The following is a 57671-nucleotide window of genomic DNA, read 5'->3' on the forward strand; positions in this document are numbered from 1 at the left end:
AGAGATAGGACTCGGATTTTGACGCATTTAAACGATCAGTCAACCGATCAATAAATCGTTAAATGATCGGCATTAGCCATTAGGCTCCTTTTTCACTATTGCTTATTATATCAATAAGCGTTTTTAACGTCGGATTATTCAGCGTCTTTTGTTGGGGCTCTACGATGTGAGCGTCTGTCGCCAGAAGGACGGCGGTCGTTTGACGAACGACGTGGACGGCGTGCTGGACGACTGTCACTGACTTCTATCGTTTGACCTTCAGCTTCGCGAATATTAAGGGCTTTACCACAAACGCGCACTTTTCTCAGATGCTGTAATACGTCTTTTGGCATGCCATCAGGTAAATCAATGGCGGTCATTTGATCGAATAATTGGATTTGACCTATGTAGCGACTATCAATGTTCGCCTCGTTAGCAACGGCACCAACAATATTACCGACACCGACACCATTATCGCGTCCAACATCGATAAGGTAACGACACATTTTAACATCAGGGTTGTCTTTTAAAGGATCCGCTTTACCTAAGTTTGTTGGCGTTGGACGTGGGTCACCGCGACGACTCCGATCCCGTGAGCCACGTTCATTGCGAGAATCACGATTGTCACGTTGACGCTCTGTTATGGCAGGCAATTGCAGTGGACGCTCTTTTTGTACTTGTTTCAACAAGGCAGCGGCAAGAATATCGGTATCGACTTCTAATTGCTGACAAAGTTGAGCAACAGCCCCTTTCATGAAATCTAGAGAATCATTAGCGATAATGTTAGAGACTTGCTCGCCTAAACGGGACAAACGGCGTTCGGTCACTGTCTCTGGGCTAGGAATATTCATTGGCGCGATGCGGCTTTTGGTTGCACGTTCAATGGTGCGTAGCATGCGCATCTCTCTATGAGTGACAAACAAAATCGCCATACCGTTACGGCCTGCACGCCCAGTACGACCGATACGGTGTACATAAGCTTCAGTATCATAAGGGATATCATAGTTGACCACATGACCAATACGCTCAACATCAAGGCCACGAGCAGCAACATCTGTAGCAATTAAAATGTCTAGCTTGCCACGTTTAAGTTGTTCAACCGCGCGCTCACGGGCTTGTTGGTTCATATCACCGTGAAGTGGAGATGACGCATAACCGCGGGCTTCTAATTTTTCAGCTAATTCAACGCAGCTATTACGGGTTCTGACGAAGATAATAATACCTTCAGTATTTTCAACTTCTAATACACGAACTAAGGCTTCTAGCTTGTTGTGCTGTGATACTTGTACAAAACGTTGTTCAATGGATGCAACCGTTGTATGGCTGGCAGCAATCTTAATTTGTACTGGGTTGTCTAGATATTTATTGGCAACCCGTTTAATTTGCTCAGGCATAGTGGCTGAGAATAATGCCAATTGACGCTCTTGAGGCGTGTGTTCTAAGATCCATTCAATGTCATCAATGAAGCCCATTTTTAGCATTTCATCGGCTTCATCGAGTACCATGGCTTTTAGTGTGTCTAATTTTAGTGTGCCACGGCGCATATGATCCATGACACGTCCAGGTGTACCCACAATAATTTGCGGGCCGCGTCTTAGAGCATTGAGTTGCTGTTGCATGCTCTGGCCACCATAAATAGGCAGAACGTGTAGCCCTTTCATAAACTTAGAGTAGCTACCAAAAGCCTCCGCAACTTGAACCGCAAGTTCACGAGTTGGTGCTAAAACTAAAATTTGAGGGACATTGGTGGTTGGATCGATACTGTTTAATAAAGGTAATGCAAAGGCACCGGTTTTACCTGTACCGGTTTGTGCTTGACCTAAAATATCTTTGCCTTCCATCAGAGGGTAAATACTTTCTGATTGAATAGGTGTTGGTTTTTCATAACCAAGTTCGTCAAGAGCACGCAACAAAGGCTCGGTTAGACCGAGTTCGCGGAAAGTTTTTTCATTGGATGACATGGGTTGTAGCCTTGTGGAAACGCATGAAGCGCGTTAAATATTTCACAGACAGAAAATCAACCCCGTGTCGATTTCCCGCGTCGAAAAAGTAAATACAGCCACGCATTATAGCAAAGTATAATACCTGTTTACAACTTGAATAGGGCCATATTTCGACAGATTTTGATGTTTTATCTCGTTTTTTAAGCAAAAAATACGCCAGTTGGATGTTTATTGCGCGTGAGCATAACCAATATGGTATTTTCATTGTTAATACTGGGTTCGGTAATATTAGTTCGGTAATATTAGTTCAGTAATATTTTTGCTTTTTTGTTTCGATTTGGCCTTTTCTATTGAAATGAGCGTCTGTGATTAAAAGGGGTTGTGTTCAAAAAACACGATTCAATATTAAAGCCATTGAGCGAGTTCAATGGTGGCATTGGCTGGCCCTTCTAAAAAACCAGTTTTCGATTTTTGACCCATTCGCTCAACGGCTTGATATAAAGTGTCGTGTCTACTGGTGGAAAGCGTCACAGAAGATCTTTTAATTCTTTTCTGTGTTGGCGTGGAGGGTGAAAACCTGTTGTACTCATATCACTGTGCAAAACACTAATTTGCGTTGGCGCACCTGTGTCATCAATCGCTAAATAGCCTATGCCACTATTATTGACTAATCTTTGGCTGTTGTGGCCATTGGGTCTTCGCCCTCGAATGGATAGACTTTTCCGTTTAGTGAGTAAATTTAATGGTGAGAAATGCCCGTATAACCAACCATTAAATTTATCAAAAGCATTGAGTAACTTATCGGGAAATTGATTTTTAATGCCACTACAGGTGATTTGATAAATATCCGGGCCACCCGTACGAAATCGTAAATGAATATCGTAACTGAATGAATAGTGTACGTCTCCTGAGAGAATGATAAATTGCTCGGGGGTTTTCTTATGTTGAAAAATGCTCAGCAGACTATTGGCTGTGCCAGGGTGGGCCATCCAGTTTTCGGCATCGACGAGCAAAGAGCCGCCACATAAGGTGGCCATGCGCTGTACTGCTTCGATAAGCTTAACGCCAAACATTGGGGCGGCAGAGATGATGATGACTTTTGATTGGTCCAATAATTCATGTTGTAAATCCATTAACGCTTCCCAGTCCATGAGTCCCGAGGGTTTAGCTAAATTTGATTCACTGCGCCACCGTCTTGTTCGAGTATCTAACACCACTAATTTCGGAGAGGTATTAAGGGTATAGTGCCAATTTTCAAATTTCAGCAATACATTAATTAACCTATCTTGATGCTGACTATTGGGGGATGAAAAATATTGGTTCAAATGGGGAATAATTTCAGCTTTAAACTTTTTAGGTGCATTACCTAAACCTTGAAATAAAGTATAGCCAATCAGTGCATTACCGATAATTCTTTTTGAAAAAGCATGTTCATAAGCGGCGAGTTCCCATTTCGCGGTCAGATTCCAATCATCGGTAATATCATGATCATCAAAAATCATATAAGTGGGTACGTGTGCCAATAATCGACGCACATTAGGCAAGCCTTTAACAAATTTTTTGATGTGCTTGAGTTCTTTGTTCCAACGCTGTTGGTTAATGGTATTCAATCCTGTATTTTCTTGTGGAATATCGATGACACGCCACAATTCTGGAGACCAAGTGAGCAGGTATAAGCCTATGATTTCAGAGAGACTAATGAGATGATTTTCAGCCAGTGATGAGGTAAAAATGGGATGGTTAATATACCAACGCGTGATTGCGGTTTTAGACTTGTATTGTGTTTTGGGCAATAGCTGGCTGTGACGTTGGTACATGTCGCAGGGGTTATAGCTAAACGCATTGCTATTTGGAACGGTACCCTGAATAAATTCTTCACTATTTAAGCCTAATAGAGTGATCACTTTGCCGATAGCGTAAAGCATGGGGCCTGCGATGTCATCAACATAGACTTGATCACCACTAAGCATGAGCAATGCGGGTCGTTTATCAATAGTATATTCACTTTCTACATGTTTATCGGCTCTGACAAGGCCATCATCACTAAAATGGTGGGGATTACGGCATGAGCCATGCAGTAAATTATCAATGTTTGGTTTAATCACAAATTGAGCTGTTGACTTACCGTCATAAAATAGATCTGCAATGTTTGAAAAAAGAGAGCCTAACTTGCTATCGATTAATGTGTAGCCAATGAAAGTCTGTTGTGGAAGGAGTGCATTTTCATTAATGGTAATGAGGTATTGGTAGGCATGTTGTCCCAATTGAATGCAATAAATTTCATCATTATTAAGAGATCGATTAAAAGGCGTATTTTCTAATTCTAAGCTAAGGGTATTTAAGGGGGTTTTGCTCACAAACCAAAGAGTGAAATGGTTTTCATCGCAATGCCGTAAAATGGGTCCCGCCAACACAAGAGGAAGTTGATTGACAAGATGTTGCATATTATTGACTGCCTGCATCGATGAAAATACCTTTTTGCTTCAAATTAATTCAATGGGAAGGATATACAAAACCTTTTTTATTGAAAAGCAAAACCAATATTCATTCCGTTTCATTGATTGAGTGTTAAGCAATACTTTTTTTGTTAACTATCTGACTATTTAGTGAGCATTTGGTGTTTTTTTTGTGAATAATGTTGCAAATGATAACCGTTATCATTACTATTCTTGCCTCCTTAATTCATTAGACTAAAGGCGTAGGTGGAAGCGTCTGAGGTGTTAAGGCGTAATCGAATCACTTTTATGTTAATAAATGAATGAAAGCGATTGTATTAAGTTCCATAAAATAGCTGGTTCTAGTGTTGGGAACCTTATTTCAATTTGACTGTTTTAATGTCGTGTAAGGATAAAATAATAATGAGTAATACTGAAACATCCGTTGCTTTTAATGTTCAGCCAGCAATGTTCCGTCACGAAGATAATCGTCAGTATATTTTTAATAGTGATAACTTAGTTGAATATAAACAGAGTATATTACAAGGTTTATCATTAATTAATAAGCAATTAACCCATCTCGATGGCCCATTTACTGGAATTTTGCCTCATGAATTAACGCCTAAGTTCGACAAGATTGATTTAGATTCTCCCTTTGAGAATATTCCTGATGCATTAAAAGAATTAGAGGATGTTTATTTAAAAGATGCTGTTTATTTTAATCATCCAAAATACATTGCTCATTTAAATTGTCCTATTGTTTACCCTGCTATTTTAGCTGAACTGATTTTGTCATCCATTAACTCTTCACTTGATACTTGGGATCAAAGCGCTGGAGGGACGTTAATAGAGCAAACTTTACTTGATTGGACTGCGAGACGTATTGGTTTTGGGGCGAGTGGCGATGGTATTTTCACCAGCGGGGGAACACAATCAAACTTAATGGCCATGTTGCTTGCACGTGATGCTTTTTGTTCGGCCAGAGAACCTGGATATGAAATCAAAGAGCGTGGATTGCCCAGCGATGCGAGCAAGTTCAGAATTTTCACATCCCAAACGAGTCACTTTAGTGTGCAAAAGTCAGCGGCGATTTTAGGCCTAGGCTATGATGCTGTGGTATCCATTCCTGTTGACAGTAAGTTTAAGATGGATACGGCAGTATTAGAGAAGCGTATTATTGATACGTTAAAACAAGGTCTTATTCCCATTGCTGTGGTGGCAACAACAGGAACGACTGATTTTGGCAGTATTGATCCCATTAATCAGATTGCTGATTTATGCGAAAAGTATGGTCTTTGGATGCACGCTGATGCGGCTTATGGCTGTGGTTTATTAGTGACGGAAAATCATAGTCATTTATTAAATGGTATTGAACGGGCCGATTCCGTGACTGTGGATTTTCATAAATCATTCTTTCAGCCTGTTAGCTGCGGTGCTTTTTTTGTGAAAGATAAAGCGAACTTATCGGTTGTGACTCATCATGCTGAATATTTAAATCCATTGAGCCAGCAATTAGAGGGCACGCCCAATTTAGTGAATAAAAGTATTCAGACGACTCGCCGCTTTGATTCATTAAAGTTGTGGTTAACCCTGCGAATAATGGGGCCGAATAAAATAGGGGCTATTTTTGAACAAGTGATGGGGTTAGCTCAGCAAGCTTATGAGCTTTATCAATCCGACAAGTTTATCCAAGTGTTACATAAGCCTGAAATAAGTACTTTAGTCTTTAGATTTATTCCTGAAGGTGAATATTCACCAGAGCAAATTGATAAGGCCAATGAACATATTCGTAAGGCAATATTTCGTTCTGGAGAAGCTGTTGTGGCGAGTACTCAAGTACAAGGGCGACGTTATTTAAAATTTACCTTATTAAACCCAAGCACTCAGCTTTCAGATCTGAAAGATGTGTTGAATTTAATTAAAGAACACGGTCGTCACTTCTTTAATTTACAAGTACAAGCATAATTTTTTTTAAATATTATAAAAATTGAAGGAATGTTCGATGCAAGATCCTATTTATGATTTTATTGCCATTGGTTTAGGTCCATTTAATTTAGGCTTGGCATGTCTTTCTGAGCCCATTGAGGATCTCACTGGCATTTTTTTAGATAAAAATCCAGGGTTTGATTGGCATCCTGGAATGATGATAGAAGGGTCTCATTTACAAACGCCTTTTATGGCGGATTTAGTCACGCTGGCGGATCCTACTAACCCTCTGAGTTTTTTAAATTATATTAAAAAACAAGGGCGCATGTATTCTTTTTATATTAAAGAAAGTTTTTTCTTAATGCGTCAAGAATATAACCAGTATTGTCAGTGGGCGACTCAAGAGTTGTCTAATATTCGTTTTAATACTTGTGTGAATAAGGTCACCTTTGATGAGGACGAACAACTTTATGTCATTGAAGCTACCAACACTCAGACTCATGATTTACTTCAGTATAAAACGAAAAAACTCGTATTAGGAACGGGCCCAGCTCCTTATGTTCCGGATGCATGTGAAGGCATTATGCATAGAGCAAGTCATTCAGCGACATACATGGAAGATAAAGCTAAATTACAACAACAAAAATCCATCACTATTGTGGGTAGTGGACAAAGCGCGGCTGAGATTTTTTATGATTTGTTGCAAGACATTGATACCTTTGGCTATCAGTTAAATTGGGTGACTCGTGCACCTCGTTATTACCCCCTTGAGTATTCAAAGTTAACTCTGGAAATGACATCGCCTGAATATGTAGATTATTTTCATGCTTTGCCTGCTCAAAAGCGTGATGACTTGATAAGAAATCAAAAACATCTTTATAAAGGCATTAATAGTTGTTTAATCAATGAGATTTATGATCTTCTGTATATCAAACGTTTGTCAGGTGATGTCAATGTCAACATGCTGACTAATGCTAATCTTATCGGCGCAAAAATGGATGAGAATAATGATCATATTCAGCTTGAGTTTCATCAAGAAGAGCAAGATAAGCGTTATCACCTGTTAACTGAAGGGCTTGTTTTATCAACGGGTTATGCTTATCGCTTACCTGATTTTCTTGAAGGGATCACTCATCGTATTAAATGGGATCAACATGGGCGTTTTGATGTCAATCGTAACTACAGTATTGATCATGATGGCAAGAATATTTTTGTTCAGAATGCTGAGTTACATACCCATGGATTTGTGACGCCAGATTTAGGGATGGCGGCCTATCGAAACTCTTATTTATTACGAGAAATAACGGGAGTGGAACATTACCAAGTGGAGACACAAATTGCATTTCAGCAATTTGAGACACCGACATCTCCAGTGAGTCCTTTTACTATGCTGAATGCCGAACAAGATAGTTTATCGACAATTACCTCTGCCGAGTCCGCTTTAACATGAATTTAAAATTTGCTTTAATTTTACTGACCTTGGTATCGGTTGTCGCCGATACCATGCTACTGCCTTTTTACCCGCAGTTTTTCTCACAAGCCTTTGGTATTACAAGTCCAGAGCATGTGGGATATTACATTGCGGCCTGCTGTTTCACTGTTATGACGGCCTTTCCGCTGTGGGCAAAACTGGCTAAGAAGGTGAATGAATTGCACCTTTGGGTTTATACCCAAATTGCCGCAGCGATACTAGGCGTTGTTTGTTTTTATACAACTGACTTAATCATGTTTTGGGTGGTTTCACAAATCATGCTTATCTTTAAGGCCAGTTATTTATTGATTTATCCTTTTGTCTTGCGATTAGAAGAGAAAGACAAACATCTAGGCATGATAGGGTTATTTTCAGTACTCATGCATTTTGGAGCCATTGGTGGTGCACTTGTGGGCGGATTAGTGCTACAAGTTTTTGCGCCGCAAGATGTGTATTTGATTATGGCGGCGAGCGATATATTGCAGGTCATAGTGTGTTTATACATTATTAATCGTCTCAATGTGCCTTTTGCTGCAGAAGTGGATCCTGTTAGTCGAGATGTGAAAATTAAACGGCCCATAGGTTTTGTTTATAAATTAAGTGTCATTTCAGCATTATTTTATTTTAGTGCTTTTATGATCCGTCCTTTCTTTTCCAGCTATTGGGAAGTCATTTCTCACATTGACAGTGAGATTATTGCAGGGCTGGTTTACTCCATTCCTGGCGGGGTTGCACTGTTTGCCTTGTGGATAAATCACAGGGCTAAAAAAGAACATGATAATTTCAAAATGATTTGTGCGGCATTCACGTTAGGCATTGCTGGATTGTTATTACAAGGTTCGCAAGAGATGTGGACAGTGATTTTAGGGCGGCTTATTTTTGGTTGGGCCATTTTTCAAATCACAGTGAGGCTTGAGGTGATGTTGTTTAAAATGAGTGAACCCAGTGCTTATGCTATGGATTTTAGCAAAATGCATTTTTTCCAAAATTTAGGGGTGATCGCCGCGTCTTTCAGTGTGGGCGCTTTGGTCAGTCGTACTGATTTTCAAATGTCCTTTTTTGTATCGAGTATGGGTTTTGCGTTGACATTATTGCTGTTCTTTTACTTGTTTAAAGCTCAAGCAAAACAAGATCTACAAAATGAATTAGCGATTGAAAAGTCATAGTGGCCAAGAGAATGAATATGAAACATTTAATAACGCCTTTTATTAGGGATATAGCAGGCTTAGGTACAGTTGAAATTAAGCCGATTGATCTTTCAAAAGATATTTCTTTTATTCATCAATGGGTCAGTCAAGATTACGCCCATTTTTGGGGAATGCAAAATCAATCTCTTGAACAAGTAAGTGAGGCTTATCGGTCAATTGAAGCGGGAAATGATGCGCGAACTTTTATTGGTTGGATAAAGGGGAAGCCTCAATTTTTAATTGAAGTTTATGAGCCAAGCCGTGATCGAGTGGGTGAGCACTATCCTGTTGAGAAAGAGGATAAAGGGATGCATATTTTGATTGCTCCCTGTGAGGTGAGGATCCCACAGTTTACCTTTAATATTTTTCGTAATGTGATGGCATTTTTATTTACTGATCCTAATACGCATCGCATTGTTGTAGAGCCCGATCATCAAAATACTCATATTCATACTTTAAATAAACGCGCGGGTTTTATCCATGAGCGTTTAATTAAACTGGGTGAAAAGACGGCCTATCTTGGCTTTTGCACTCGAGAACAATTTAATCAGGCTATGTATAAGGAAACATTAACTATGAGTCAGCCAAGCAATACAGCCAATCTTCAATCTCATCCTGAAATGGCCGTGAGCGCTATACAGCCGGATGTGTGGGCTTTGGTTAACCGTTTACATGTCAAAAAATGCATTGCCGAATTGGCTCATGAGAAAGTGATCACACCTGTTTTACTCTCAAATGAATCAAATAAAACAGATGCTTGGAAACACTATGAGCTTCAAGCGGATCAAGCTGGAGTTAGCTATTTTTTTAAAGCACAAAAATTAGCCTTGTCACATTGGTTGATCGATGAAAACTCTATTGAGAAACGCATTAATGATGAGGTGTCTGATTTAGATTCTTTATTGTTTATTATTGAGTTTTGTCAAAGTTTGAATATTGATCCTGATAAATTGCCGACTTATATGGAGGAAATCAGCAGTACTTTATGTGGCAGTGCCTATAAATACACTAAAAATGGCTTAACGTCTCAAGAATTAACTCAGGCTGATTTTCAGCAAGTTGAGACGGCTATGAACGAAGGGCATCCCTCATTTATAGCCAATAATGGGCGTATTGGTTTTGATGCTATCGATTATCGAGCCTACGCACCTGAAGCTGCTTCTTCTGTTAAATTGATTTATTTAGCGGCACACAAGCGCCGTGCGCATTTTTCATCGGCCCATGATTTGAATTATGAAACTTTATTAGCAGAGGAGATGGATAAGGCCACATTGGATAGCTTTAATCAAATCATCGCTGATAAAGGTTATAACCCTAATGATTATTTGTTGATCCCTGTGCATCCTTGGCAGTGGTATAACAAGCTTGCGACCGTCTTTTCACCGGATATTGCTTGTGGTGATTTAATTTGTCTCGGTTATGGCGATGACGCATATTTAGCTCAGCAATCAATTCGAACCTTTTTTAATATTAGTCATAGTAATAAGCACTATGTTAAAACGGCACTGTCAGTATTAAACATGGGCTTTATGCGAGGTTTATCGGCTTATTATATGCGCACGACCCCTGCAATTAATGATTGGGTGAATAACTTGGTCAATGAAGATGACTATCTGCAGTTAAAAGGCTTTAGTATTTTAAGGGAAGTGGCCGCAGTGGGTTATCGTAATCCTTATTATGAAAATGAGGTGATTAAAGACAGCCCTTATAAGAAAATGTTGGCGGCCTTGTGGCGTGAGAGTCCAACGGCCCGTTTAAAAGAGAATCAACGTTTAATGACCATGGCATCTTTGCTGCATATTGATCCTAATGGTGATGCTTTGCTACCTGCATTAATCGCTTCTTCTGGTATGTCAATTGATGAATGGTTAACGCGTTATTTTGATGTCTATTTGACACCCCTATTGCATTGCTATTACCAGCACAGTTTAGTCTTTATGCCTCATGGTGAGAATTTGATTCTACAGTTTGAAAATAATGTGCCTCATAAAGCCATTATGAAAGATATTGGTGAGGAAATTTGCTTACTCAATACTGATATCGAATTGGATGATCAAGTGAAACGTATTTCCATTAAGATGCCTGAAGAATTAGAGGTATTGTCTATTTTCACTGATGTGTTTGATTGTTTCTTTCGATATATGTCTGCGATCCTCGTTGAGCAATCAAATTATTCAGAGCAAGCATTTTGGCGTTTAGTGGCTGAATGTATTCAAGGTTATCAAGCAGAACATCCTGAGCTTGCCGCTAAATTTGAGCAGCATGACTTGTTTGCGCCAGAGTTTACTTTGTCTTGTTTAAATCGTTTGCAATTAGGGAATAATCAGCAAATGATTAATTTGAGCGATCCGTCTGAAAATTTAAAATTTGCGGGTAATTTAATCAATCCCATTGCTCAGTTTAAGCGTTAATTGGCACAGTCACTTTAGTGAAAGTTAGCGTCACTTTAGATTGAAGTGGCGCGATATGCATAATGAGAGGTTTTCTTCTTGAGTTCCATTAATGCCTTAATAAGCCTGTCACCTCAGTTACATGGATCGTTACGTTATCAAGTGCCTGATAAAAAAGATGTGCTGTTATCGGCGCAAGTAGATCCTTTGCCACTGCGTCAATTGTACCAGTCACACCTTGAAGCTTACCCAAAGGCGGGTAAGGCTTACGCGGCAACACGTACTTGGAGTCTAATGTATTGGCAACCTGCTATGTTGAGTGTATTAAGTGTTCATGGGCTCAAGGTGGTACTGAGATTGGATTTGTTTGAGCAACATGCACAAAATGGCAGTATTTATGGCTATTTTTTCAGTCAAAATGAGGTGGATTTTTTTCATGAAAATGATTTGATTGCCGTGGCTGCAACAAGGTTAAAAACCTTATGTGAGGGTTATTATGACGTTTTATCATCTATAGCAAAAGTGCCTCACAGAAATGCCTACCGTTTATTGGCCGACAGTGTGTTAACGGCATTAAACCGATTAAGCACTGTTCTACCTGTCAGTAATCAGCAGATCCTAATGTGGTCAAATGCTTGGCTTGAGGCACTAGGCTTGTCTTCACAAAGCCGATTAATGCCTATAGAGATTAATAAAGAAAAGCAGATTTTAGGGTTAGATCGAATTGCATGTTGCATGCACTATTTACGGGATCCTGATGATTTGTGTTTGACTTGTCCTAAGCAATGCAAAGCAAGGCGTATAGAACGAATTAAGCAAGCGTATCTCAGTGTACAAGGTTAATAAATTTTTATAATCATACCTAATATTGAATACTGGCTATTTATTAAAAGGCCAATTTAAATAAAAAAATAAATTGATAAATGAAAGGAATAAGAATGGTTGTAAAGCCAAAAAGATTACAGGCAATTGATGTTGCTAGAGGGCTCAGTGTTATTATCATGATTATGGTGCATACATTATGGATGTATGGGGATGTGGCCACACAAGGAGAGACATTATTTGGCACTATTATTCATATATTAGGTAAAGGAACTGCGGCCTTTTTAGTGGCCATGGGTATTTCTTATGTTCTGTCTCGTGATCAATCAATAATAGGCACACTGAAACGGGGTTTTTACACGCTTGGATTAGGGTATATGATGAATGCCCTTAAATTTGTGGTGCCCATTAGTGTATTTAATACTATGCCGGAAAATTTCATCGAAGCTTATGCTTGGTCATCACCTTTATCTTTGTCTCAATTACACTATCTGTTTTTGACTGGAGATATTTTACAGCTTGCTGGTTTGTCATTGATCTTTATTGCATTCATTGGGCACTTTATCAAGAATAAATGGGGTGTTTTTGCGCTTGGATTAATCATGATATTTTCAAGCAAACTGGTGAGTGGCTTGAGACTGGATATTCCTGGCGTCGACTATTTTCTTGATTTGCTATGGGGCAATCAATACAACGTGTATTTTCCTTTATTTCCTTGGATGGCCTGTATACTTTTTGGTTTATTTATAGGTATGGCCTATAAAGAAAGAGAATACGATCAAGTGTTCTTATATCGAAGTTTAAGGTTGTCGGGTATCGCCATGATGCTGATAGGGGCAGGCTTATGTTTTTATGACTTTAATTATCATTTTGCTGACTTTTTTCATTTAGGCCCTGGTGGCGCGATTTATTTGATGGGGTTTACGGCTTTTGCTTATTGGGGCATTGATTGGATTATTCGTCACACTAAACCCAATCGATTTTATGCATTGCTGCAATACTGCTCTCAAAGAGTGACCTCTATGTACATTATTCAGTGGGTATTAATTTGTTGGGGCATGGGCGTGTTTGGTTATCAAACCTTTTCGACATTAGGTGTGATTGCGCTTATTCCTTTATTTATTGTATTAACCTTTTTGGTTCAATATGTTAAAGATAAAATGCCCCACTTTCGCTCTATGTTAACAAAAAGAGCGACATAAACGGCTATTTACTGCTTTGCTTGATCATTTTCATATCTTAAACGTTATAGTTTTTGTGTCATTGTTTTCTCTTTAGTTGTAGTTTGCGACTAAAGTATAAAAAATGTTATGAATCTTGTTGCGAACGATTATCATTTGTAATATTATTGCTGTGTCATTCAGCATGTCTCAAATAATAATAATTTAAGGTATTTAAAAATGTTTGCAGTAGATCATGGGGTCAAATTAACCAAATTAATGATCGCAATGAGTGTTTTTTGGGGGAGCAACGTTTTTGCCCAAGAGTCCGCATTAGAAAAAGAAGATGAAATTGAAGTTATTACAGTCAACTCTACGGGCTTGATTGCTTATGATAGTGCGGGTGCATCAAAGTCTGATGTCCCCATTATTGAAACACCGGCTTCAGTTTCTGTGATCACAGAGCAGAGAATTGCCGATCTTGGTTCGCAGACAGTACAAGATGCCTTAGGTTATGTGGCTGGCCTTTACAATGGCACTTACGGCTATGATAGTCGTGGTGATTGGTCGACTATTCGTGGAGCGGAACCGACTACTTACCTTGACGGCTTAAAGCTCATGTTTGGTAATTATAATAATACTCGTATGAATCCCTATAGTTTAAGCCGAATTGAGGTGATAAAAGGGCCTGCGTCGGTATTATATGGACAGGGCACCACGGGCGGCATCATTAACTTAGCCAGTAAAGTCCCCGAGGTTGAAACCAGTGGTCAAATTCAAGCTGAGATAGGTAATAACGACCGTTATCAGTTGGCGGGTGATGTCACAGGTTCTTTAAACAGTGATGACTCTGTGCTGTACCGTATGATAGGGCTGGTTCGTGATAGTGGGACCCAGTTTGATTATGTGGACGATAATGCGGTTATTTTATCTCCTTCAATGACGTTTTATATGGGGGATGCAACAGAGCTAACCTTATTGGGGAATTATCAAAAGTTAAAAACGGGCTCAACTGGGCAGTTTTACCCTCATGAAGGTACTGTTGTGCCTGTGAGTGATGTGACTTATGGGGAGCAAGTTTTATATGCAAGCCAAGGTGAGTTATCAAGCACTACCTTTATCAGCGAGCCTGAATTTGATCGTTATGACACTGAGTCTTATTCAATAACGGCCATGTTTAAGCATGAGTTTAATGATGTGTTCAGTTTACAAACCAATATGCGCTATATGGATAGCCAAGCCGATTATGACAGCATGTATTCGTGGTTTAAACCAGCATTAGCACTTGATAATGTGAGCTTGCCTCGCACGGTTTATTCCAGTGATGCGACGGCACAAGCTTTTACCTCAGATACGCGATTATATGCCATGTTTGATACAGGTGTGATTGAGCATGAAGTGGTCTTTGGTTTTGATTATCAAAATGTTGAATATACCAATGTTTATGACTATGGCTACGGCGGTACTATTAACCCTTATGCTCCCGATTACAGTGCCTTTAATGCGGCAACCGATATCACTTGGTTGTATCAAGATATTGCTTCAAAAGATGAAGCTAAGCAAACGGGAGTATATTTACAAGACTCAATGAAAATAGCCGATAGCATTATTGTGTCTGGCGCACTGCGTTACGATAAAGTTGAGCAAAAAAATAACTATGTGGGCTGGAAAGATCAAGAAGATGTCACGGGTCGTTTAGGTTTGATGTATCTGTTTGAAGCGGGTATTTCACCTTATGTGAGTTATAGTCAGTCCTTTGAGCCCATCAATGGTCAAGATCCCAGTGGGTTAGCGCTGAAACCCTTAAAGGGCGAGCAGTATGAAGTTGGGGTGAAATACCAGCCTCGCGGCACTGAGCATTTAATCACTTTAAGTGCCTATGATATTGATCAGAAAAACTATGTGGTTAATGTTGATGGCACGACACCCACACAACAAGATCAAATTGGCAAGGTGAATATTAAAGGGGTGGAGCTTGAAGCGCAGCTGGGTTGGGAGCAACTGGATATTTATGCCAGTTATGCTTTTACCGACTCTGAAGTCAAAGAAGGAACGGATGAACTTGTGGGTCGTCCCCTTGAATCAACGCCAGATAGCCAAGCCGCAATTTGGGCTAGCTATCGTCCTGCACAAATAGAAGGTTTTAAAATTGGTGCTGGGGTTCGATATGTGGGTCATACTGATTTCTTTTTACAAACCCGTGATACTGATGCCATGGTGGCGAATTATCTGTCAACAGGGGATGTAACACCTGTGTTTAATGACGGCATCGCTTATCAAACTGATAGTTATACCTTATTTGACTTCATGATAGGTTATCAATATGAGGATTACAGCATAGCGCTAAATGTGAACAATGTGGCGAATAAAGAAGTGATCACTACTTGTATGAGCCGAGGGGATTGTTTTTATGGCCAAGAAAGAACGGTCATAGCGACATTAACTTATGATTTTTAGAGCGAATATTGAGAAATACAATAAATAATAAAACAATAAGTTAAGTCTTATTTTTGTAAGAAGTGTCTAACAACACAGGTTAGGCACTTTTTGCGTTTTTAAAGCGTGTTTATCCAGATGCAATGTTAATAAGTGGTTTGATGAGACTTAAAAGCATCAAAAGAGGCGGAGTAAAATGAGTAAGAAAAAACTCTTTAAATTACATTCATGGTTAGCATTGCTGGCGATGATCCCCATTTTAGTGATCAGTATTACAGGCAGTATTATTGTATTTAAGCCTGAAATTGATGCTTGGTTGATGCCAGAAAATGCCACGCTCACCGATGTGGCGACTGAACGCATGAGTTTAAATAGCCTCATTGATAACATTCATACTCAATTACCGAATTATGAACTGGGTACTTGGGAGGTCTTTGATGATAAGCAAACCGCTGATGCTGTGTATGTGATTAAACGTGATACCTTTGATTGGTTTAAAGTGTATTTAAATCCCTATACTGGACAAGTGTTAAGCAAGCCTGTTGTATTAGACCACTATCTTACCGATTGGTTAGTGGAACTACATTACACCTTTTTATTGAAAGAGGCTGGAGTTTTTGTGGGATTGCTATCGGCGATGATTTTATTGTTTTTGGGCATTTCAGGGATCATTCTTTATCGTCAATTTTGGAAACGTTTTTTTACCTTGCGTTGGAATAAGCAGATGCGGGTCTTTTTCAGTGATTTCCATAAAATGGTGGGAATTACGGCATCACCAGTATTGATTATTTTAGCGGTAACGGGGGGATACTGGAACTTGGCTGAATTTGTTCATGAAATGAGTCATACAGCAGAAGAAAAAAGCTTTGTTCTACAGGATAAACGTTATAGTGATAGCATTTCTTTTGATGCATTAAATCAAGATGCAATGCAGCGCATTGATGGTTTTAAGCTGACTTATCTGGTTTTTCCTTTTGAGCCTGGAATGAATATTTCTTATCGAGGTTCAGTCCCGACTGATAATTCTTTGATGAGTGATTATTCCAGTGGAGTCAACTATGATCCTAACAATGGCGCGTTTATGGTGAAGTGGGATATTCGCAGCTCAGGTTTGGGGGCAAAAATACTCGATAGTTTTATTAATTTACATTTTGGAACCTTTGCGGGGCTGACTTCTCGTATTCTCTGGTCTGTGTTAGGGGGAATGCCTTTATTTTTATCTTTCACGGGGTTTTATCTTTGGTATAGCCGAAGAGTGAAGAAAAATCTGTCTAAGCAAAACAGGCAAGCGTTGAGTTACACTTAAATAAGCCTTTGTTATTCTGATAATCTAAGGTGAAATGATCCAATGTGGAAGTTTGGATCATTTATATTATTTTAATGAATGGATTATCTTCTAAGTAACGGTATTCTTCTGGGACTGGAAGGCCTTTTATTTTACATGCTTGGGGGAAATTTAATGTAATTTCTTCCCCTGCATGTAAGGCTCTCGATGCGACAAGATAAATAATTTTTCCTTTTTTAACGAGCACGCAATTTGCCGTGTCTGAATGATTAATGTATTGGCTGTTTTTAAGGCGGTAATACGGATGAAAGCTGATTGCATGATAGGGTAATATTTCTTCTTCAAACAATCCGATAAGCGATTGATGGTATAGTACGGGACCAAAGTTAAATCCTTTGAGTAGATCTATTCGAGTAAACAGTCCTTCTTGTAAAGGTGATTTCTCTTTTTTTTCGATTACGCCATAATTGACATTTAATATATGTTTTTTATTCATAATTTTTTATTCATGTTTTATTCGTAAGAATAATGTTTATTAGTAAACTAAATGAGTTAAATATTAATTAATGAAAAGCTTTATTCATTTATGGTAGCCGATAGTCCGTATTGAATGTATAAACCGTTATTTTTTAGTATTTCAAAATGTGTCGAATTCTACACTTTTAACCTCAGTATTATCGATAAGTTATGGATAATCTGTGAGTTAATGGGATCGGCTTTGAATCATAATACATTAAATATGTTCTGTAATTGTTTGTATTATGTTTGTTGATTTTTTTTGTTTGTTTTTCATTGTTTGTTTTTCATTGTTTTTTTAAGGTTAAATATCATTGTGATGACACTATTTGACTCCATGGTCTTGGTTGGAACAGTGGCACAATGATCAATTTAAGTCAGAGTGAGTCATGTTATTTTAAATGAGCGTATTTCTCGGGGATGGGAATATTGATTTCTTGGCAAGCAAGGGGGAAGTTTAAGGTGATTTCTTCACCTTTATGTAATGGCCTTGATGACACTAAGTGAACTATTTTGCCTTTTTTGCTCAAGATGCAGCTAGGTGTATTTGCATGATGAATATATTCAAAATTTTTAATACGGTGAAAGGGTTCTAGACTCACTTCATGTACTAAAGCGGTTTCCTCTTCAAATAACCCACTGATCGTTCTGTGGTAAAGGACTGGGCCAAAATCAAAACCTGCCAGTAAGTTTATTCGGCAGAAGAGTCTATTCTCATTATTGATAGTGGTTTTTTTCTCTATGACACCATAGTGAGTATTTAATATATGTTTTTTAAACATGTGGATTTATTATTGTAACACTTAGTTCGATACTGATTAATGTAACGAAGAATAAACTTAATGTTGAGTTTAAATTTATTTCAAAATATGTCAAATGTTGTTATTCCTTTACAAACTACTTTTACCTATTACTTTTCATTTTGATGAGTATAGATTGATGAATGCATTTTTTAGTATTCGAAATCAAAAAAAGTTATCTAGCTGTTTGGTATAGGCTTGGTTGAGCATTACCATAATGATATTCTTCGTTTCATTAGTTGATATTCATCGATTTTGTACTAGGTAGGTTTTCTCAGTGAGTGTAAGGGCATTATTACAGTCTCATAAAGTATTTGATCAATTGATCATATTACGGGTCTTAGGATTAATCTTAAAAGTGGGGTTAACTTTTTTTGCCGGTAATATTTTTGGTTTGTCATTAGAACGACCTGAATTAATTTGGGTGTTATCCATTGAAACCTTATATCTCTCGAGTCAATTTTTATTTAGAAATAGTAATAGTATAAGCTCTAACATACTGTTCTTTGGGCTTTTATTGGATACGTTATTTTGGATTGCTTGGTTGTATTTTTCAGGGGGAGCGACAAATGCTTTTATTTCTTTGTTGTTATTACCCATTGCAGTTGCAGCTGTGTTATTACCTCAGTGGGCGGCATGGCACCTCACTTTTGTGTCGACTTTCGCTTACACTTTAATGATTTTCTTTGAGCCTGAAAGGGCGATGGAAATGCATGGTATGAATATGAGCTCACATTACTTGGGAATGTGGTTTAATTTTGTTATCTCCTCCTTAGTATTAACAACTTGCGTGGTATTTATTGCGCAAAAGAATAGAAAAAAAGAAGCAGAACTCAGTGTGATGCGTGAGGCGCAGCTTCGTCAAGAGAAATTATTAGCCTTAGGCATAGCGTCTGCGCAAATGGCTCATCAATTAGCCACTCCCTTATCGAGTTTACATTTACTGGCTGATGAAGTCAGTGAGGCTTTACCTGATCAGCCACTGGTTATTAATGAAATAAAAACGGCACTGGGGCGCTGTGAAAGTGTATTGGCTGATTTACGATTGGCGACGGAATCTATCAGACAGCAAAAGCAAGTGATATTAAGCATTAATGTATTGATACAGCGGTTGCAGGAGCAATTGCTTTTATGGTTACCTGAACTTACTCTTGATATTCGACTAGATGAAAGCGTGAAATTGGATGAAAAAATCAATGCGGGTACGAGTCTTTTACCTGTGCTCATAGCCTTAGTGGAAAATGCCGCTCATGCGAGTCTAAAGCAGTTTAAGGAGTGTGTTGGCAATACTTTGAATGAGAATGAGCATCAAAATAAAGGGGGACAGCGCGTCAATATTAATATTCAACACTTAGCACAAAAACAATTTTTATCGATTGCTATTCGTGATTATGGCGCCGGTATTCCATTGAGTATGATTGAGCAATTAGGGCATAAAATGCTTGAAAGTACTAAAGGTATGGGGATTGCCTTATTGTTGAGCCATGCTAGTTTAGAACGCTTAGGTGGGCGTTTGTTGTTATCGAATCATGTTGAGGGCGGCGCGATAGCAGAAGTGCAACTTCCTATCTTGTCAATGTCCACGCAAGCTAGGCTTGAGTAGAATGGCACTGATGATAATACAAACAAAAAACTGAGCGAAACGAAATGCATAAATTATTGATCATAGAAGATGATAGCGCTTTAGCGGGAATATTAATGCGCCGTTTAAGTTCTCATGGCTTTGAATGCCAGATATGTCATAGTGCGAGTCAGGGGTTATTGCAAGCCCGCCAATTTAAACCTACGCATATTCTGCTAGACATGAAATTGGAAAATGAGAATGGTTTGAAATTAATTTCACCCTTAAGGCAATATTTACCTGACGTTGTGATGGTACTATTGACCGGATATGCCAGTATTGCGACTGCTGTTGAAGCCATTCGTCAAGGGGCTGATAATTATTTAGCCAAACCCGTTGATACGCAAACTTTGCTTAATACCTTGTTGCAAGAGCAAATGCCGTTGACACCGAATATTGTTGAAGAAGCGCCATTAAACCCTAAAAGACTGGAGTGGGAACATATTCAGCAAGTGTTAACGGCTAACAAAGGTAATGTATCGGCAACGGCCAGACAATTAGGTATGCACAGACGGACTCTACAGCGTAAATTAGAAAGAAAACCTCAAGCTTGTTGAATAATGCTTGCTTTCATTACAAGAGTGCTAATGTACAGCCACACTCTACAATGTAAAATACACTTATTGAATATTAATGCCAGTTTTCATTACAAGCATGCTAACGTATCAGCAAGGGTAAGACTGCCTGAAATGAATTGAGGTATGCACAGACGGACTTTACAGCGCGACTTGACCAGATAAGCTGAAAAGAAAACCTCAAGCGTGTTGAATAATGCTTGCTTTCATTACAAGAGTGCTAATGTCTAATGTGCTAACGTACAGTCACACTCTACAATGTAAAGTAGAAAGAAAATTCCAAGCTTGTTGATGGCAATACACTTATTGATGGCAATATACTCATTGAATATTACCGCTTGTTTTTATTACAAGAGTGCTAACGTACAGTCACACTCTACAATGTAAAGTAGAAAGAAAATTCCAAGCTTGTTGAATAATGCTTGCTTTCATCACAAGAATGCTAATGTACAGTCACACTCTACAATGTAAACTGGAAAGAAAACTCCAAGCTTGTTGATGGCAATACACTTATTGAATATTAACGGCTGCATTCATTACAAGAATGCTAATGTATTGGCACACTCTACAATGTAAACTGGAAAGAAAACCTCAAGCGGGTTGATGTTACTCTTTCCAAGCGCGAGTCATTTCACGGCGACCTAGTGCACCAGGATAGGCTTTAACGGTAAATCCAGCTGCTTTTAAATTACGTTTAAACTGACCATTGGCGCAGTATGATACTAACATACCTTCTTTTTCCATCAATTTGATGATTTTATCAAAATTATTCTGTGTCCACAGTTCTGGCTGCTTGCTGGGAGCGAAGGCATCGTAATAGATTAAATTGAAATCATCTTTGCTTGTTTGAAAATCTTGTAATTTTCCATGGACTTTATGTAAGGTAAATCCAGGTATAATCTCGACATCACAATTCCAAGAGGCGCGATGCAACATATGGAACAAATGGGCAAGTTCTGTCGATAATTGATCTTTATAGTTCAGTTGACTGATGATTTCAATGGAAAGTGGGTAGGCCTCGATACTGGTATAATAAATGGGGCGTTCTATTTTTCCGGTTGTTGCCAGTGCGCTTTGCAGCGTTAAAATGGCGTTCATGCCAGAACCAAAACCTAGCTCTAGAATATTGACTTGTTTGAAATGTTTTTCTAAAGCAGCAAAACCTGCCTCAATATACACATGTTGAGATTCACTTATCGCACCATTGTGGGCATGATAACTGTCATCTAATGCTGTATTAAATAAAGTGTGTGAGCCATCTTTGGTTAATTGGACTTTTATTTCATTCATGTGTAAAGAGAAGCTGTATTGATATAATACATCCATTTTAACAATGAATCATCGTAGAAAATAGAGTCGATGTGATTAAAAAGAGAAGTGGCATAGCACTTCTCTTTTAGGGGCAAAGTGAACTGACTTTTATAAGCGTTAATTGACCGAGGCTTTTTTATAGCCTATGACGATGCCGTTATGTCGCTCAGTGTTTCAATGATAATTTAATATTTTTTAAGTCCATCAATCATGGCTTCAACAAAATGAGCATCGCCGTTAGTGCGGCGTGTATCTTCAGCAAATTGATACTGTGTGCCACCAATCTGTGCTTTAGGTACAAAGCTACTTCTGATCATTTGTTGCGACAGCCAATCGCCTTGAGTGTTAACATTGGTGATATTAGCAGCATTTATGCGATCACTACCTATCTCTGCACGCGTCAGGGCGCTTAATCCGGCTGAGTTATAAGCGGTGGTTTTTAAACCTGTCATGGCACCAGCATATTCTACACCTTCGCCGCCCAAAGAGTGACCAAGTAATTCAATGTGCCAAGTTTGTTGAATGTCAGCATCAATATTACCAGATTTCTTTGCTTGACTATTTTCATATTTAATGAGTTCATTTTTATAGTGAACGTTACGTTCAAACCGTTCAACAATATCAAGCGTCGATTGCATGAAACTATCAGTATAGAGGCTACCAGTAATGCTCCCTTTTGCTGTACTTGGATCCTCGCCTATGCCTCTAAAGGCTAATTTAATTGTGCCTGTACTTTCTTCAATAAAGACACCGACTCCAACAGCGATAGAGGGGTTCGTTTTTAAAATGCCAGAATCGTAATTATAATCTTTTATCAACGAAGAGGGGATTTCATCGGTTTTTGCTATACGATAGCCTTCCGGCAAGTTTTGTTGTGAATAAGGAGTATATTGTTCACCTGTTAGTGCTTGATTTATCCCGAATTCACCCCACATATCCTTACCACTTTTCATTTCATTATTGAGAGTATATTGCAGTAATTGTAGATCGCTTACTGCTTGGTCGATTTTGGCTGGATTTTTCGGGAAAGCAACCTGACCCATACGATTCGCCTTGCTGGTATCGTGCCCCATGCAAAAATAGACTGCACGAGATAATAAGGTTTCACCTAAACAAACTCCCCCTCCGACCATGTTGCCGATGACTTTGATGGCATCGGCTGTGCCTGTTAGGGCCCTGATGATATGCTCTGACAGTCCTTGGGCCGCATTATCATTGGGTCTGACGTAAGGTCCTTTTGCTTTAAATGGAACAGAATCTTGGTTATTATAGGCAGCATCTGATTCGCCAGCTTCTCTGGTAAATAACCATGCTAAACCAGCCGTTGCCGTTATAGGTAAACTCACTGCATTGAACAATGTTGTGATCATTTGGCCAAGACTGTAGTCAAAAAGCGGTGTATGTAACTTACCTAAATCTCTGTTTGTTGTCGATGTTGTTTGTTGTGTAATTTGCTTCAATGCACTATTGGCAGATAGCTTAGAACTCAATGAATCACTCATTTTGTCATTTGATTGAGTATTCAGTTCTGTCATCTCATTTAATGAGGTAAGGGAAATGTTTTTATTGACTGCTGAAGTTGTTATAATTGCTGGCATTGGTTTTCCTTAATAAATAGTGTTATACCAAACTGCGAATGAATTTGTCGGTAACAGGTTGACTGGTCTGGTTAACTTCAGGCAATAAGACATTATTTTCGATTAGCGATAATGTTAAGCTGATAAAGTCATTGAGTGTTGATGCGAAACTGTCAGCTGTCATGGCACTGACTTTTTCCATAACCGTCAGTGTTAATGTGTCTCGTCTAGGATCCAGTGAAATGCTGGCTGCTCCTGTTGCTATGTTGAAGCCATTGAGTTCTAGCGCTCGGCGATAAAAAGGCTCTCTGTCAGTGGAGGTCTTAGGCAGTGATAATAAATCGGCATAGAAATAGACGAGTTCGTATTTTTCTGAAATTTCGAGTGTGACAGTGGCTTTATCTGAGCAGGCTAATTCAATATGGCCATCTTCTCTTAATGTGAGTTCAACACCGATGGCTTGACTGATCTGTTGCAGCCATATGGATACTGTTTGTGTTACTGTTGATTGAGTCATTTTCTTTTTTCTTATTTGAGTTGTTAGGGTCGTGAATTAAATTGATATGAAGAATTCTATTTAATAATAAAATTTTTAGCCCAGCTTCTAAAAAATAAAATAATTGTGAGTTTTAAAAAAAGATGTTATAACTAAAATTAATGTAACTTGTTGTTTTTATTGCTTTTATTGTTTTTTACGTTGATTTGTTTCATATTCTTTGTTTACACTGTTTTACATAGTAATGCTTGTCGATGAGATTTTGGTTTTTTGTTGTAATAAACTCATTGTTTTTGTTTTTTTGTTGAAAAATAACGTTAATTATTCATTGTATGGTCTTGCATTAAATTCCAGCTATATTTTACTTATACCCGTGATACTTGAAGATGCAGGATTCAGCTGGAATTAAAAGCCTTTTAGGCAAGGCTTTGAACAGCGTGCTTAGTTATTCTAAGCTGATGTTCAATAACGCAGTATAAAAGGCTTTTAAACCAGCCCCTTGGGAGTTTGTAAAAGCACCGACTTCTGCGTTGTATCATCTTAAAAGGCAATAAGCATTCTTGCAATAATACGCCTTGAATTAGGCACTTTTACAGGCTCTGAAAACATGCATCTTCAAGTATCACGTGTATATATCTGTGAAAGTATTTGAGGAGAAAATAAAATGAACGCGATTGAATTTCATCCTTTAATGAAATTCAGAGTCTTTGCTATCATATGGCTTGGGTACTTTATGAGTTTCCCCGTTTATTGTCAGAGTGATGATCAAAATAAAGTCGCTCACAATGAAAGGAGTAACCAAGATATTACCAATGCTATTTTTTCTCTGCGCAGTGGCCAATGCCAAGATTATGTGGGGCGTTATCGATCTGAAGTTGAAGATTTACAAAGAGACAAAACCTTTGGTGGTGAAGTGACTATCACTGCAAATGAGCATTTTTGTTTTATTAAGGCGAATAATATTCCTAATCATAATTTTAATGATGCTAGTGCGCATTTTGCAACACCAGTTCAAATGCAAGATGTTATTTACCGAATCACCCGCACACCTCGTAAAGCGGCGTCACCGACTCCCTTAAATATGAGGGTGATAAATGCGGTGATGTTAAATGGCGTTGAGGTCGACTCCTATTCGGCGGGTTGTTATGGTGTGGGTAATGAGCCACTAGGCAGAGAAAAAAGAGGCTGTAATGATGCGAATAATCCGTGGCGATATGATGCCATGTCCAAGGCAAATCATTTTGGCACCGATAAGCACCATGCTCATGTTCAGCCCAATGGCGCTTATCATTATCATGGTAACCCTATGGCAATGTTTATACCAAACTGTGACACACAAACCCAGCCTTCTGCCGTGATAGGATTTGCCGCAGATGGCTTTCCAATTTTTGGCAGCTGTATTCTTGATAAAGAAACAGCAAAAATACGAAAAGTGACCTCCAGTTTTGTGCTGAAAAATAAGGGGGGCAAGCGCCAGGATGTGCCGCCATATCAAACACCCAAAGCGGGTCATGGTTTTGTTGAAAGTGATAATTACAACGGGCAGTTTATTGGTGATTTTGAATATCAAGCAGGGGCAGGGGATTTAGATGAATGTAATGGCATGACGGTCAATGGTCAATATGGCTATTATGTAACAGACAGTTACCCTTGGATTGTAAATTGTTATCAGGGCATAGTGGATGATTCGTTTCGCAAAAAAGGCGCAAGATTGAAAAATCGAATGCATGGTCATTGATGAAGTATCTGTGATTACGCAATAATTCATCAGGGGGAGGAGCGTTTTTTGCAGCGTAAACCCATTCTATATTCGGTGGTTATATAAAATGGGGTAAGAATAGTCAGATTAGATACAAAATCTGTGTTCTATCATGCCTGGCGTATCGACTTGTATTGTCAATAAGCAGCCAGAATTTGGGTATGTGGCGAGTTCAGTATCGGGTCTTTCGCCTGCACTGGTGATAAATAATGTTTTCAAATCAGGGCCACCAAAAGCCATCATAGTAGGGCAATGCACGGGAGTGGGGAGCTCTTCTAATATTTCACCTTTGGGATTGAGTTTCACTATACGCCCCCCTTCAAATAATGCGCTCCAGTAATTACCGTGAATATCGATAGCGCAACCATCGGGCTTTCCTTGCCCAAATGGAAATTCATGAAACACTTTTCGATTAGAAACGGCCCCTGTTTTGATATCATAGTCACATTGGTAAATCCTGTATTTTGGGCTATCGGAATAATAAAAGGTGCGATTGTCTGGACTGAAACCTATGCCATTTGTGGTGAGTAAATTATCATAAATTAAGTTAGCCTCAAGTTTATTATTCAGTTGCCATAAGTTTGCAGCACTCTCATCTTTTGGAGCGTAATAAGAACCACATAAGAAGCGTCCAGCCGCATCACATCGACCATCGTTTAAACGATTTTGTTTGAGGTGTGCTTCTGGATCGCAAATTTTCTCAACCTGCGTATGCCAGCCACTGGTTAAGTAAAAACCACTTCGCATGGCTAAAATAAATCCGCCATAGGGGCGTAAACTAAAGCAGCCAATTTCTTCATTAAAGGTGAGATATTCATCTGTTTTAGCGACAGGATCAAAACGATGTAACTGGTATCGATTAATGTCGGTCCAATAAAGGACTTGGTTTTTTTCATCCCATCTTGGGCATTCACCCAGTGCTGCTTTTGTATTGAGTGCTATGTCGAAACTTCTCATTGTATATATTTCATGATGAGTTATGAGTAAAGAATAGTTCAAAATGAACTGTTATTTTCTATACTATGATGAATGCCAATAAAGACAGGTTTGTTCATGCTTAATGCTGCTTTGGCGGTACCGCATCGCTCTATTTTAGGCCCCTTACTTATTTTTGTTGTTACGCTTTGTTTAGTGAGTGCTTATTCTGGATTGATCCCTTATTCGAATTCATTAAGTGAAGTGTATAAACATACATTTCCTTTGCCTGTGAACTATGCGGTTATGATTTCGGTTGTTTATTTAGTGGCATATAATGTATCGCTGATCCCGGCTGGATTACTGATTGATCGTATCGGTGTGCATTGGGGGGTGTTTATTTCTGCGATATTCCTGTCGGGGAGTTTAGTGCTGTTTTCCATTTCTTCTAGTTTATTGCCTTTTTTATTTTCTCGAGTGTTGATGGGGATCGCCTCAAGTTTTACTTTTTTATTGGCTATTATGGTAGCTAAACTTTATTTTCATAGAAAATACCTTAATATGCTAGTGGGTTTTGCTGAGCTGGTATTTTCTTTTTCATTAGCTGTTTCGCCTTTTCTGACGATGCAACTTTCTGAATTACTTGGTTGGCGACAACAAACGATGATGTTTGCGATTTTTTTGAGCTTGCTTTGTTTATTGTATTTTATGTTTAAGCTTCATCTATGTTATCCAACCTACTTAGTCACTAAAGGCCATAGTAAGAGAAGCCGGCAGCATGCGATGGTACAATTAAAGTTTGCATTATCGAATCGATGGTTTTGGTATGTGTTGTTGATGACAGGTATTTTCAATACGCATTTTGCGCTTTATGTACAGCTTTATGCTCCCATTTATGTGCAGCGTTTATATCATGTTAGTTACGTTAATAGTATCTCTCTTAATGATGTTGCCATTATGGGGTATATGTTGAGCTGTTTAAGCTTTGGTTTAGTTGAGAAGTTTTATTCAACTAAAAAAATATTCTTTTTTGCCGCGTTATTCTCTTTATTTATTTATTCAAGTAACTTGTTTTTTAATGAGTATTTACTTGATAGTTTTTTATTAAGCTGCATTAACTATTTTCTTTTGGGTTTTTTGTCTGCTTATGCGTTATTGACTTTTCGTTTATATGAAGAGTTAAGTGGTCATCATTTAAATGCGAGCATCAGTGCGGGATTAAATATGTTTACTTTGCTGCCGCTTTGCTTTGCTTTTATCTATAATTGGTTGTTTTATCACGATCCTTTGTATGAGCGCATTTTCATATGGTGTGCTTATGCTGTTACTTTATTACTCGTATTGCCTGTTTTATGGCAAAAGCAAAAGCCCATGTTTGTTGCTGTTTAGCGTTTTTACTCTGGTGTGCCCCTTCCCCTTAAATTAAGTAAACAAAAAAGTTTACTTAATTTAAGGGGAAGGTTATGCTATGACGAAATAATGGCATGGATGTTAAGAAATGAAAGCGTATTGGGTGTTTGCTTCAGTATTATTGGTCACGGTATTGAGTACAGCTGGCATAGCTTTGCCTTATCCTATTTTAGCCCCCTTATTTATGGGAGACCAAGCTAATGAGCTGAATCAGTTTATGGCAATTTCTCCAGAGTTATTACTGGGTTTTTCATTAGCGATTTATCCTCTGGGAATATTTATCGGTGGTTCTTTTATCGGAGCACTATCAGATACTTATGGCAGAAAGAAATTACTCGTTTATACTCTTATTATTAGCGTGCTTGGTTATTTTTTAACGGCTTATGCTATTACTTCTGAGGACTACTTGCTCTTTATTTTTGCACGCTTAGTGACTGGTTTATGTGAAGGCAACTTATCAATTGCTAGGGCGATTGCGTTAGATTTAGCGGAGAAAATAGATAAAACCCGTGCTATGTCACTGATTGCAGCGGCCTCATTTCTTGGCTGGTTGGTGGGACCTTTAGCGGGAGGATATTTAGCACAATATGGGGCGGAAGTGGCTTTTCAAGTAGCAGGCATTGCTGTATTACTTTGTCTTTTTTTTGTGATGCTGGTTATTACGGAAACTCATAGGGTTATCCAGAATCAATCTTTTTTGTTTTTATTAAAATCAAATAACTCATTGGTATTATTAAAGCAGCCGACTATTTTAAGCATTTTTATTTTTCAATTCATTTTTTGTTTAGGATTGAATGCGTTTTATGAGTTTTATCCTGTGTGGTTACTTGTTGAGAGGGGCTATGAGTCTAGCATGATAGGAGAAACAACGGCCATTATGACATTTAGTATGATGTTAGCCAGTGTGCTAGTGGTGACGAAATTAAAACGTTTTTTTGGACTTTTACCTACCATTATAACGGCATTAATTTGCAGTGCATTATTGTTGGGAATATTGCCATTATTTTCAGGGACAAGTATGGTGGTTCTTTTTGCTCTCACAGGGGTTACCATTGCTATTTATAATGGCTTATTACCTGTTTATACATCAGAGGTTAATAGGCATGTAGGCAATGGTGCATTAATGGGCTTGTTAACAGTGACTTTTTGTATAGCGAATGCTGTTATGGCTATTTTTGGTAGTCTAGTCCTGACGATATCCATAGCTTTTCCCATGTATTTAGGGGCGATTTTGATTGGTCTTTCCAGTTTATTAGTGATCAAGTTTGCTTACCGAAAACCTGTTGTTTCAGTAAAATAGAATTGTTGATTTTTATGTCGTAGGAGTGGGCAAGGTGAATTTACGTTATTTTAGGTTGGGGCTTTTTTTTGCTTCTATTGCAGTATTGTTTTGGGGGGTTTTGCCTATTGCCTTAAAATTGTCAGCCAGTTTTATTGATCCTGTTAGCCTCACTTGGTTTCGGTTTATTGTGGCTTTAGTGATCAGCGTTTTTGTGCAGTATTATGCTGGAAAACTGAATGAGTTTAGGCAATTAACGATAAGAGATTGGTTGATTTTATTTATGACGGCCATTTTTTCTATTGGTAACTATATATCGATTGTTTATTCTTTAGAGTATTTGTCACCGGGTGAAGCACAGCTTAATTTTCAAACCGCGCCATTTTTTTTAGCTTTAGGTGGAGTTATATTATTTAAAGAGAGGCTTAGATGGATTCAATTAGTCTGTTTTGCAACATTGGCAGTAGGAATGATCATGTTCTTTTACCAGCATCTTGATTTCTCAAAAGGTAATAATCATTTGATTTGGTTTGGAATACTCCTTGTACAATTTTCTGCATTGTCATGGTCATGTTTTGCCTTAATGCAGAAATTAATGAGTAACAAATTGTCCCCTAATAACACACTCTTGTTTGTTTATGGGTTTGGGACTTTGGCTATGTTACCGTTTATTTCTACTCAGTCATTTAGTCAGATGTTGCTAACAGATTGGTATGTTGCTCTTTTTTGTGCTTTGAATACTGTCATCGCTTATGGTTGTTTTGCTCAGGCAATGCGGTACTGGGCTGCTTCACAAGTTGGCCCTATGCTTGCCCTGACCCCTATTTTTAGCTTTTTAGCGACGTGGCTAGTGGTAAAATGGGCTTGGTGGCCTGATATTTTTAGCAGTGATGATTTAGACTTAATTGCTATTTTAGGCATTATTATGGTTATAACTTCTGTTATTGCCATGCAGTTATTGGTGCGTTTCTATTGTGCAAGGCTAACGACAAAGTCTGTGGCAGAAGCTGTTTAACGACTGAGCGCCGACATTTAACCTGTTGGTTTAATTTTATAAAAATGAGTAAGAAATGATTGTTCTTACTCATTTTATTGGTTGACTATTGCTGAGATCTAGGATTCAGTGGTGATAGGGGTTGTTAAGTCTATTTGATAAACAGCAAACCCTAGTTCATCTATGCTGATTTTATTTACGTCTCGCAATTGATACTTATTGATAAAATCATCGGCTTTAGTGCTGTTTTGCGTTTCAAAACGAATATCTAGCTTAGTGTCTGTTTCTATGGTTTTAAAACGCCAGTTATTATCGGCTATAGAGGAGACTTCTCCATGAGTGGCGGTTTGTTGCGTAATATAACGGGCAAGCACATCTCGATTTTTATCAGGAAGCTCAAGGACAATGTTTTCACGTCCAGTGCCAGCAAATTTTTCACCAAATGCGCGGTAATTATTGGTGGCAATAATGAATTCCATGGCCGCAAGTTCATCACCAGTATAGGCATGTCCGCTTTCATCAGTATAAGTTAAGTCGATAATACGTTCGGCATGACTGTGTCCTGAAATGAGCTGGCAATCGCTGTTATATTTACTGGGTTGAGTGACGTCTATTTGATAGGTGACTCCGTCAATGACATCAAAATTATAAGTGGGGTGATCCCCCCAATTGATCAGTGATTGAGGGGTTTCATCATTTGCATTAATTTGGTTAAATAGGTTTGCGCTACACTCCAGCCATTCTTTTACATCGGCACCACTGACTTTTAATGCGACTAAGGTGTTGGGGTAGAGATAAAGATCGGCTGCATTTTTATAGGTCAAATCTCCTTGATTAACTTGCACATATTGTTCACTATCACTGCTTGTACTGTGGCGACCTCCTGCTTTAAAAGGGGCGGCGGCAGACAATACTGGAAGGTGGCTTAATGTACTTGTATTGATGATTTGTTCTTGCACTTTAGCCCGTTGTGAGTCAGATACGATTTGAACGCTGGGATCATCTTGTACAAGGGAGAGGAAGCTATAAAGGTTATCAGAAGCTTTACCTATGGGCTGTTCAACAAAGTCGAGTGTGCCTAAATGATCGATTTCAACTGCCTGATGAATATCAAGGCTCGCTTCAACCAAAGGTTTATCATCTTGGTAAATGGGTCGTGATTCAGATTGGGAATCTTCAACAATCCATTTATCATCAACGCGTTTTAATGACAGATCAATAATGCCTAAATTGTCTCCCCAGCGTCCAGGCATGACAGCTGGAATGCCATTGAGTGTGCCTTTAATGATATCGGTTTTATATAAATCGTCATATTGCTCGCTTGGAAAAACAGCATGGCTATGACCAAAGGCAATAGCATCAATACCGTCGACATAGGTTAATGCAAAGGTGGCATTTTCGATATCACTTTCGCTAATATCATAAACTGAGCCAATACCTGAATGAGGAATGGCAATAATAATATCAGCGCCTTCTTTTTTCATGATGGGAATAAATTTCTCAGCGGTTTTGACAATGTCGTCAACACGCACTTTACCTTGCAAGTTTTGTGCATCCCATTGCATGATTTGTGGTGGAACAAAACCGATATAACCTATGTTGATAGTTTGCTTATTGCCTTTATTATCGAGTACTTGTTTTTCTTTTATGAGATAGGGCGTGAATAAGTTATCGCCTTTTTGCACATTATCCCAGCATGAGTAAGAATCGCAGTAAACATTGGCATTAATGTAGGGGAAATCTGCACCCTTTATCGCATTCTTGAGGAAATCTAATCCATAATTAAATTCATGATTTCCGATATTACCGACATCATAGTCGAGAGTATTCATTGCCTTGTAAGCTGGGTGAATGTCTCCATTATAGAGTCCTTTTTTCGCGATATAATCTCCCATTGGACTGCCTTGTAAGAGATCGCCATTATCCACAAGGACATGGTTTTCTTTTTCACTTCGAGCTTGTTCAATGAGGCTGGCGGTTCTGGCTAATCCTACGGTAGGATCATCTGTGCCGAGATAATAATTGAAATCCATGATGTTACTATGTAAATCACTGGTTTCTAATATTCGTAAGGACACTTGTACTTCTTTGCTGCTTTCCTTGTCATCATTACCTCTGCTGTAATCATCTAATCCACAGCCGCTGAGAGATAATGTTGAAGTGATCAATGTTGCCAGTATTTTTTTATTTAACATATCCTATGTTGGTTCCTTTTGCATGATAAAGCATTTGACTTTTTTGTCTCCATAATGGTGATGGATCATATCAGCTCAACTTAACTTGTTGTTTAATTGTTTGTTAAATTTGTTTAATTCAATGTTGTTTTTTTGGGGCGTTAATGAGGGGGAATACCACTTTAAGTGATTCTTCATCGGGAATGAAAAATACGGAAGGTCGTTAATCGCTCCTGCATTAACAGACAGTCCCACCATCCGTGGTGGTCGCAGTTATTTAAAGTGGGCATAAAAAAGGAGCCCATTAGGCTCCTGAGTATTGAAAATCTTAACCTTTTGTTTTAAACCAAGATATTACTGCGAAAATATCATTATAGTCTCCATCGGTCCAATCTTCACCGGCGAACTGGAAAGTTTGACTTACGGTTTCGCCCCACATATTCGTAATGGTTGCCTGATCTCGTGCGACTTGATTCATGTTTGTGAAAGTAAAAGTGTACCATCCGGTTTCTGGAGCAGTAAAATCACCAATACTTTTGTTGCTAAGATCTGTTGAAAAGACACTGGTTTTAACTAATACATCGCCGCTTGGGCTAGTTATTTGTAAGCCAGGGTTGCCTGCAGTTTGTGAAACAATATACCAAGATACGGCTCTGCCTTCTACGATGGGTTGTTGAAATGAACAGGTTCTTTCTTCACAATCATAATTGACACTAATTGCATCTGTTTTATCAGCAAAACTTGCTCCACTGGCTAACAGTAATGATGCTGCTGATAATGTAGTTAATAATTTCATTTTTAATATCCTTATTAAATTATCTGTTTCTTTATTAATGATTATTGATACAGCTTTTTTGAGTCATCCATATTGAAAAATACAGCTTTTACTAATGATGGTTACAACGACGAATATCAGTGTAGACGCTTATAAAATTTCTGTGAGAGGATTTGCAATAAATTTTGTATTTTTTGAAAAGAAGAAGTAAAACAGTGATCAACGTCTCACTTTGAAGAAAAATTCCAGAGCTTTTGAGGAAAGCTCTGGAAGGGAAATGAATAGTGATTGAACCTCCCTAAGATAAAATTATCGTGATCTTTTACCCATTCATTAAAAGCGATAAGCACCTGTGACCCAAGTGGTGAGTCCCATGCCAGGCATGCGTGAACCGACAGCAATATCTGAGCTATAAACACGATTATAGCCAGCTAAATGATCTTCATATTCTGTATCAAAAAGGTTGTTAATGCCTGCCCTAATAGTCCAATTTTCGATGTCATAACCTGCTGAGACATTCATAATGGCATAGCCTGCCGTGGTTTCTTCAAGTTGGGTTTCTGAGACGTTATTTTGGGCAGCATTTGCGACACCTTCTATTCGTCCTATCCAATTTCCTTGTTGGAAATTGAGTCCCAAAGTGATGTTAAGGGGAGCGATACGATAGAGGTTATCGTCAATATCTCTGCGCTCACCTCTCACATAGCTTCCGAGAAAATCCATATTCCAGTGTGTGGATAATTGGTAACTGGCTGTAAAATCCATGCCGTAAAGTAAGGCGTCGACATTACTAAATTGCATTGGATTATCATCTCCCATCATGGCTGCAACAGCGATAACATTAGCATCTGTTGCTGGAGTGCCTTGAATATAGTTATCGATGCGATTAACAAATGCTCTAGGGCTGACTTTCCATTGGTTGTGTTCAAAATCAAAACCAAGTTCAAGCTGATAAGCCGTTTCTAAATCAAGATCAACTTGACCGACATAGGTTCGTCCATCAGCCAGTCCACCTGTGGATTGCATTGGCAACCATAAATACCTTTCTTGGTAGCTGGCGCTGTCTTGTTTACGTGCAAGGCCAATAATACCCGTCAAATCATCATTAAATTGGTATTGGCCATTGATGGTTAAATCAAGCCCTGTTTGTACTTGCGAGCGATCGCTATTGTTGAAATCATCCACAAGGGCTTGAACGGCGGTCATGGTGCTGGCCATCGATGTATTAATGGTTCCTGAATCGGTTTGATAGTTTTTGATTCTACTGCCAAATTGCCAATTCCATTGTCCAATATCTTGCTGCCATTGAGCGAAAATACTGTAAATGTTGTCCTGAATGTCGTTAAAGTTATCGATATAAAAGCTGCTATCAGTAGGATCGGTTATAAGAGAGTTATGTTGACTCATTCGAGCATCTAAGCCAAATAACCAAGCATCTTTGGCTATGGATATTTCACTGTCAAAGCTATTGCTGTTGGCGCTATTGTATCGAGCACTTGAAGTATCGGGCTTATCTCGCAGACTATAATTATCCATGGCATGATCCGCATCGCTATAAGCCATATGCCAGTTAAGATCCCAGCTACTAATATTATGTTCTCCTTCAACTTTAAATCTATGTGTACGAATAAAATCAATATCCATAGGCAGGGCTGGAGTGCCGGCATCATTGGTTTCTAAATACTGATATCCAAAAGCGATAGATTCATCATTGATGCCATTTTTACTGAGATTAACTCTGTATTCACCACCTGCCATGGTTTTTTCATAAGTCGTTGGTGTGATAGTGTCTCCGTCACCTGTAGTGACGTCGGTATTGCCTTGTAACTTTTCGGCATAGAGTAAAACAGCCTGTTTTTCACTGCCTAGATTGACTTTTCCACCTAGATTGCCCCTATCACCGTTGGTTTGATATTGTCCTGATACTTCACCACTGGTTTCATCAAAGCTGGCTTTAGATTCGATGACTTCAATGCTGCCTCCTAGTGTATCGATCCCTGCTGAGACTGGTGCAATTCCGCGAGTCATACTAACCCCTTCGGTTAATATCAAGCTGGCATAACTCAATGGTGTATCCATTGCATTAGGGCCTGCACCGGCTAAAGATACACCGTTGATTTGAGTATTAACTCTATCGCCAAATAGTCCTCGATATTGTGCAATTCCACTGAGTGGCCCATTACCATTGACTGCGGCACCCGGTAATGTTTTAAGTAAATCACTGGCATCAATTTGGGGAATTGAGGTGGATGGGTCGGCAAGGCTAAAATTTTCTTGAGGGCGGCCTTTTACTTCGATGATTTCCATATCGTCTTCGTCAGCAAAAACGGTTGAAGGAAAAATCAAAGCAACAATGATAGAAATGGATAAAGATGATAGACGCAACATGGTAATGGTATTTTTGATTAATGGTTAAAGTGAGGTTATGTTCTCAATCCAAAAACAGCTTGGCAAAGCTTAATACCTTAAGTGCGACAAGCTGTCGCAGTTTTTTTATACATATTTATCAAAAATAGTGAACTTCTTCATATTTTTAATGTCCGCGAGAAATATTGTTCTGAGACAAAGGTCGAATTGTTCGAAGCTTGCCTTATTGCTAAAAGTTACCTTTCGTTATCGAATTGTTTATTTTGTTTCTTGTTAATTAGTTAAACAAAAGGAAGTTGATATGAAGTGTTTCTCAATTGCGATATTTTCAGTTGTTTTTAGTCTAAATCTATTGACCTTTAATGTGGGAGCGAAAGAACAAAATATTCTCAGTTTGGATAATGGTGCCAATTCATTCTTATTGCTAGATTCTGTTGATAAAAATAAAAAAGCTATCGCAAAGTTGTTGGCTTCGGATTATAGGAACATCGAGGCCAGTATTCGACAGAATATTAATGAGTACAGTTTGAAGATATCTGTTAATGAATTAATTGGCTTGTCTTTATCAACGGCTAGGTTGATTGATAACTACAGTGCTAATATCAATCGGTTCAAAGGTATTGAACAATCGCTGGATCAGAGAGCTTCGCATATTGTTCAATTACGCCTTGCAGATATCAGTATGTTAATGCAGTTACATGAGGGGCAAGCGCCTTTATTTGTTTTTACTTCAAGTGATGATGATGGCAATATAGCCGCTTTTGATATTGATGGAGGAATGACGTATTTAGATGCTTACCGCATGCCGACCCAACCTGTTTTGATTATTGAATTGAATAAAGAAAAATCAGTCAAGGCAGGGCTTAAAGCAATGAATGCTGTTTTTGAACAATTTGATGATCAAGTTGAACCCAGTTTAGTTAAACCATTTGTTAATCAACCGCTTTCAGAATTGATTAAACCTTTATCTATGACGGTGATTAAAAATATTGAAGTCAACAAAATAAAAGAATCCTGGTTCTCGGGGCCGGCTGAAGTGTATGCCATTATAACGGGGGTAAATGCAGCGAGTGGTGAGTTAACACCTAAAATAGAGATTGTTGATTTACCTTATTTGAATAAATCACAAAAAGAGTACACGCCAAACCAAATCATTGTGCAATGGGATAATTATCGTTGGCAAGCTGTGGATATTTTGCTGATGGAGGCTGATGATAATGTTAACTATAAAGCATTAGCGACAGCACTATTGGATGTCACGACACAAGTATTACAATTCATTCCAGAAGTTGGCGCGCAAACAGTGGCGGTTATCACGCGATTGACGAATGCGGTTATAGAAGCCATGCCAGAGACATTGATGACGAATGAAGATGATTTTGTTGATGTTTTTTATACGATTTTGGAAGGGGAAAGTTACAATGAATATCATGGAGCCAGTCATAATGCCAAAATGACATTGGAACCTTTGATTATACAGCCTAGAAGATAGCGTTTTTCACAAAACCTGATGGGTATTTTTGCTCTTCAGGTTTTGTGTGGACTGGTTGATTTTTAATTATACTTAATATTCATTGGTGGACAATATAATAGGATGTTATATGTGTAGTGATTGGATATTGCGTGTTACTTTGGCATTACTCGTCAACTTTTCTGTTTTTGCGGCTTTCGCGGCTGAACCTATTCCGGTTTCCATTCCTGAGCCTACTCCAGCACCAGCACCTAAACCTGAGCCTGTTCCGGCTCCAGTACCAGCACCTAAACCTGAGCCTGTTCCGGCTCCAGCACCAGCGCCTAAACCTGAACCTGTTCCGGCTCCAGCGCCAGCGCCTAAACCTGAGCCAATTCCAGTACCGGTTCCTAAACCTAAGTGATTTAAGGCAGTCAATTAGGGGGGGAAACAGTTGGTGGTGTGAGGCCATAGAATGTCAAATTCAAATGATGAGCAAGCTTATTTATTTAAAGCATTCTTATTTGCCCTAACATTAAGTATTATCGGCTTTTTTCTTACCCTTTGTTATAACATTGCTCTATCTCGTATGTTGACGCCAGAAAGTTACGGTAATTTTAAAACGGCTGAAACTTTTGTTGGGTTAGCGCAGATGACGGTATTGTTGGGGGGGAATTTTGCAACCTTTAGCATTTTTCCTAAACTCCTCAAGCAAAACAGAGACTTTATGGTGTGGGAGTATTTGCGTTTTTATATGCTTATAGGTGTGATTGTTAGCTTATGTGTTGGAGGTGTGCTGACTGTTATTGAATATGAGGACACCAAAAGATTAACAGACTATCACCCCATTTTATTTGCTGTTTTTGCGATCCCTTTTGCAGCGGCTTTAAGGTTATTACGTGATACCGCTATCATTAAGAAGCGATTAATCATTGCTTATATTCCTAAACAATTAGGTTATCCTTTATTTATTTTACTCGCACTCAGTATTTTTTATTCTCTGCATATTGAATTAACATCAAATGTAGCGATTTTTATTGTCATATCAAATTATATCTTTTTAACTGTTATTGTTTTCTCCATTATGAATGTTAAAGAGAGTGGACCTGAGTCACAGCAAAAAAGAAAATATGTTTTTCATCGGTATTGGTTAAATTATGCTTTTCCTATGATGTTTGTTTTTGTATTAAATATGTTGATGTCACAAATGTGCATCTATTTATTGGAGATTTTTGGTAGCGAAGGACAAATAGGGTATTTCGCCGCTTGTTTTACCATAGTGCAGATATTTATTGTTGTGCAGTCCAGTGTTGCTGGCATTATTCAGCCTAGTATGTCAACAGCTTATGAAAATGGCGTGGCGCAAATGAGTAAACTTAATGGACAGGGAGTCAGGCAGCTTTTTTTTATCTCATTTATATTGAGTAGTATTATTGTGATATTTGGCGAGCAGTTACTGACTTTTTTTGGTAAGGAGTACAGTGATTACTATTTGTCTTTAGTGGTTATGGTGTTTGCTTACTTTATTCAAACTGTGTCTTTTTTACAGCAAGCTTGGTTACGTCATTCGGGCCATGCAAAACAGGCTTTGTATGGTGCGTTAAGTGCGGTTATTATCAATATTGCCCTTTTGTTATTTTCTATTCCATCGTATGGCGTATTTGGCGTAGCAATGAGCGTATTGGTTTCATTTGTTTGTATGTTGTTCATTAATACAATTTTGATGAAGAAATATTTAGGCCTTTATGGTTGGGCTTTGCATCTGAAAGACATGCGCTTTTCATTCTGAAGGGGTAAAATCAAGCCTCAATAGTGTCATTGAGGCTTGATCGTTAAGGCTGTTGGCGAGTAGCTGCGACAACGATTTCTCTTACGCAGACACTTTGGGGTTGTTCATAAGCGAATAAAGCCGCTTCTGCAATGGTTTCTGGAGCAATTACGCCCCCCATCTCTTCTTTCCAGTCATTATAACCTGCTTTAATATCATCATTAGTGGTATGGGATAATAAATTGGTTTCAACGGCACCGGGAGAAATAGTGATAACACGAACATCATCCATGGCAACTTCTTCGCGAATATTTTCTGTTAATCCATGAACGGCAAATTTGGTGGCACAATAGGCGGCATGATTGGGGAATGTTTTAAAGCCTGCAATAGAACTGATATTAATAATGGTACCTGTATTACGGGCTTTCATATCAGCAAGTACTGCATGGATCCCGTTGAGCACGCCCATGACATTAATATTTAGCATTTGACTCCATTCATTAGGATCTTGCACATCAGCTTGGCCAAGTAGCATGGTACCAGCATTGTTGATTAACGCGCCTACTTTTCCATATTGAGCTTCTGCTGTGGCGATGGCATCTTTGATGGATTGCGCATTGGTGACATCAACACTCATGCACAAGCAGCGGTCAAGGTTCAATGCTTGCATAGGTTCTACTCGACGTGCCAGTAGCAATAAAGGATGACCTTTAGCATGAAATGCTTTTGCCATTGATGCGCCAATACCCGATGATGCACCTGTGATCACAACAAGGGCTTTTTCTTGATTGAGTGTGTGTGTCATCATTTTTACCTCTTAACAATGATTAATTTTAATTTGTTGATTATTATGGTGTAAATAATCTTTTTAGCATAATGCTATCGAATGAAGTTGAGTATAGGCGCTTAGTCTCAGATTGAAAAATATTAATTTTTACTGGATATGATAGGCTCAGCCTATAACAAGTTGTGGAATTTGATTTATGATTGATTTACGTTTATTGCGTTTTTTTATTGCGATTTTTGAAGAAAAAAACATTACCGCAGCGGCGCAGGCTTGCCATGTGAGCCAGCCTTCATTATCTGCGGGATTAAAGCAGTTAGAGGAAGAGTTAGGTGGGCCTTTATTTTCTCGAAGTAAAAAGGGGGTACAAGCATTAGACAGTGCTTCTTATCTTTATCCTTTAGCGGTGAAATTGGTGGAAGAAGCCAAACTATTACCTAAGTTATTTCAAGAAAAAGCGACGCGGCAAACATTGAGGATTGCGGTCATGCCTGATTTAAGTCAAGGGCGCTTATCTGCATTTTTGAAAACTATAGCAGCGAAGTTAACGCGACTCGATCTTGAATTAGTGGATTACAAAAGTCCTGCAGATTGTCGATTAACCTTAGATGCGCTGCGCGAAGAAGATGAGATTTTTTTCCCGCTATGGGAGGAAGATTATGTACTGTGTGTACCAGTAGAGCATAAATTGGCCAAGCAAGAGAGCATTAATGCGGCTCAGTTACATGGTTATGATTTTATTGAGTGTCCTCCTTGCGAGGCTCATCAGCAAACCATAGGATTATTGGCTTGTAATAATATGTCACTTAATTTAGTTGCTAAGGCTGAGTCTAAGTCTTTGGTGATGTCTTTAGTGTTAGCCGGTTTTGGGATCAGTTTTTTACCTGACGGTTTGATAGAGGATGAACCTAGATTAAAGCAAGTCATGTTTGATGGTCCGAGAATGTTTCGCCGAATTGGTTTGTGTTATTCCAGCCATCAGAGTGTTGAGCCCGTATTGGCGACCCTATTAAGAGAGCTATCTTGAGTTAATTTTGAAATAAAAAATGATTATTACTTTTGTCGTTAATTTGAAGGTTTTTTCTCAGAGTTTCCTTTTTTGTCATAAAATAAAGGAGCATGCTTATTGTTTTCTTTAAGGGTGCTTATCGAAGAATGATTAGGGAATGGCTACCTTTTGTTATCATGTCGCAGGGAAGAAAAAATGATGAAATATAGCCTCTTTAGGTTGTTAATTAACGTCTTTTTTTATTTTTCAGTGAGCAATATTGTGTATGCGGGAGCGTTTTCAGATAAATTTGTAAATGACTTATTGAACGAAAAAGATGTCAACGGATTAATGCTTTCTCTGCAGAAAGATTGGACGATAAAACATTTTCCTTCTTATTATGGTATGAGGTTAATTGAGAAGAAAAAAGAACAATTACAGTTGGATACGCTTGGAACGTTTCCCGCGCTATTTGACATTGAGCTGAGTACCTTTGCCTATGAACACACCTTACCTCATTCAATGCCATTTCTTGATGCAATGATGGATACGTCTGAGGAGTTAGTCGCCGCAAAGAAAGTGAAAACAAGGGGGTTATTGATTAATATCCCTTTATCTATTGTGAATATGCCGATTAATGTGGGTGTACTTTCTTATGCTTCGCATTTAACATCGGCCTCTTTTGCTGATAACCCTTCGTTACCTGCCAATACGGTGGAAAATGTTAATGAGTTATCTAATCAAACCGTAATCAATCTTGACTTGCAACTTTCTATGGCATTATTTGATGATGTTAAGTTAGGGGTTTCTGGCAGTCATTTGATTTCTCAATCCCAATTTACAGCGACCAACTTTGATGATGGATTACCTAATATAAGTTATTCGACGTTAACTGCTGGTATGGCTTATGATTGGAATGAGATCCATTTTTCAACTGAAATTGATTTATATAGACAGGCTGATTGGGATCAAGGGCTATCTGCACAATTTTGGCGGGTTGGGGGATATGTGACACCATTTTCTTGGTTGGGTATTGAACTAAATTATTATTATAATGTAACCAATAAGCAAGAAAGTCTTTATTCTATGGGATCTGAGTTTAAATTTGGCGATAAATTTTCTGTCGATTTTTCGGGTGTTTATCGTCAGTCTAATCATATAGAAGGCCTGCTAAGAACCTCATATGATTTTTAAGTCTATCTTTTTTGGTAATTGTTATTTTACCGATATAATTCAATTAATGACTCAATAATGATAATCAATGCGCTGACTATACACAGGGCATGTGTGGCGATTCGAATGGTATGCTTATTTGTGTTTTTAGCTAATCTTTTTGCAGTTAAATGGCCTAATACTACCGCTGGCAGAAGCAATAAAGCGGTAATAATATGATGAAATGTGATTAAGCCTGCAAAGCTTAGTATCAAGATTGAAATTAATGAGCTAAAAAGAAAAAATGCAGATAAAACTGCTCGAAATTGATTGGCTTCTTTATTTGCAAATAATAAGGCCATTGGCGGACCGCCAATGCCGGCAACATTAGCGAAAATACCTGAGAGCACGCCAGCGGTAAATAAACTAAAGCGATTAATTGGACAATAGAGTTTGAGTCTATTCAGGCCAACGGCTAGCGCAACAATGGTGCCAATAACTAAGCCTAGAATAGGTTTTGGTGCCATTAATAATAAAATCGTGCCGAGAATTCCACCCGGAATGCGACCAAGTAAGGCAAATTCCAGGCCTTTAAATTCTAAATCTTTTCTTGATTTTAAAAGCGTTAAACAGGCAATGGTGAACCCCATCAATATGACAGGAACAGGGACCATTGTAGGATCAATAAGATATAATAATGGACTGGCAATAATGGCGAGCCCAAATCCAATTAAGCCTTGTGTTAAAGCCCCGCAATAAACAATGAATAATCCATAAAGTAAAGTGTGTATTTCAGGCATGCTTACGTCCTAAAATCATGTAGCCAGAGTAAAAAAGAGACGTTTATTTATGGGGTAGCAGTCATTGAATATTAAGAGCAAGTAAGAGGTAAGGTTTGCAAGCTCCTTACCTGTTTTTATCTAAGATTATTCCATTTCTTCCCATTCAATGCCCATTTCATTCATCAGGCGCTTAACTTCTGCAGGCATGCTATCGGGTTTTTCTTTGGATAAATCGTCATCATTTGGTAGCGGTTGACCAGTATAAGCGTGTAAAAATGCTTCACATAATAATTCGCTGTTTGTTGCATGGCGAAGATTATTGACCTGACGACGTGTTCGTTCATCCGTTAATATTTTCAACACCTTTAGTGGGATTGAAACGGTAATTTTTTTTACCTGTTCATTCTTTTTGCCATGTTCGGCATAAGGGCTTATATAGTCGCCATTCCATTCAGTCATTAACTCACCTAAAATTTCATAATTCGGGGCAGATTTTAACCCTTTACTAAGCACAGTCAAACTTTGCTTTTAATTTAGCGTAATTGAGGTTGGATTTCTACATGTTTAGACGTCTAAATGGCCGAAACTTGGTTGACGCGGGTGATTTGCTTAGGTACATTTAGACGTCTAGACATCTTTAAAATCATTTGCTGATCAGGAGTCGTACATGACAGAGCAAAAGCTAGCCACATTAGCAGTGCGTCAAGGCATTGAATCTGACAAGCAACATGGGGCTGTTGTCCCCCCTATTTACTTATCAACGAATTATTCTTTTGATGGGCATAAAAACCCGAGAGCCTTTGATTACAGTCGTTCGGGCAATCCGACTCGAACCGTTTTAGGTGATGCCATTGCAAGCCTTGAAAAAGGGGAAAGTGGCGTTGTGACATGTACTGGTATGGCAGCCATTACCTTAGTGGTGAGCTTACTTGGCCCTGAAGATTTATTAGTGGTCCCCCATGATTGTTATGGGGGCAGTTATCGGTTATTTACTAATTTGGCCAATAAAGGACAATTTAAGTTATTAGTGGTTGATCAAACGGACAGTGCTGCGCTTGATAGGGCGATTGCTCAGAAACCTAAATTGGTGTGGTTAGAAACACCTTCGAATCCACTTTTACGTGTGGTGGATATTGAAGCCATTGCTACTGCTAGTCATAAAGTTGGTGCGTTAGTCGCTGTTGATAATACTTTTTTATCACCTATTTTACAGCAGCCATTACTTTTAGGGGCTGATATTGTTGTACACTCAACGACTAAATATATCAATGGACACAGTGATATTGTTGGTGGTGCTGTTGTGGCAAAAACCCCTGAACTGAGTGAAAAATTACATTGGTGGTCAAATACCTTAGGGCTAACAGGTTCGGCACTGGATAGCTATTTTACGCTTAGAGGGATCCGCACCTTAAGTGTTAGAGTGCGTGAGCATCAAGCTAATACACAGCGTATCCTTGCTATATTGACGGAAAGTGATGCAGTGTCCAATGTTTATTACCCCGGTCTTGCTTCTCATCCCGGCCATGAGATTGCAGCAAAACAACAAAAGGGCTTTGGTGCCATGCTAAGTTTTGAGCTAAAAGGTGGTGAAGCTCAGTTGGAGGCTTTTCTAGCGGCATTAAGTTTGTTTTCATTGGCTGAAAGTTTAGGTGGCGTTGAAAGTTTAGTGGCTGTTCCTGCTACAATGACGCACAGAGCAATGGAGAGAGAAGCGCGTCTAGAAGCGGGAGTGAAAGATACGCTAATTCGATTGTCAGTAGGGATTGAAGATGCTGATGATTTGGTCGCTGACCTTCAAGCTGGATTGGCTGCCGCTAAAGCCGTTTAATCAGATTTATTGTAAATATTAGTGATTGAGAGCTGCGTCACTGACATGGTGTGTTTACTCTTTGTAAATTGCATGCCGAATTATTTGAGTTGTTGTATAGGAGTTATCCATGGCACGTTGTCACTTACATAAATTTGGTGGCTCCAGTTTAGCGGATGCGGATTGCTATCGCCGTGTTGCGCATATTTTATTAACCCATGGTCACAGTGATGATCTTGTTGTGGTGTCTGCCGCAGGGAAAAGCACCAATTTTTTATATAAGTTATTGTCTTTAAAAACGAGTGGTTTGCTTTGGCAAGAAGAACTGCATGATCTTATTCATTATCAGCAGGATTTAATCGAACAGTTATTATCCAGTGGCTCTGCGCGCAGTTTACGCGAACGTTTGTCAACGGATAAAGCACAATTAATGAGTTTACTGTCTTTAGAAAAGATAAGTGAATATCAAAGCCATCAAGTTGTGAGTTTTGGAGAGCGTTGGTCTGCTCGTTTGTTGGCTGCACTGCTTAGAGAGTCCAGCGTTGCTGCTATTGATGTGGATGCACGTACTTTGTTAATTGCTGATGAGGGAGCGGTGCCGCAGATTCAAGTGCCGGGATCCCGTCAACGAGTGCAGGCACTTCTTGATGCTCATCCCAATGAGCGCATCGTGATCACAGGTTTTATCTGCGCAAAGGAAACGGGAGAAACATTACTGCTGGGACGAAATGGCTCTGATTACAGTGCGACATTAATTGCGAGTTTAGCGGATATTGAGCGAGTCACTATTTGGACAGATGTTGAAGGGGTATTTAATGCCGATCCTAATAAAATAAATGATGCGACATTATTAAAAAGTTTATCCCTTGATGAAGCCGATAGATTGGCGCATTTAGGATCCCCTGTACTACATAATCGTACCTTACAGCCTTTATTCGATACACAAGTGAGTCTGGCGGTTCGCTCAAGTTATGCCCCTCATACTGATTTTACGCTTATTGCGCCCAAAAGTTCATCGGCGAGCGCTCCTGTGGTGACAAACTTGAGTAGTGTTGCTTTATTCAGCATGCAGATTAAAGGCGAGTTATCGGCCTTACTGAATGAACTTAAACAAGCGGAGTTGGCGCCGCTAGCGCATTGGTCATTGCATGTCCATAAGCTTGACATTGCTTTTACTCATGAAAATGAGAAGCAAGCGATGACATTGCTTGAGCGTTTACAAAGTGCTTATCAGATTGACAATATCTCTGTCAGGACAGATTTTGGTTTAGTGGCCTTGGTGAGTGCAGATGCGCAATTATATCGCCGTGGTTTTGCTCGTTTATTGAGTCGAGATGCAAAAGCACTGTTTAATGATCATTTGAGTTTAGTGACCTTAGTGCCCCACTCACAAGTTAATTTATTGACGCAGAAGGTGCACAGGCGTTGTGCGGGTCCTCGTAAGCGTATTTGTGTTGTATTGTTTGGAACGGGCAATATTGGTTCCGCTTGGATTGATTTATTTCATCAATCAAGGGAAAGTTTAAATTCAGAGTTGGAGGCCAGTGTTGAACTCATTGGCTTAGTGAGTTCAAAAAAAGCCCTGATCCAAGCTGAACAAATTCCTTTAAATCAATGGCAAGAATCATTTGATAACCAAGCTGTCTCTTGGCATTTTGACCAATTATTATCAGATCTAGATGCGGTTGAGTGTGATGAGCTAATTGCATTAGATATTAGTGCCAGTATGGAACTGACCCTTAAGTACTCTGCACTTTTTGCTCGCGGTATTCATATCGTGAGTGCAAATAAATTGGCTGGTTCGGGGCCGCTGTCTTTTTATCATGAATTAAAGTCTCAACTGGGGAATCGTAGGCTCTTTTGGCGCTACAATGCCAGCTGTGGAGCCGGTTTGCCTGTGCAGCATGCATTGAATGATTTACACCATAGCGGCGATAGTATTCAAGCCATTGGGGGGATTTTCTCGGGAACCTTATGCTGGTTATTTGAGCATTTCAATGGGATAACGCCTTTTTCTCAATTGGTTCTTGAAGCCAAGTCATTAGGCTTGACAGAACCGGATCCCAGAGATGACTTATCTGGGCGAGATATGCAGCGTAAGTTACTCATTTTAGCTCGCGAAATTGGATTGCCATTAGAGCTTGATGGTATTACTTTGCATTCTTTGGTGCCTGAAGCACTCATCAGTTTGCCCTTAGCACAATTCATTGAGCGTATTGGTGAGCTAGATGCAGTATTACAGCAGCAATTTGAAGCGGCTCAAGAGCAGGATCAGGTTCTGCGTTATGTCGCGACACTTGATAATGTGAATGGCTCATTGAAAGCCGAAGTTGGCCTTCAATGGGTTGATGCGGATCACGCTTACGCGAATCTGACGCCTGGGGATAATGTATTTGTGATAAAAAGTGCATTTTATCAGGATAACCCGTTAATCATTAGAGGACCGGGTGCAGGGCGAGAGGTCACCGCCGCTGCAGTGCAATCGGATTTAGCTCATATTTGTCATGACTTATTAAAAGAGTAATGAGGCTTTTACTTGGGTTATGAATGAAAAGGGCTAGCAATTAGCCCTTTTTTGTGTCTGTTAGATTTTCATAATATTGTGGATTGTTTTTTCTTTTTATATGTAGCAGTTGATTTAGTTATTTTTTTTTAGGGTAACATATAAGGCACAAGAATAACTCACTATAGGTATTCAGTTTCATTCAGTAAAGTTTATGATTTGTCATTGGCGATTAAAAATAAGCTCCAGTTTTACTTACTTTTTATTGCGAGCTAAAAGTGATTTATATTTTTAATATAAGGATAAAAAATGAAGGCATTATTAAAGTCGGTGGCATTTCTAGGATTAGCTTCAGCATCTCAAGGAGCATTAGCGGAAACGGTTGATGTGAATGCATTACATGATTGGCAAACCGTTGAGTTTGCCTCTCCTGTTAACAGTATTACAAGTATTACTGGTGGTTGGTCTGTTGATACTTATCATTATTCTTCAGTAGGCGCTAGTGGCCACACTGGGCAGGCTGCCCGTTCCTTAGCACCATGGAATCATTATAAGTATGATCGCAAGTATCCATTTGGTGCGTTATTAGTTGATATTGAAGGCATGGGGCATATGGATGTTAAAGGGCCTATGATGTTTGAAGAGCCAGTTACCTCAATTCGTATTCGAATTAATGATATTGCTTTAGGAGATAATAAAGGTATTCTTACAGTGACATTTGAATAATCAGCGATAAATGTATAATTGGATCAGATCATAACTATCTGATTCAATTTTCATGTGTAATCGATTTTTGATTGACTAGCAAAGCGTGGAATATCATTGAAGCAATAATATAAATAATATAATAGGTTAAGTCATGTTGGATTAGGGTATCGGCAAGGCTGTATAAAATAACAAACAAGAGGTAAACGAAAATAGTCCATGCTGAAGCCAAGGCTTGTAAAATGGAAGGTATTTTATTATGGGGATGTAGACTACAAGCGTAGCTGATAAAAAAGACGACATGGAGTAAAAGGGCAACCGTGAGGTTTTTAATACCACACAATAATAAAAAATAAGAGAGGACAATGAAAGTGATACGAGAGAATTGTGCTGAGTAAGGTAATATGCTAACGGGAAAGCCTTCCGTTGACTTTAATAATTTTGAATAGGTTATAGGGAGCGCAATACAGGATATAATAATGAAAGTGGTGGTTAACCCTGCGATGAGCTGCCAATTACGAAAGAAGAAAATTAATATCAATGAGCAAATAAAACTGATAATCAGTGCCCGTCTTGAAAAAAGTATCTTTTTATCCTTGGTGCCAAAAAAGGCAGGCATTTGTTTATATTTAACCATTTCATTGAGTTGGCGAGAAGCTATGCCTAGGTATAATAACCCTGTTCCTGTTGGGCTTATAACTGAATCAGCGTAGAGAATAATCACAATAAAATTAAGCCCTATAATGGCAGCGAGTTGGGCCAGAGGGGATTCAAAATTTAAGTGTGTCCATCCTTGTGCTAACATTTCTGTGGGTAATGCACCGATAAAAGCGACTTGCAGTAATAAATAAATGATTAATACAATAAGGACACTGCTGACAAGTGTGATGGGAATATTTCTTTTTGGATTGTCTAGTTCGGCACAAAAAGAAACAGCAGCTTGAAAACCAAAAAAAGAATAAACTATTCCACTCGATACGATGGCGGCTAATACACTATTAAAGTCATAGGGCATGAAACTATTTTGATAAGCCGTGAAGTTATTAGTATCAAATGCAGTAATAATGAAAATAATCGCCACACTGGTAGGGACAATAATTTTAACCCAAGTAATGGCATTATTGACGCGAGATAAAAACTGGATCCCCCAGTAATTAACCAGTAAATAAAATAACATAAATAGTGCCGTTAGACCCATGCCTAGGTCTGTTATTTCTCCATTATTAAATAAGTAAGGGGTCCACACTGGATTGACTGTGGCAAGGTATTGCGTGGAGGCTATGGCTTCAGAGGGAACAAGAATGAGGGCAAGTAACCAATTTGATATTCCTGTGACAAAGCCAAAATGTTGATTATGGGATAGGCTGATTAATCGAGTAAACAAGCCATTTATTGGGTGTTTTATAGCGATTTCGGATAATAACATTGCCATAATTAAGATAATGATCGCCCCGATTATCCAAGATAATATTGATGCTGCCCCCGCTATCTTGGATGAATAGTATGCGGCGAATAACCAGCCACTGCCTATCATAGTGCCAATACTGAGAAAAATAGTAGAGAGCAAACCTGGTTGTTTTTTTTGAGGCACTTGTCACTCCATTATTTCAAATGAATTTATCGTTGAAGTGGAGAAGGTATCATTATAGGTATAAGTGCTTTTTAGTGTCTTGGCAAGGCAAGGCAAGGCAAGGCAAGGCAAGGCAAGGCAAGGCAAGGCAAGGCAAGGCAAGGCAAGGCAAGGCAAGGCAAGCTACTAGAATATTGTTTTTGTATTCAGGCGGCTTAGTCTGACAGTCTTTTTAGGTTTTTCCTAAATTCATATAATAAGTGCATTGGTGATCAAGTGATACTTTATCAGCAGCTCGTCACGGGTTTCTTGATACGCCGTATTGCAGAGATGATTTATCTGGGTGAGATATGCAGCGTAAGTGACTCAATCTCGTTAAAATGCTTGGTTAAACGAGGGGAGCTGACGAGTTGATATCGTTTTTGAGGCGTTATTTGTCTGCTTTTTTATCTTCAATCATATTATGAGTAAAAGATTGTTGATTAACTAAGGGGATGAAAAAAAACAGGGATGCGAGTACATACAGTAAATAGAAAAGTATTCCCTGAGTAACGTATAACCCAGCTATACCATACACAGTTACGAATGTGAGGTATGCAAATATCACCCAAGCTGAAAAGAAAGCTGACTTTAAAGTTTGAAATGGATTGCTTGGATTTATGCTATAGGCATAGCTGATAAAAAAAAGAAAATGTAATGCTAACGCAACGGAGAGATTTTTAGGGCCCGATAGCAATAAAAAATAGGATAAAAACAGAAAGGTTAATAGTGAAAATAGCCTTGATGCGGGTAATATTCTCACCGATAGCCCTTCGGAGTGGTTGAGCATTTTTGTGTAAGCAATAGGTAATGCAATGCAGGAGATAAGAATAAATGTGGTGGTTAATGTCGCGAGTAGCTGCCAATTTCGAAAAAAGAAAATCAGTAGTAGTGAAAAGAGAAAACTTATCACCAATGAACGTCTAGAAAAGTGTATTTGTTGATTACGTGTTCCTAATATCGCGGGCATTTGTTTATGTTTTACCATTTCATTGAGCTGCCGAGCCGTTACGCCTAAATATAATAGTCCAGTCCCTGAAGGGCTGATGACTGAATCGACATACAATACAAGGACGATAACGTTGAGCCCTATGATACTGGCTAATTGGGCTAATGGTGATTCAAAATTTAGACTCGCCCAACCATCAAGGAGCATTTGAGAGGGTAAAGCGCCAATAAAAGCGACTTGTAATAGCAAATATATGGTCAATACAATGAGAATGCTGCTCACAAGAGTGATGGGAATGTTTCTTTTAGGGTTCTCGAGTTCAGAACAAAATGAGACAGCAGCCTGAAACCCAAAAAACGAATAAAAGATGCCGCTTGAAACAATAGCGGTAAAAATGCTGCCTATACCGTAGGGTATAATGCTATCTTGATAAAGCGTAAAATTACGGCTGTCAAATGAGGCAATGATAAAAATAATCGCTATGCTGGCAGGGACAATAATTTTGATCCAAGTAATGACATTATTGACACGTGATAGTAATCGAATCCCCCAATAATTTGCCAATAAAAAGAATATCATAAATAAGCTGGTTACACCTAATCCCAAAAGCGTTAGTTGCTTATTATGGAATAAGTAAGGTGTCCAAGTAGGATCTATGGTGGCGATATATTGGGTCGATGCCATGGCCTCTGAGGGGACGGCAATGAGTCCCAGTAACCAGTTGGATATGCCTGTAACAAAACCAAAATGTGGATTATGAGAGAGACTGATTAATCGAGTAAACAGCGCATTAACGGGGTATTTTATGGCAATTTCAGCTAATAATAATGCCATGATTAATACAAGGATAGCACCAATGATCCAAGACAATATCGATGCGCTACCTGCAATTTTTGATGAATAATAAGCGGCAAATAACCAGCCACTACCTATCATGGTGCCGACGCTTAAGAATATGGTTGAGATTAAACCGGGTTGACGAATGTTAGACACGCCTAGTTCCATGGTCATGTGTATGAGTATGTTAGGTATAAGTCCTTTTTAGTGTCTTGGCAAGGCAAGGTGCCCAAGCCACTAGCATATTGTTTTTGTACTCAGGCGGCTTGGTATGACAGCTTCTTTAGGTTTTTTTTAGTGCGCATTGGTGATCATGTGATACTTTATCAGCAGTTCGTCACGGGATTCTTGATGAGCGGGATCGGGGACAATACAGGTAATAGGACACACTGATTTACAGGTGGGTTTATCATAATGTCCTACGCATTCAGTGCATAGTATAGGGTCAATTTCAAAAATTGACTCGCCTAATGTGATGGCCTGATTGGGACACTCAGGCTCACACATATCACAGTTAATGCATTTATCGTTAATAAGTAATGCCATGAATATTTAAAATCCTGAGGATCTTGCTTTGTCTTGATGGTTTTGTGCGTGAGGCTGGCGCGTATTTTGTCCTTGTGGCAAGTTGCGTAACAAAATGGCTTTGTGAATATCAACCTCTGTGGGTAAGGTTAAAAACACAAAGTGACCTGAGCCTAAGCCGGAGGTAATAGTTTCATTTTTGCGATTTAACAGTGTTTCAATGGTCAGAGTCAGGTTACTTTGAGGCGTCATGATTTCAACACTGTCACCCACTGAAAATTTATTCTTTACATCGACTTCTGCCATGCCTAATTCATTATACTTTCCTGTAAACTCACCGACAAATTGCTGGGTATCACTGATTGAATAACCATAATCATAGTTTTGATATGCATCATGGGTATGTCGACGCAGGAAGCCTTCCGTATACCCGCGATGGGCTAAGCCTTTAAGATTATGCATTAAAGCACGATTGAAGTCTTTACCTGCTGATGCATCGTTAATGGCTTGGCGATAGAGCTGTGCGGTGCGCGCCACATAATAAAAGGATTTAGTTCGCCCTTCAATTTTTAATGAATCTATGCCCATTTTTGCTAATCTTTCTACATGTTGAATGGCTCGAAGATCTTTTGAGTTCATGATATAAGTGCCATGTTCATCTTCAAAGGCTGGCATATATTCGCCTGGGCGGCCCGCTTCTTGTAGTAAGAAAATATCATTACTCGGTGCATGTATTTGCTGATGTTCAGTCAAATGAGGCGTGTGTTGTTGCACTTCTGGTGAAGTGGCAATAATATTCCCCTCTAGGGTTTCTTGGGCTGGATGAGCATCATATTTCCAGCGGCAAGCATTAGTACAAGTTCCTTGATTCGAATCGCGTTTATTGATGTACCCCGATAATAAGCAGCGGCCAGAATAGGCCATACAAAGGGCACCATGGACAAAGACTTCAAGTTCAATATCGGGGCAACGTTGGCGAATTTCTTCAATTTCATCAAGGGATAACTCACGGGATAGGATCACACGCTTAATACCTTGTTGCTGCCAAAATTTAACTGACGCCCAATTGACCGCATTGGCTTGTACTGAGAGGTGGATCTCTTGCTCAGGAAAGGTCTCTCTCACCATCATGATAAGGCCGGGATCTGACATAATAAGCGCATCGGGCTGCATGGCAATAACGGGTTGTATGTCTTTAATGTAGGTTTTAAGCTTACCGTTATGGGGAGCGATATTACTGACGACGTAGAGTTTTTTATTCAACGAATGGGCTTCTTGAATACCCGTTTTTAAATTTTCCAGACTAAAGTCATTATTACGTACTCTTAAGCTATATCTAGGCTGTCCAGCGTAGACAGCATCGGCGCCATAGGCAAAGGCATAACGCATATTCTTTAATGTGCCAGCGGGTGATAATAACTCAGGTGTAAACATACAATTCCTTAAGGCAAGCGTTAACGTTTGCGAAAACGGGTGAAGCTGATTTTTAAAAAGTCGCGGGATCCTACTTGGGATCGCGTATCAGGCGCAAATCTTGTGTTTGAAAAAGTGCGCTAAAATGCATCTTCTTTGATTGAGATCAATTCTTTGTCACTTTGATTAATATTTCGATGAAGAAAAGCTTTGCCTTTTAGAGCATCAATATTTGCAGCGCCTATTTACTGCATCTGCTGCATGATTTGTGTGAGCTGAGCTTTAAGCAGGGTAGCAGGGTAATAGTGGATGTTATGCTGCCCGCCTTCATTGCCTATTTTGATTAACATCATGATGAAGAAAAGCTTTGCCTTTTAGAGCTTCAATATTTTCAGCGCCCACTTGCTGCATGATTTGTATGAGCTGAGCTTTAAGCATGGCAATGGCGTGTTGGCCGCCGTCATTGCCCAGAGCACAAACGCTATACATAAACAGCCTACCGAGAAAGGTAAACTGTGCCCCTAATGCGAGGCTTCCTGCAATGTCAGCACCTGAGCGCAAACCGCTATCTATCATGATGGTGATTTTATCTTGGTAGCGGTTTTGTAATTGTGTGAGTGGCATTATCGGTGATTCACTGAAATCCAGCTGCCTTGCGCCATGATTAGACAATATAACCCCATCACAGCCTAACTTTATGGCTTGCTGTAAATCATGTTCACTCATGACTCCCTTGATGATGAGATTGCCTGGCCAATTATCTCGAATAGCTTTTAGGCTATCGAAATCCAGCCCGCCCATGATGGCTGTGTTCATGAGTTCTGTGAGTTCTTGTTTTTGACTGCCTACTGGCATATAAGGCGTTAAGTTTTTAAATTTTGGGAGGCCGTGTTTAAGGGTGTTAAAACTCCATTTAGGTTTGATGGCCGCTTGATACAGATTTTTTAAGGTCAAGTTTGGCGGCATCGCAAGACCATTATGAAAATCTCTTGGACGAAAACCAAAAGTGGGAACATCAATGGTGATGACTAAATTTTTGTATTGCATGACTTTGAGTCTATCTAAGATGTCATCACGAATATCGAGTTCGGTAGGATTGTATAATTGGTACCAAGCTTGTCCATGTGTGGCTTCGGCAATTTGTTCTAATGACTCAGATGAAACCGTACTTAAAATATAAGGGATATTATGTGCGTAGGCGGCTTTGGCCAAAATGATGGGCGCGTTTGGCCACATGAGACCTTGTAAACCAATAGGGGCTATGCCAAAAGGAGCGCTATAAGTGTGTCCAAGAAGAGTGACTTGTGTATCGACCGAAGAACTTGCTTGAATATATTGAGGTGTAAAGTAAATGCTATTCATGACTTGTCGATTGCGTTTAAGGCCAATCTCGTCCATACAGCCTTCAATTAAATGATCATAGGCAAATTTGGGAATATTTTGACGTGCCTTTTGTTTGAGCTGTTTACTGCTGGCGTAATCACGATTAAAACGTAAATCTATGTTTGGTTTTGGCATTTCGCAACCATTTCTGTCGATGATCCATTAGAAAAAGAGTAGCACGGATCTATGGCCTTGATTGAAACGATTAAGGTGTTAAAGGGAATTGAGAGGAATAAACTCAGTATGTTTTGATTTATCATGTTATCATATTGTTTTTTTTGTTATTTAATTTTAAGGGCTGTTTGATGTTAAGGTATTTTGCGTTAGTTGTAGGTGTGGTGTGTTCTATGAATGCTTATGCGGCCTGGAAGTCATCTGAGTATGTCAATATTCGTACTCTTTATCCTTTTGATAAAGGGTTAGCATTTAATACGGAGCATGTGGATAAAGCCTTGTCACTTTGTGACAATGGCACACGTTTTTTCTTATCTAGTGAAGATAAAAATTATCAAGTCAAAGCCAGTGCTTTGATGGCCGCTTTTATGGCGAAAAAGCAAATCTTAATCAGATATGATGAGGATCAAGCGCCTGCTTGTGAAGCTAAAGTGAACCGTTTCTTGGTTAGATAGTTAACTAAGGATGTGAGAAGAAGAGGTCGCCTATATAATGAAGCTAAGGTGAATCGATTCTTGGTTAAGCTTGGTTAAGTCAGTATTGAGCGAACAATGAAGGGGTGAGCGTTTTCATTGTTCGTTTAAGGTTATTCTGTTCATTATTTATTTACGTAATGAAATATTAGCTATTTATTTCATTACGTAAATACAGGCTAAAATCTTTTGCCGTTTTAGACTCATTGATATCTGGATTTTTGGCCAATTCTTTATGGGTTTGGCGAACCAGTTGTCTGAGCTTTTGCCTTTCAAGTTGTGGATATCGTTCAAGTAATGACTGAATGGCAATATCCCCTTCAGCTAATAATTGATTACGGGTTTTATCTGCCACATTTTTTTTGGCACTTTCGTTGTGATTTTGATTGAGTACATTTTTAAGCGCGATTTGAATAGCCTCAATATCTTCATTGCGCATGATTTTACCAATAAACTGTAACTGACGGCGATGAGCTTCAGTATTGATTTTAATGGTTTTTGCTTTAAGTAAGTTGTCGAATAGCTGCTCGTCGAGGTCGAGTTTCTCAAGTTGGCTTTTGCTCATTGAGACAAGGCGTTTGCCGAGATCTTGATAAATCATTATTTCGCGCTTGGTTTCAGCGCGGCTAACATAATCATCATTTTGATCATAAGGTTGTTTAAAGTGTTCTGAGTCACCAACAATGTTCATATATAAAAATCTCCAGCTAAATCTGCCCCTATTCTAACATTGATGCCATGTGCAAACCAGTTACCGCGAGTTCAATATATTGAGGGGGCTTGAAAATGAAAATGGGATTAATGAATAGGGTTTGTTATGCTAAAGGTATTCCCGCTAACTTATAGAGTACGTTTGTGTCTACATCTAGCATTGATATTGAATTAGCCCCCTTGAAAAATGCCGTTGCCATGGCGCTTGAATTTGCCGCCAGTTTAGGAACCAGCGCCGCTGAAGTGGCGATCAGTAAGCAACAAGGTTTATCGGTTTCGACTCGATTAAAAGAAGTCGAAACCGTTGAGTTTAATAAAGACGGCGCTTTAGGGATCACCTTGTATCGAGACGGCTGTAAAGGCAGCTCCTCTACCTCTGATTTGAGTCCTGAAGCCATTAAAGAAGCCGTAAAAGCCGCTGATGATATTGCACGTTTTACTTCAGAAGATCCTTTTAGCGGTTTGGCTGATAAAGATAGAATGGCCACTGAGTTTCATGATCTTCAACTTTATTATCCTGAAGAGATCAGCCCAGAAGCTTTGACTGACTTGGCGGTTCGCGCTGAAACGGCGCTTTTGAATGCTGATGAGCAAATAAAAACCTCAGACGGTGCAAATGTTAATGCCCATACTAGCTTTAAAGTGTATGGCAATAGTCATGGTTTTTTACAGGGCGAGGCCAGTTCTCGTTATAGTTTAAGCTGTGTAGCCATTGCAGAAGCAGAAGGGAAAATGCAACGAGATTATGATTATACCGTTGCAAGACAATTAAATGATTTAGTTTCACCTGAAGCTGTGGGCCAACAAGCCGCCCAAAAAACCCTTGATCGGCTTTATGCTCGAAAAATTGCGACAACCCAATTGCCAATTTTATTGAGTCCAGAAATTGCAACGGGATTAATGGGGCATTTAGTGGGGGCGATTAGTGGTGGTAGCTTGTATCGAAATTCAAGCTTTTTACAAGATGCCTTGGGCTCAACTATTTTTCCAGACTGGTTCAGTATTGTTGAGCAGCCTCATTTACAAGGTGGATTGGCAAGTGCCAATTACGATGCAGAAGGTGTGGCAACGATTGATCGCCATATTATCGATAATGGACGGCTCGCCAGTTATTTACTCACTAGTTATTCTGCTCGAAAATTAGGAATGGAGAATACAGGGCATGCTGGTGGTATTTATAACTGGACTTTATCTCATACAGAGCAGACCTTTGCAGAATTAATAAAAGAGATGAATACTGGATTATTGATTACTGAAGTGATGGGGCAAGGGGTAAATGGCGTGACGGGAGACTACTCTCGAGGTGCTGCGGGTTTTTATGTGGAAAACGGGGTCATTTTATATCCTGTTGAAGAGATCACAATCGCTGGTAATCTAAAAGATATGTATAAAAATATGGTGGGAGTGGCGAAAGATCTCGATCTGCGTTCATCCATTAGAACTGGCGGTATATTATTAAGTGATATGAAAGTGGCGGGTAATTAACTATCCTCAGTCACGGGGATATAAGATTATTTTATTATTAACGCGGAAAAATGATTAATTAACTAGGCCTTAGTAGGGGCATCATTATTTGATGCCCCCTGTTTGTTAGTGTTTTATTTTTCATTGTTAATCATGTTAGCTTATAAGTTTAATTGTCTATTTTTATTATAGAGTTGTAGTTTTTTTATTTTTGTCTCATTTAGTTATTTAGGCATAAGCGCAAGATGTGATACGGCTTATCTCTATGTTATTAAATGTTTTTAATTCTATTTGGTTATAAAGTATGCTTTTAAAGTGTGATTAATTTACAAAAGTATGAAATGAGGGCTTATGGTTGAAATGGTAATCGTTAATTAAGGCGAGACAATAAATTAAAATAACTATTTTTCAGTTGGTTAATTTGAGTTTTTATTGTATTCATTGAGTCCTATTGGTGTGGCTTTCGTGAATGTTTCTTCTGTTTTTGTTTGTTCCTCATCCATAAGTATGATTGTACAGCGAATCTTGTATAAGTAGTATGCAGTCATTCCTTTCGCTACTAAGACGTGCAGCCATGAAAATATCTCTCAT

46 protein-coding genes (1 of these 46 running past the window's edge) are annotated in these 57671 nt (G+C 38.9%); 24 read left to right on the top strand and 22 right to left on the bottom strand.

Annotation, left to right across the window (positions count from 1 at the left end):
• Positions 1-134: 134 nt before the first annotated feature.
• The 3 genes from Q0791_RS07110 to Q0791_RS07120 form a co-directional block, all read right to left on the bottom strand.
• The gene (locus tag Q0791_RS07110; protein WP_299004203.1) at positions 135-1940 is read right to left on the bottom strand and encodes a DEAD/DEAH box helicase; all 1806 of its coding nucleotides are present in this window, start codon (positions 1938-1940) and stop codon (positions 135-137) included.
• A gap of 387 nt (positions 1941-2327) precedes the next feature.
• Positions 2328-2453, bottom strand: coding sequence for a hypothetical protein (locus Q0791_RS07115; protein ID WP_299004205.1), 126 nt, complete (start codon positions 2451-2453; stop codon positions 2328-2330).
• Complete coding sequence (locus tag Q0791_RS07120) at positions 2450-4384, bottom strand: alkaline phosphatase D family protein (protein WP_299004207.1); 1935 nt, start codon at positions 4382-4384, stop codon at positions 2450-2452. Before Q0791_RS07120 ends, Q0791_RS07115 begins: the two co-directional genes overlap by 4 nt.
• A gap of 396 nt (positions 4385-4780) precedes the next feature.
• Between Q0791_RS07120 and Q0791_RS07125 the strand changes: the two genes are divergently transcribed.
• The 8 genes from Q0791_RS07125 (at position 4781) to Q0791_RS07160 (ending at position 17055) form a co-directional block, all read left to right on the top strand.
• Positions 4781-6322 (top strand): aspartate aminotransferase family protein, encoded by a 1542-nt coding sequence (locus tag Q0791_RS07125; RefSeq protein ID WP_299004209.1) that lies wholly within the window; start codon positions 4781-4783, stop codon positions 6320-6322.
• A gap of 37 nt (positions 6323-6359) precedes the next feature.
• Complete coding sequence (locus Q0791_RS07130) at positions 6360-7733, top strand: SidA/IucD/PvdA family monooxygenase (protein ID WP_299004211.1); 1374 nt, start codon at positions 6360-6362, stop codon at positions 7731-7733.
• A complete protein-coding gene (locus tag Q0791_RS07135) occupies positions 7730-8920 on the top strand; it encodes an MFS transporter (protein ID WP_299004213.1) in 1191 nt (396 codons plus the stop codon). The genes Q0791_RS07130 and Q0791_RS07135 overlap by 4 nt, the downstream gene beginning before the upstream one ends.
• Positions 8921-8937: 17 nt before the next feature.
• On the top strand, positions 8938-11352 hold the full coding sequence (locus Q0791_RS07140; protein ID WP_299004215.1) for a GNAT family N-acetyltransferase: 2415 nt from the start codon (positions 8938-8940) through the stop codon (positions 11350-11352).
• Between the two features lie 78 nt (positions 11353-11430).
• Complete coding sequence (locus Q0791_RS07145; RefSeq protein WP_299004217.1) at positions 11431-12174, top strand: siderophore ferric iron reductase; 744 nt, start codon at positions 11431-11433, stop codon at positions 12172-12174.
• 95 nt (positions 12175-12269) lie between these two features.
• The gene (locus Q0791_RS07150; protein ID WP_299004219.1) at positions 12270-13355 is read left to right on the top strand and encodes a heparan-alpha-glucosaminide N-acetyltransferase domain-containing protein; all 1086 of its coding nucleotides are present in this window, start codon (positions 12270-12272) and stop codon (positions 13353-13355) included.
• Positions 13356-13553: 198 nt separating this feature from the next.
• Positions 13554-15770, top strand: coding sequence for a TonB-dependent siderophore receptor (locus Q0791_RS07155; RefSeq protein WP_299004221.1), 2217 nt, complete (start codon positions 13554-13556; stop codon positions 15768-15770).
• A 175-nt stretch (positions 15771-15945) separates the two neighbouring features.
• Positions 15946-17055 (top strand): PepSY domain-containing protein, encoded by a 1110-nt coding sequence (locus Q0791_RS07160; protein WP_299004223.1) that lies wholly within the window; start codon positions 15946-15948, stop codon positions 17053-17055.
• A 61-nt stretch (positions 17056-17116) separates the two neighbouring features.
• Here the strand turns inward: Q0791_RS07160 and Q0791_RS07165 are convergent, their stop codons facing one another.
• Both Q0791_RS07165 and Q0791_RS07170 read right to left on the bottom strand, forming a co-directional pair.
• Positions 17117-17530: an SET domain-containing protein gene (locus Q0791_RS07165; RefSeq protein WP_299004225.1), complete on the bottom strand. Its 414-nt coding sequence runs from the start codon at positions 17528-17530 to the stop codon at positions 17117-17119.
• A 412-nt stretch (positions 17531-17942) separates the two neighbouring features.
• Complete coding sequence (locus Q0791_RS07170) at positions 17943-18332, bottom strand: hypothetical protein (RefSeq protein ID WP_299004227.1); 390 nt, start codon at positions 18330-18332, stop codon at positions 17943-17945.
• 295 nt (positions 18333-18627) lie between these two features.
• Between Q0791_RS07170 and Q0791_RS07175 the strand changes: the two genes are divergently transcribed.
• Together Q0791_RS07175 and Q0791_RS07180 are read left to right on the top strand one after the other, a co-directional pair.
• Positions 18628-19953 (top strand): ATP-binding protein, encoded by a 1326-nt coding sequence (locus tag Q0791_RS07175; RefSeq protein WP_299004229.1) that lies wholly within the window; start codon positions 18628-18630, stop codon positions 19951-19953.
• Positions 19954-19997: 44 nt separating this feature from the next.
• Entirely contained in the window at positions 19998-20528 is a 531-nt protein-coding gene (locus tag Q0791_RS07180; RefSeq protein WP_299004231.1) for a response regulator, read from the top strand.
• 624 nt (positions 20529-21152) lie between these two features.
• Here the strand turns inward: Q0791_RS07180 and mnmD are convergent.
• The 3 genes from mnmD to Q0791_RS07195 all read right to left on the bottom strand — a co-directional run bounded on the left by mnmD (position 21153) and on the right by Q0791_RS07195 (position 23951).
• Positions 21153-21872 carry a tRNA (5-methylaminomethyl-2-thiouridine)(34)-methyltransferase MnmD gene (gene mnmD / locus Q0791_RS07185; protein ID WP_299004233.1) on the bottom strand — a complete coding sequence of 240 codons (720 nt, stop codon included), beginning with the start codon at positions 21870-21872 and terminating at the stop codon, positions 21153-21155.
• Between the two features lie 170 nt (positions 21873-22042).
• Positions 22043-23455, bottom strand: a complete 1413-nt coding sequence (locus Q0791_RS07190; RefSeq protein WP_299004235.1) for a hypothetical protein — start codon at positions 23453-23455, stop codon at positions 22043-22045.
• 22 nt (positions 23456-23477) lie between these two features.
• Positions 23478-23951, bottom strand: coding sequence for a CesT family type III secretion system chaperone (locus Q0791_RS07195; RefSeq protein ID WP_299004237.1), 474 nt, complete (start codon positions 23949-23951; stop codon positions 23478-23480).
• 643 nt (positions 23952-24594) lie between these two features.
• Here Q0791_RS07195 and Q0791_RS07200 point away from each other — a divergent pair.
• Positions 24595-25668, top strand: a complete 1074-nt coding sequence (locus Q0791_RS07200) for a YHYH protein (protein WP_299004239.1) — start codon at positions 24595-24597, stop codon at positions 25666-25668.
• A gap of 108 nt (positions 25669-25776) precedes the next feature.
• Here the strand turns inward: Q0791_RS07200 and Q0791_RS07205 are convergent, their stop codons facing one another.
• Positions 25777-26646, bottom strand: coding sequence for an SMP-30/gluconolactonase/LRE family protein (locus tag Q0791_RS07205; RefSeq protein ID WP_299004241.1), 870 nt, complete (start codon positions 26644-26646; stop codon positions 25777-25779).
• A gap of 96 nt (positions 26647-26742) precedes the next feature.
• On the opposite strand from Q0791_RS07205, the gene Q0791_RS07210 reads away from it, so the two are divergent.
• The 3 genes from Q0791_RS07210 (at position 26743) to Q0791_RS07220 (ending at position 30308) form a co-directional block, all read left to right on the top strand.
• A complete protein-coding gene (locus Q0791_RS07210; RefSeq protein ID WP_299004243.1) occupies positions 26743-27993 on the top strand; it encodes an MFS transporter in 1251 nt (416 codons plus the stop codon).
• A 109-nt stretch (positions 27994-28102) separates the two neighbouring features.
• The gene (locus tag Q0791_RS07215) at positions 28103-29314 is read left to right on the top strand and encodes an MFS transporter (RefSeq protein ID WP_299004245.1); all 1212 of its coding nucleotides are present in this window, start codon (positions 28103-28105) and stop codon (positions 29312-29314) included.
• 34 nt (positions 29315-29348) lie between these two features.
• Positions 29349-30308 (top strand): DMT family transporter, encoded by a 960-nt coding sequence (locus Q0791_RS07220; RefSeq protein WP_299004247.1) that lies wholly within the window; start codon positions 29349-29351, stop codon positions 30306-30308.
• A gap of 98 nt (positions 30309-30406) precedes the next feature.
• On the opposite strand, the gene Q0791_RS07225 is transcribed toward Q0791_RS07220, so the two are convergent.
• The 3 genes from Q0791_RS07225 to Q0791_RS07235 all read right to left on the bottom strand — a co-directional run bounded on the left by Q0791_RS07225 (position 30407) and on the right by Q0791_RS07235 (position 35624).
• Positions 30407-32482, bottom strand: a complete 2076-nt coding sequence (locus Q0791_RS07225) for a bifunctional 2',3'-cyclic-nucleotide 2'-phosphodiesterase/3'-nucleotidase (protein WP_299004249.1) — start codon at positions 32480-32482, stop codon at positions 30407-30409.
• A gap of 307 nt (positions 32483-32789) precedes the next feature.
• The gene (locus Q0791_RS07230; RefSeq protein ID WP_299004250.1) at positions 32790-33257 is read right to left on the bottom strand and encodes a hypothetical protein; all 468 of its coding nucleotides are present in this window, start codon (positions 33255-33257) and stop codon (positions 32790-32792) included.
• Between the two features lie 312 nt (positions 33258-33569).
• Positions 33570-35624, bottom strand: a complete 2055-nt coding sequence (locus Q0791_RS07235; RefSeq protein WP_299004252.1) for a TonB-dependent receptor — start codon at positions 35622-35624, stop codon at positions 33570-33572.
• A 280-nt stretch (positions 35625-35904) separates the two neighbouring features.
• Here Q0791_RS07235 and Q0791_RS07240 point away from each other — a divergent pair, with 280 nt between their 5' ends.
• Positions 35905-37095 carry a DUF3103 family protein gene (locus Q0791_RS07240; RefSeq protein ID WP_299004254.1) on the top strand — a complete coding sequence of 397 codons (1191 nt, stop codon included), beginning with the start codon at positions 35905-35907 and terminating at the stop codon, positions 37093-37095.
• Positions 37096-37200: 105 nt separating this feature from the next.
• Here the strand turns inward: Q0791_RS07240 and Q0791_RS07245 are convergent, their stop codons facing one another.
• Positions 37201-37491 carry a hypothetical protein gene (locus tag Q0791_RS07245; protein ID WP_299004256.1) on the bottom strand — a complete coding sequence of 97 codons (291 nt, stop codon included), beginning with the start codon at positions 37489-37491 and terminating at the stop codon, positions 37201-37203.
• A gap of 37 nt (positions 37492-37528) precedes the next feature.
• Here Q0791_RS07245 and Q0791_RS07250 point away from each other — a divergent pair, with 37 nt between their 5' ends.
• Complete coding sequence (locus tag Q0791_RS07250; RefSeq protein WP_299004257.1) at positions 37529-38842, top strand: polysaccharide biosynthesis C-terminal domain-containing protein; 1314 nt, start codon at positions 37529-37531, stop codon at positions 38840-38842.
• 43 nt (positions 38843-38885) lie between these two features.
• Here the strand turns inward: Q0791_RS07250 and Q0791_RS07255 are convergent, their stop codons facing one another.
• Positions 38886-39629, bottom strand: coding sequence for an SDR family oxidoreductase (locus tag Q0791_RS07255; protein ID WP_299004259.1), 744 nt, complete (start codon positions 39627-39629; stop codon positions 38886-38888).
• 175 nt (positions 39630-39804) lie between these two features.
• Here Q0791_RS07255 and Q0791_RS07260 point away from each other — a divergent pair, with 175 nt between their 5' ends.
• Together Q0791_RS07260 and Q0791_RS07265 are read left to right on the top strand one after the other, a co-directional pair.
• Positions 39805-40632, top strand: coding sequence for a LysR family transcriptional regulator (locus Q0791_RS07260; protein WP_299004261.1), 828 nt, complete (start codon positions 39805-39807; stop codon positions 40630-40632).
• A gap of 177 nt (positions 40633-40809) precedes the next feature.
• Positions 40810-41787, top strand: coding sequence for a hypothetical protein (locus Q0791_RS07265; protein WP_299004264.1), 978 nt, complete (start codon positions 40810-40812; stop codon positions 41785-41787).
• 26 nt (positions 41788-41813) lie between these two features.
• Here the strand turns inward: Q0791_RS07265 and Q0791_RS07270 are convergent, their stop codons facing one another.
• Positions 41814-42545 (bottom strand): sulfite exporter TauE/SafE family protein, encoded by a 732-nt coding sequence (locus Q0791_RS07270; protein WP_299004265.1) that lies wholly within the window; start codon positions 42543-42545, stop codon positions 41814-41816.
• Positions 42546-42671: 126 nt separating this feature from the next.
• Entirely contained in the window at positions 42672-42986 is a 315-nt protein-coding gene (metJ, locus tag Q0791_RS07275; protein WP_299004267.1) for a met regulon transcriptional regulator MetJ, read from the bottom strand.
• A gap of 208 nt (positions 42987-43194) precedes the next feature.
• Here metJ and metB point away from each other — a divergent pair, with 208 nt between their 5' ends.
• The 3 genes from metB to Q0791_RS07290 all read left to right on the top strand — a co-directional run bounded on the left by metB (position 43195) and on the right by Q0791_RS07290 (position 47563).
• Positions 43195-44355 carry a cystathionine gamma-synthase gene (gene metB / locus Q0791_RS07280; RefSeq protein WP_299004269.1) on the top strand — a complete coding sequence of 387 codons (1161 nt, stop codon included), beginning with the start codon at positions 43195-43197 and terminating at the stop codon, positions 44353-44355.
• Positions 44356-44464: 109 nt separating this feature from the next.
• On the top strand, positions 44465-46858 hold the full coding sequence (locus Q0791_RS07285; RefSeq protein ID WP_299004272.1) for a bifunctional aspartate kinase/homoserine dehydrogenase II: 2394 nt from the start codon (positions 44465-44467) through the stop codon (positions 46856-46858).
• A 288-nt stretch (positions 46859-47146) separates the two neighbouring features.
• Complete coding sequence (locus Q0791_RS07290; RefSeq protein WP_299004274.1) at positions 47147-47563, top strand: hypothetical protein; 417 nt, start codon at positions 47147-47149, stop codon at positions 47561-47563.
• Between the two features lie 43 nt (positions 47564-47606).
• On the opposite strand, the gene Q0791_RS07295 is transcribed toward Q0791_RS07290, so the two are convergent.
• The 5 genes from Q0791_RS07295 to Q0791_RS07315 form a co-directional block, all read right to left on the bottom strand.
• A complete protein-coding gene (locus Q0791_RS07295) occupies positions 47607-49133 on the bottom strand; it encodes an APC family permease (protein ID WP_299004276.1) in 1527 nt (508 codons plus the stop codon).
• A gap of 409 nt (positions 49134-49542) precedes the next feature.
• Positions 49543-51093: an APC family permease gene (locus Q0791_RS07300; RefSeq protein WP_299004277.1), complete on the bottom strand. Its 1551-nt coding sequence runs from the start codon at positions 51091-51093 to the stop codon at positions 49543-49545.
• A 138-nt stretch (positions 51094-51231) separates the two neighbouring features.
• Complete coding sequence (locus Q0791_RS07305) at positions 51232-51483, bottom strand: YfhL family 4Fe-4S dicluster ferredoxin (RefSeq protein ID WP_299004279.1); 252 nt, start codon at positions 51481-51483, stop codon at positions 51232-51234.
• Between the two features lie 6 nt (positions 51484-51489).
• Positions 51490-52896: a tRNA 5-hydroxyuridine modification protein YegQ gene (gene yegQ, locus Q0791_RS07310; RefSeq protein ID WP_299004281.1), complete on the bottom strand. Its 1407-nt coding sequence runs from the start codon at positions 52894-52896 to the stop codon at positions 51490-51492.
• 306 nt (positions 52897-53202) lie between these two features.
• A complete protein-coding gene (locus tag Q0791_RS07315) occupies positions 53203-54393 on the bottom strand; it encodes an alpha-hydroxy acid oxidase (protein WP_299004283.1) in 1191 nt (396 codons plus the stop codon).
• Between the two features lie 170 nt (positions 54394-54563).
• Here Q0791_RS07315 and Q0791_RS07320 point away from each other — a divergent pair, with 170 nt between their 5' ends.
• Positions 54564-54887, top strand: coding sequence for a hypothetical protein (locus Q0791_RS07320; RefSeq protein WP_299004285.1), 324 nt, complete (start codon positions 54564-54566; stop codon positions 54885-54887).
• A gap of 166 nt (positions 54888-55053) precedes the next feature.
• On the opposite strand, the gene yjgA is transcribed toward Q0791_RS07320, so the two are convergent.
• A complete protein-coding gene (gene yjgA / locus Q0791_RS07325; protein ID WP_299004287.1) occupies positions 55054-55596 on the bottom strand; it encodes a ribosome biogenesis factor YjgA in 543 nt (180 codons plus the stop codon).
• A 164-nt stretch (positions 55597-55760) separates the two neighbouring features.
• Between yjgA and pmbA the strand changes: the two genes are divergently transcribed.
• Positions 55761-57101 carry a metalloprotease PmbA gene (pmbA, locus tag Q0791_RS07330; RefSeq protein ID WP_299004289.1) on the top strand — a complete coding sequence of 447 codons (1341 nt, stop codon included), beginning with the start codon at positions 55761-55763 and terminating at the stop codon, positions 57099-57101.
• A 553-nt stretch (positions 57102-57654) separates the two neighbouring features.
• Positions 57655-57671, top strand: partial view of a hypothetical protein gene (locus tag Q0791_RS07335; protein WP_299004291.1) — the start only. The gene runs 526 nt beyond the window's last position; 17 of the gene's 543 nt are visible here — the first part of the coding sequence; the start codon lies at positions 57655-57657; its stop codon lies beyond the right edge, outside the window.

Origin of the sequence: uncultured Shewanella sp. (assembly GCF_947495455.1) — a bacterium.
Classification (GTDB): Bacteria; Pseudomonadota; Gammaproteobacteria; order Enterobacterales; family Shewanellaceae; genus Shewanella.

What these genes read in the sequence shown, in the direction of transcription:
- Q0791_RS07110 (WP_299004203.1), bottom strand. Translation starts at nt 1,940, where the DNA reads ATGTCATCCAATGAAAAAACTTTCCGCGAACTCGGTCTAACCGAGCCT.
- Q0791_RS07120 (WP_299004207.1), bottom strand. Translation starts at nt 4,384, where the DNA reads ATGCAGGCAGTCAATAATATGCAACATCTTGTCAATCAACTTCCTCTT.
- Q0791_RS07125 (WP_299004209.1), top strand. Translation starts at nt 4,781, where the DNA reads ATGAGTAATACTGAAACATCCGTTGCTTTTAATGTTCAGCCAGCAATG.
- Q0791_RS07130 (WP_299004211.1), top strand. Translation starts at nt 6,360, where the DNA reads ATGCAAGATCCTATTTATGATTTTATTGCCATTGGTTTAGGTCCATTT.
- Q0791_RS07135 (WP_299004213.1), top strand. Translation starts at nt 7,730, where the DNA reads ATGAATTTAAAATTTGCTTTAATTTTACTGACCTTGGTATCGGTTGTC.
- Q0791_RS07140 (WP_299004215.1), top strand. Translation starts at nt 8,938, where the DNA reads ATGAAACATTTAATAACGCCTTTTATTAGGGATATAGCAGGCTTAGGT.
- Q0791_RS07150 (WP_299004219.1), top strand. Translation starts at nt 12,270, where the DNA reads ATGGTTGTAAAGCCAAAAAGATTACAGGCAATTGATGTTGCTAGAGGG.
- Q0791_RS07155 (WP_299004221.1), top strand. Translation starts at nt 13,554, where the DNA reads ATGTTTGCAGTAGATCATGGGGTCAAATTAACCAAATTAATGATCGCA.
- Q0791_RS07160 (WP_299004223.1), top strand. Translation starts at nt 15,946, where the DNA reads ATGAGTAAGAAAAAACTCTTTAAATTACATTCATGGTTAGCATTGCTG.
- Q0791_RS07165 (WP_299004225.1), bottom strand. Translation starts at nt 17,530, where the DNA reads ATGAATAAAAAACATATATTAAATGTCAATTATGGCGTAATCGAAAAA.
- Q0791_RS07170 (WP_299004227.1), bottom strand. Translation starts at nt 18,332, where the DNA reads ATGTTTAAAAAACATATATTAAATACTCACTATGGTGTCATAGAGAAA.
- Q0791_RS07180 (WP_299004231.1), top strand. Translation starts at nt 19,998, where the DNA reads ATGCATAAATTATTGATCATAGAAGATGATAGCGCTTTAGCGGGAATA.
- mnmD (WP_299004233.1), bottom strand. Translation starts at nt 21,872, where the DNA reads ATGGATGTATTATATCAATACAGCTTCTCTTTACACATGAATGAAATA.
- Q0791_RS07190 (WP_299004235.1), bottom strand. Translation starts at nt 23,455, where the DNA reads ATGCCAGCAATTATAACAACTTCAGCAGTCAATAAAAACATTTCCCTT.
- Q0791_RS07195 (WP_299004237.1), bottom strand. Translation starts at nt 23,951, where the DNA reads ATGACTCAATCAACAGTAACACAAACAGTATCCATATGGCTGCAACAG.
- Q0791_RS07200 (WP_299004239.1), top strand. Translation starts at nt 24,595, where the DNA reads ATGAACGCGATTGAATTTCATCCTTTAATGAAATTCAGAGTCTTTGCT.
- Q0791_RS07205 (WP_299004241.1), bottom strand. Translation starts at nt 26,646, where the DNA reads ATGAGAAGTTTCGACATAGCACTCAATACAAAAGCAGCACTGGGTGAA.
- Q0791_RS07210 (WP_299004243.1), top strand. Translation starts at nt 26,743, where the DNA reads ATGCTTAATGCTGCTTTGGCGGTACCGCATCGCTCTATTTTAGGCCCC.
- Q0791_RS07215 (WP_299004245.1), top strand. Translation starts at nt 28,103, where the DNA reads ATGAAAGCGTATTGGGTGTTTGCTTCAGTATTATTGGTCACGGTATTG.
- Q0791_RS07225 (WP_299004249.1), bottom strand. Translation starts at nt 32,482, where the DNA reads ATGTTAAATAAAAAAATACTGGCAACATTGATCACTTCAACATTATCT.
- Q0791_RS07230 (WP_299004250.1), bottom strand. Translation starts at nt 33,257, where the DNA reads ATGAAATTATTAACTACATTATCAGCAGCATCATTACTGTTAGCCAGT.
- Q0791_RS07235 (WP_299004252.1), bottom strand. Translation starts at nt 35,624, where the DNA reads ATGTTGCGTCTATCATCTTTATCCATTTCTATCATTGTTGCTTTGATT.
- Q0791_RS07240 (WP_299004254.1), top strand. Translation starts at nt 35,905, where the DNA reads ATGAAGTGTTTCTCAATTGCGATATTTTCAGTTGTTTTTAGTCTAAAT.
- Q0791_RS07250 (WP_299004257.1), top strand. Translation starts at nt 37,529, where the DNA reads ATGTCAAATTCAAATGATGAGCAAGCTTATTTATTTAAAGCATTCTTA.
- Q0791_RS07255 (WP_299004259.1), bottom strand. Translation starts at nt 39,629, where the DNA reads ATGATGACACACACACTCAATCAAGAAAAAGCCCTTGTTGTGATCACA.
- Q0791_RS07260 (WP_299004261.1), top strand. Translation starts at nt 39,805, where the DNA reads ATGATTGATTTACGTTTATTGCGTTTTTTTATTGCGATTTTTGAAGAA.
- Q0791_RS07265 (WP_299004264.1), top strand. Translation starts at nt 40,810, where the DNA reads ATGATGAAATATAGCCTCTTTAGGTTGTTAATTAACGTCTTTTTTTAT.
- Q0791_RS07270 (WP_299004265.1), bottom strand. Translation starts at nt 42,545, where the DNA reads ATGCCTGAAATACACACTTTACTTTATGGATTATTCATTGTTTATTGC.
- metJ (WP_299004267.1), bottom strand. Translation starts at nt 42,986, where the DNA reads ATGACTGAATGGAATGGCGACTATATAAGCCCTTATGCCGAACATGGC.
- metB (WP_299004269.1), top strand. Translation starts at nt 43,195, where the DNA reads ATGACAGAGCAAAAGCTAGCCACATTAGCAGTGCGTCAAGGCATTGAA.
- Q0791_RS07285 (WP_299004272.1), top strand. Translation starts at nt 44,465, where the DNA reads ATGGCACGTTGTCACTTACATAAATTTGGTGGCTCCAGTTTAGCGGAT.
- Q0791_RS07290 (WP_299004274.1), top strand. Translation starts at nt 47,147, where the DNA reads ATGAAGGCATTATTAAAGTCGGTGGCATTTCTAGGATTAGCTTCAGCA.
- Q0791_RS07305 (WP_299004279.1), bottom strand. Translation starts at nt 51,483, where the DNA reads ATGGCATTACTTATTAACGATAAATGCATTAACTGTGATATGTGTGAG.
- yegQ (WP_299004281.1), bottom strand. Translation starts at nt 52,896, where the DNA reads ATGTTTACACCTGAGTTATTATCACCCGCTGGCACATTAAAGAATATG.
- Q0791_RS07315 (WP_299004283.1), bottom strand. Translation starts at nt 54,393, where the DNA reads ATGCCAAAACCAAACATAGATTTACGTTTTAATCGTGATTACGCCAGC.
- Q0791_RS07320 (WP_299004285.1), top strand. Translation starts at nt 54,564, where the DNA reads ATGTTAAGGTATTTTGCGTTAGTTGTAGGTGTGGTGTGTTCTATGAAT.
- yjgA (WP_299004287.1), bottom strand. Translation starts at nt 55,596, where the DNA reads ATGAACATTGTTGGTGACTCAGAACACTTTAAACAACCTTATGATCAA.